Origin of the sequence: Micromonospora sp. CP22 (assembly GCF_009712475.1) — a bacterium.
GTDB lineage: Bacteria > Actinomycetota > Actinomycetes > Mycobacteriales > Micromonosporaceae > Micromonospora.
The window spans coordinates 488,259-545,929 of the sequence record NZ_VCJO01000003.1 but is presented as its reverse complement, the minus strand read 5'-3'; the positions used below and the strand labels follow the sequence as shown (position 1 = coordinate 545,929).

Below are 57,671 nucleotides of genomic sequence, written 5' to 3'. Positions count from 1 at the left end.
GGGTCGACCTGATCATCACCGGAGACTCTCCCCAGGAGCAGCGCGACTACGCACTGTGGATCCGTAAGCTGTCGCGGGAGGCCGGTCTGAAGCCGGCCGACGCCCGCATGGGCTTCAAGGGCACCCTGGAGACCCTCAACGGGCTCGCCATCGCCTACTTCCGGGAGATTCACGGCCCCGACGACGTCGAACGGATCCAGGAGCGCGGGGTGACCTCGGACGTTCCGGCGACGCTGCGGTTCTTCTCGATCTACGACTACACGAGCTACGCCTCGGGAGCGCACTGGCGTCTTCTCTCGGACTTCCTGAACTTCGTGTTCGACGAGGTCGCCTTCAACTTCACCGAGTCCGACTGCGCCAACCCCCTGCTCATGGCGCATCTGCGTGGGTTGCGGACGGAGCGGGTGTACCAACGCACCTACCGCGAGGGCGTCGGTCAGTACGTGGACTTCGCGCTGGAGTTGATGCGTCGCAAGAACTTCCCGGAGCACCTGGTCGAGGAGATGCGCCTGCGGTACGACACCGAGGAGGGCATCGACCGGACGCGCCGGATGGCGACCGAGTACGCCGAGACCGCCTTCGGGCTCACCACCACGCAGTTGGTCTGCATGGTGTATTCGCCGTTCGCCGGGGGCGCAGCCCACCTTCGCGAGTTCCTGGCCGCCGAGCACCCGGATCTGCTCATGGACGAGGACGCCATCCGAGCGCTGCTGGCCGGCTCCGACAACCGTGCCCTCGCGCCGCGCCTGGAGCGCATGAGCGGCCTGAGCGTGAACGACCTGCGGGTCCTGTACGACGGTGCGCTGTGGTCGCCGCGCACGGACATCTCCGACCAGGCGCGGGTGCTACAGCGCGTCATGGTCACCGATCCGCACCAGAAGGTGATCACCGTGAAGCGCAACTCCGCCGGCGACGAGATGGTCGATCGGGTCGCCGGCCGCTGACCGGCGGTTCGGCCGTCAGGTGTTCAGGAGGACGGATGGATCTTGGTTTGGCCGGAAAGACCGCTCTGGTCTGTGCGTCGACCGGCGGTCTCGGCCGGGCGATAGCCGAGCAGCTGGCAGCCGAAGGCGCGCACACCGTGATAACCGGTCGCCGGGAGGCCCTCGCGAAGGAGATCGCCGCAGCGCTGCCGAGCGCCGTCGGAGTCGGCGTCGATCTCCTTGCCGATGACGGTCCGGTGGCGCTGTTCGAGGCAACGGTCGCGGCCTTCGCCGCGCCGGACATTCTGGTTCTGAACGGGCCGGGTCCCCCGCCCGGTGCGGCGGCGGAGGTCGATGTCGACGCGATCGACGGAGCGTTCGACGGGTTGGTGCGACAGCACGTCAGGTTGGTCTCGTATGCCCTTCCGGCCATGCGAGAGAGGGGCTGGGGACGAATTCTCGCGGTGGGTTCCAGTGGGGTCACCGCACCGCTGCCGAACCTCGCGTTGTCGAACCTGGCTCGGGCGGCACTGGCCGGGTACCTCAAGACACTGGCGGCGGAGGTGGCCGCCGACGGCGTCACGGTGAATCTGCTCCTGCCGGGGCGTATCGAGACCGACCGGACGGCGGCGGTCGACGCGGCCAACGCGCATCGCAGCGGCCACACCGTCGCCGAGACGAAGGCCCTCTCGATCGCCGGGATTCCGGCCGGCCGGTACGGCCGCCCTGCGGAGTTCGCCGCCGCAGCCGCGTTCCTCTGCGGAACGCCGGCCTCGTACATCACCGGGACCGCGCTGCGTTGTGACGGCGGACTCGTCCGGAGCCTTTAGGGCCTGGCCGGAACGTTCACCGGATCGCCGTCTGGACCTCGCCGCGATACCGCCGACGTTCCCGGCCACCGTGACCGTCGGACTCCCACCCGGGAGTCGGCAGCTGATGGAGGGAGGTGACCAGATGCTTATCGAGCGCGTGTACGAGGAGGGCCTCGTCAAGGAGTGGCACGGCAACCAGATCTGATCGTGCCCGGTGGGGGCCGCGAGGCCCCCACCACCCCTGAGGGTGACCACCAATGCGGAGGAGACCGTGAGCAAGCCACGCCTCAAGCCGTTCCTGCGGGTCTACCACCGCCAGGACGAGAACCACCTGTTCATCGGTGTCGGCCCGGACAAGGTCCGGATCACCGACCCGACGCCGGAGATGGTCGACTTCGTGGTCGGCCTCGATGGCACCGACAGCGTCGAGCAGTTGAGGGCCAAGTACCCGGACACCGACGACTGGTTGCGGGGCCTCGCCGGGGTCGGTGTCCTCGACGATGCCGAGGACACCGCTGGACTGCCGCCCGCTACCCTCGATCGCTGGAGTCGCCAGATCAACTACCTTCGGCTGTTCGACCGGCCGGGCTGGACCGGCTTCGACGGGCAGCGGCGCATTCGGGACGCCCGGGTCGTCGTCGTCGGTACCGGCGCTGGCGGTACCACCCTGCTACGCCTGCTCAATGCCGCCGGTGTGGGGCACCTCGAGGCGGTCGACTTCGACACGTTCGCCGTCGACAACCTACCCACCCACAGCACCCTCGACGAGGTGGACGTCGGCTCCCACAAGCTGGAGTCGCTGCGCCGCCACCTCTTCATGCAGAACTCGCAGACCACGTTCACCGCGCACGACCGCACCATCGGCTCTGCGGACGACCTGGCCGAGCTGATCGACGGCGCCGATTTCTTCCTGCACGCCTTCGATCGGCCACGGGAGTTCGCCGCCTCCTGGTCCAACCTGGCCAGCCTGCGTACCGGGACACCGCTGACCTCGATCGGGGCGACCGACAAGGGTGCCCGGGTCGGCCCCACCATGCTGCCCGGCGTGACGCCGTGCTGGGAGTGTGCCGGAATCTACGGCTTCGACATCCTGCGGCACGAGCAGACCGCAGCGCTGACCGGATCGACCGTCGCCATGCTCGCCGGTATCGCCGTCAACGAGGTCCTACAGTTGCTCTCCGGGGCCAAACCGACCACCCGCACCAGTGGGCAGAGTCTCTACGTGAACACCGATACGCTCACCTTCACCTTCACCGAGTACCAGTTCCGGTCCGGATGTCTGTGCGAGCAGTACCGCCGCGACCGCCCGGCGGCCTGATGTCGCGCAGCTCATCCACCCTCGGCCAGCTCTGGTGGCAGTGGCTGCCGACCAGCCTGGGCTCCAGCCTGCTGGTGCTGGAGATTCCGGTGGTCGCGGCGGCGGTGGCCCGGTCCGAATCGCCGGACCGGGCCCTCGCGGCGCTCGGCATCGCAGTCGCCGTCATCGTGGTGGTCAATGGCCCGGCCCTGGCGCTGGCACCGCTGGTGGTCACGCTGGACGGCCGGTACGCACGACGCAGCATCCATCGGTATGCGATGGCCGTCGGTATCGCGGCGACGGTGGTCATCGCCGTGCTCGGACTGTACCGCCCGGCCCTGGCCGCGCTGTTCAGCTTGGACGAGGCGACTTCCCGGGACGCGGGCGCGGCGCTGCTTGCGCTCGCACCCGCCTCCGTGGTCGTGGCCTCCCGCCGATACCTGCACGGCCGCTTCATCGCGTTCGGCGCCACCGGTGGCATCGGAGTGGCAACCGGCGTCCGCCTGGTCGCGTCAGCGACGTTCGCGTGGTGCACCGCGCCGTTCGTGGCCTCCGGCGCGGCCTGGGGCGCGGCCGCGCTGACTTTGGGCGCCTGTGCCGAGGCGGCCACGCTGGCCCTGCGGTTACGCGGGGTGCGAGCGGTGGAAGACCACATAGCCGACGCGCCAGCGGCCGGGCTGGGCGTCATCAGCGCGGCACACCTGCCGATGGCCGCAGCGCGGATGCTCAACATGATTCCCCAGTTGATCACCACGATCGGGATCGCGCACGCCGCCACCTCGCTGGCCTCGCTGGCCGCCTGGCCCGTCGTCTATGGCCTGCTGTCGCTGTTCACCGGCCCGATGGGCGACTACGAGACGGTCGGTGCGGCGGCGCTTCGCCGCAACCCCGCCGATCCCGTTCCGCGTATGCTCGGTGCCCTCCTGGTCGGCGTGATAACCGTGGCGTACGGCTTCGTGCTGTTCACCCCCCTGCACAGCCTCTACCTGCACAACTTCTCGCAGTTGACCGGCGAGCCGCTGCAACTGGCACTGATCTGGTCGGTCGCCACGTTGCTGATCCCGGCCGGGTGGGTGGTGCGCGGTTACCTGCGGGCGGGTGCCCTGGCCGGCGGCCGACCGCGGATCCTCGCGTACGGCGTGGGCGTACACCTGGCCGGGCTGGTGTCGGTGCTGGTCGCCACGGTCATGGCCGGACTGCCTGGACTGGCTTGTGCGGCACTCGCCGTGCTCGGCGGGGTCCTGGCCGAAACTGTCGGCCTGGCCCTCTCGGATCGACGGCACCGCGTCGGAGACGTTCGGGCGGGGCGAACACAGGCCGATGTTGCCTGATCCGCGCGCCACCGAGGTATCCCGGTTCGGCCAGCGCGCAGCGAACGTCGTGCTGGCTGGCGCCATTCGTACGCTGACCAGCCCTTTTGTGTTAAGCGTCAAACGTACCGAAAATTGCAGCATCTGTTGCGTCCTATTTCTTTTGGGATGGCATTCTCGGCTACTGGAATGAGATCTGAAGCACGTGGCGAACATCGACCACCACAACCCCGACCGACCCGGAGTGTCCTATACGAACACCCCGAACCGCGCATCTCAGACGATTGGCGGGCGCGATTCTCTGCGAGGGCGTGCACACCCTTGTGCTTGATCGAGGTATGGGCAAAACTGTGCGTGCCGTGTCCATTGGCCAGCAATCACTCGATGTACGTACTTCGGCCAACTCGACGACACCGGACCCGAGCTCGTGCCTGGGGCGGAGATTGGTGGCGTGATGGCCGAATGGGATCTTGGTCTGCTCGGCCCGGTGAAAGTGCTGGTGGATCAGGCGCCGCTCGATCTCGGGCCGGTGAAACAGCGGCTCGTGCTGGCCGTGCTCGTAGCCAACGCGGGGCAGGCCGTGTCGGTCGACGGCCTCATCGAGCGGGTCTGGGAACGTCCGCCCTCTGCTGTTCGCAACACGCTGTACTCGCACATCTCCCGGATTCGCCGACTGTTGACGAAGGTGGACACCTCCAGTCCGGTGTCGATATCCCGAACATCCCAGGGTTACCTACTCGATGCGCCGGTGGAAACGATCGACGTCAGCCGTTTCAAGTCCCTGTGTGAACGAGCGTGCGGCGAGCCTGACCAGCGGCGGAAGGCGGCTCTACTCGGCCGGGCGATATCGTTGTGGCGCGGGGTCGCTATGGCCGACCTCTCTGGCGAGTGGGTGAGGCGCACGCGCGAGACGTGGGGACAGGAACGGCTGACGGCCGCGGTCGAATGGGCAAGGCTGGAGACGGGTAACGGTCGCCCCGATACCGTGATCAACACGCTGACCGCCCTGGCGACCGAGAACCCGCTGGCCGAATCCATCGTTGCGGAACTGATGAGGGCATTGCAGGCCACCGGCCGTGGCGCCGAGGCGATCAATTGGTATGTCCGAACCCGCCAGCGAATGCTCGACGATCTCGGCGTCGGGCCCGGCCCCGCGCTGAACGACCTTCACCTGGCGATGCTGCAACCTTCGTCCGGGGCCCGGAACGTTGATCCATCGAATCTGGAGAGCAGTGCGCCGGTCGGGGCGGTCACCCCCTGTGTGCCAGCACAATTGCCGGTCGACGCGGCGGTCTTCGTCGGTCGCGCCGACCGGTTGGCAAAGCTCGATCGGATGCTGGCGACGAGGGCCGGACCGGCGGGAGTCCGGGTGGTGATCTCCGGTTCGGCTGGTGTCGGCAAGACGGCGCTCGCGACACACTGGGCCCACCGGGTCCGCCACCACTTCCCGGATGGCCAGCTCTACATCAATATGTACGGCTATGCCAACCGGACACCGGTGCGTCCGGCCGAGGCCCTCGCCCAGTTCGTCCGCGCTCTCGGGGCGCCGGTGCACAGCATCCCGCTGGCCGTCGACGAACTGTCCGCTCTCTACCGCTCACTGCTGGCGGACCGCCGTGTGCTCGTGGTGATCGACAATGTCGCGGCGGTGAGTGACGTCCGTCCACTGCTGCCGGCGACACCCGGATGCATGGTCCTGGTCACGAGCCGGAACCGACTCCGCGGGCTGGTGGCCGTGGACGGGGCGTACCGGTTGCACCTCGACGTGCTGACCCCCGACGACGCCACCACCATGTTCAACCACCTGCTGGGCTCGCAGGCCAGGAGCACCGGATCGGAGACCATCGAGGCTCTGGCCGCCGCCTGCGCCTACCTTCCGCTCGCCATGCGCATCGCGGCCGCGACAATTGCGGACCGGCCGGCGCGTTCTGTGGAGCACTACATCGACAAGCTCAACGTCGGCGATCGGCTTCACCTGCTGTCCACCGGCGACGACGAGCGGAGCATGGTGGGTGCCGCGTTCGACCTGTCGTACCGGGCGCTGCCGCCCAGGGCGCGAACCATGTTCTGCCTGCTCGGTGTCGCGCCCGGACACGACATCTCCGTGCCGGCCGCAGCCGCGCTGCTGGGTGACACCGTGCCCACGGCGGAACTCCTCATCGAGCAGTTGGTCACCACCCATCTCCTGGACGAGCACAGTCCGGACAGGTTCAGCCACCACGACCTTCTCCGCCTGTACGCTCGTCGACAGGCGCAGATCGAGATCACCAGTGAGATGCGGGGTGCCGCCCTGCGCCGGTTGCTGGCCCACTACCTGCACACGGCGGACTCCGCCGCCCGTCAGCTGTACCCGCAGATGTTCCGGCTGCGGCTTCCGGATCCACCCCCCGGCGTGCCGGTCGTTCCGTTCGACGATCACCAGGCGGCGCTGGGTTGGCTCGACAGCGAACGGCCAAACCTCGTGGTTCTCGCCAAGGTGGTCACCGACAGCGAGGTACGTCCGCTGATCTACCTGCTCGCCGACACGTTGCGTGGCTACCTCGCACTACGCCAGTACATGCACGACTGGTTCACGATTGCCGAGGCCGGTCTGGCCGCGGCGTGTGCCGAGGACAGCGCGATCGGGCAGGCGGCAGCACATCACAGCCTCGCGCAGGCGTGTCACAGCACCAAGCGCTACGCCAAGTCGATCACTCACCTGCGGCAGGCCTTCGCGCTGAGCGAGCAGGCGGGGTGGTCGGAGGGGCGCACGGCAGCGCTGTGCAACCTGGGCATCGTCTACAGCGACCTCGGCGATTTGGAGGCGGCTGTCGCGCACTTCACGCAGGCGTTGCACGCCAACGAGGCGAGCAACAGCCTCGCCGGCATCGCGGTCAACCTCAACAACCTCGGCGACGCGTACCGGCGCATGGGCAAACTTCCGGAAGCAGTCGACTACCTTGCCGCCGCGCTGGTTCGCTACCGCATGTTGAAGTCTCCGACCGGGCAGGCCAGCGTGTTGACCGCGTTGGGTGCGGTCCGTAGGGAACTGGGCCATCTCGCCGCGGCCACGAGTCTGATCAACGACGGTCTGGAGATTCACCGAGGCATCGGCGACCGTTACGGCGAGGCCACGGCCCTGATCGAGCTGAGCCGGGTGCGGGTCGACAGCGGTGTGGGTCAGGAAGCCCTCGACAGCGCGATCAAGGCACTTGAGCTGGGAAACGAACTCGGCGACCGCCAGATCGCAGCCGACGCCCACAACGCGATCGGGCAGGCGCACGCCCTGCAGGGCGACGAGCGGGCGGCCCTGGTTCACCACGAGAAGGCGCTTCTCTCTGCTCAGCAGGCCGGGTCGTTGCACCCGGAAGCGGAAGCCCTGATCGGGTCGGCGCTGCTGCTCGTCCGGACCGACCGTCGCGCCGAGGCCGCCGAGCGGGCGGGTCGGGCGTTGGAGGTGACCCGTCGAGCCGGCTATCGCAGCCTGGAGCGACGGGCCGCCGCCGCGCTGGAAGCAGCGCGGCGGCCCCGGCCCGCGACACTGGTGCCACGTCAGGGCAATGCCAGGGCTACTGGGGTGGGCGTCGGTGGCCGACATCCGGTCAATGGCCACGACGAGAGGTCGTGACCGACGCTCGGCACCTCGCGTGTCGATGCCGGTCAGTTGGGGCACGGTCGGGGCGGACCGGCGGCGCAGACGACGATCTGCAGGTGGCCGCCGGTCCCTGCCCGGGTTCAGCGGTTCGACGGTCAGTCGGCCGGGGCGGGTGGCACGCGCTCGAACCGGACCTTGCTCAGCCAGCCGGGTAGGTCGCTGAGTACGTACAGTTCGCCGTGCACATCCTTGTCGATGGCGGTCGGCTGGATGGGGAAGTTGCCGATGATGGCGGACTCGTAGCCGCCGGTGGGTTTGGGGCGTACGGCGAACGCGAGGGTCGAGCAGTAGTCACTGGCGACGTAGACCCCACGGGCCTCCGGGGTCGCGGACCCTCGGTACACCACGCCGCCGGTCACCGAGCAGCTTTCGGTCATGTAGTGCTCGTACTCGAAGACCGGGTCGGTGTATTTCACGCCCGGTCGGCACTGGTCCGGGTCGAACACCGGGGTGCCCTCCCGGCAGGACCAGCCGAGGTTCGCCCCGCGCTGCCACGGACGGATGTGGTTGATCTCCTCGACCAGGCCCTGGCCCACGTCGCCGATCCACAGTGAGTTGTCGGCCGGGTCGACGGAGAACCGCCAGGGGTTGCGCAGCCCGTAGAGCCAGATCTCGGGCCGGGCGTCGCGGGTACGGACGAACGGGTTGTCAGGAGGTACGCAGTAGGGCTTCGCCCCGCAGCTGCGGTTGACGTCGATCCGCACGATCTTGCCCAGTAGGGTGCTGAGGTCCTGGCCGGCCTTGTACGGGTCGTTGGCGTGACCGCCGTCGCCGAGCGACCAGTAGAGGTAGCCGTCGCGGCCGAACGCCACCTGTCCACCGTTGTGGTTGTTGTACTCGGCGTGCTCCTGGGTGAGCAGCACCTGTAGCCGCTCGGGGGCGTTGATCGGCAGCCGCGCCAGGGTCAGCGTGCCGTCCGGCAGGCTGGTGTAGGCCACGTAGAGCATCCCGGTCCGCGCGAAGTGCGGTGCGGGGGTGATGCCGAGGAGACCGCGCTCGTTGCCGGAGGTGTCGACGCGGGCGGTCAGGTCGAGCACCGGCTCGGCGGCCAGGCCGGTGTCGGGATGGTAGGCGCGGACGGTGCCGTTCTTCTCCGCGATCAGCATCCGGCCGTCTGGCAGCCCGGTGAGCGCGACCGGACGCTGGAGACCGTAGGCCACCTGTTCGGAGACCACGGTCAGTTCGGTGAGGGGCACCCCACCGGGGCGGGGTGTGCTGGCGGTGGCGGTGCCGGCCACCGGTGTCGGTGACAGCAGCGCGGTCAGGACTAGGACGAGCAACCCGGCCAGTACATGGGCTGGGCGCCAACGCCTTCGCGACATGTTCAGCTCCTCGAACAGATGGACTGGAGGACGCCTTCGGGGATCGCCCCACCCTACATCAACACGCATCGATGTCTCGCGTTGGTGGTCGGCAAATCGGGCGGCACGAGCAGCGTTCGACAGGTGGCCGCTGTTGCGTCGCCGGGTTCGCGCGATGTTTGCGTGCACATTGCGCCGAGTCGCTACCGCGTCAACGATGCGCACCGCTGTGTGGATCTCTGTGGAGCGAGACATCCAAGTCGGGACCGCTGCCGCTCGCCCCCGGTGACTGCTGCGTTGACCTTGACAAATATGGTTATTTCCAGGCTGCGGTGCGGAACTTCTTGAGCGCTCCGTAACTTTGTGGCAATCTCACTTTCATCGATGCGTAGCGTTGTCTCGTCTCCTGTGGTCCGCCCGGCGAAGCACCTGAGCCGACCGATGGTGTTAGCGCTAACCATCGACATGACGCGAACTATGGAGGTGCTGCAACACATGAAGAATCTCGTACATCCGAGCGGTGCGCCGCGACGACGGTGGTCCACCGGAGCGACCATGCGCTCCCTGGCGGTCGGGTTACTGGTGGCCGGGACGGTGCTGGTGCCGACCGGTGCCGCCAACGCGGGCACGACGCTGGGCGCCGCGGCCGCCGAGAAGGGCCGCTACTTCGGTGCCGCCGTCGGGACGTACAAGTTCAACGACAACACGTACATGACGGTGCTGAACCGCGAGTTCAACAGCCTCGTCGCCGAGAACGAGATGAAGTGGGACGCGACCGAGCCGCAGCGCGGCGTGTTCAACTACAGCGCCGGCGACCGCATCGTCAACCACGCCCGCTCGCGCGGGATGAAGGTACGCGGGCACACCCTGCTCTGGCACGCTCAGCAGCCCGGCTGGGCGCAGAACCTCTCCGGCGGCGACCTGCGCAACGCCGCCATCAACCACGTCACCCAGGTCGCCTCCCACTTCCGGGGGCAGATCTACTCGTGGGACGTGGTGAACGAGGCGTTCGCCGACGGCGGCAGCGGTGCCCGACGCGACTCGAACCTGCAACGCACCGGCAACGACTGGATCGAGGCGGCGTTCCGTGCCGCTCGGGCGGCCGACCCGGGCGCGAAGCTGTGCTACAACGACTACAACACCGACGGCATCAACGCGAAGTCGACGGGTGTCTACAACATGGTCCGCGACTTCAAGCAGCGCGGCGTGCCGATCGACTGCGTGGGCTTCCAGTCCCACCTGGGCACCACTCTTCCCAGCGACTACCAGGCCAACCTTCAGCGCTTCGCGGACCTGGGCGTCGACGTGGAGATCACCGAACTGGACATCACCCAGGGCGGCAACCAGGCCAACATGTACGCCGCCGTCACCCGCGCCTGCCTGGCGATCTCGCGCTGCACCGGCATCACCGTGTGGGGCGTACGGGACTGTGACTCCTGGCGTGGCGGCGACAACGCCCTGCTCTTCGACTGCGCGGGCAACAAGAAGCCGGCGTACACGGCGGTCCTCGACACGCTCAACGGCGGCTCGACCCCGCCCACGAACCCGACCGGCAACCGGCTGCGCAACGAGGCATCAGGTCGCTGCCTGGACGTCAACGGGGCGAACTCGGCCAACGGATCGCAAATGATCATCTGGGATTGCCACAACAACGCCAACCAGCAGTTCACCCAGAACGGGCGGGCGCTGCAGGTGATGGGCAAGTGCCTGGACGCGCCGAACAACGCCTCCGCCGGCACCCAGGTGCAGATCTGGGACTGCAGCGGCGCGGCGAACCAGCAGTGGGTCTTCAACAGCAACGGCACGATCAGCAACGCGCAGACCGGGCTGTGTCTCGACGTCAACGGCGCCGCCACCGCCAACGGCAGCGCGGTGATCGTGTGGAACTGCCACGGCGGCGGTAACCAGCGCTGGTCCCGGGCCTGAGCTGACGAGCAGGCATGACGGTCGGCACCGTAATGAAGGGAACGACGATGGCCAGATCCCGAACGAGTCGCTACCTGACCCGGGTACTCGCCTGCGCCATGGTCGCGCTCGGCGCGGTGCCGACCGCCGTGCTCGCCGGTGCCTCACCGGCCGCCGCGGACACCACTGCGTTCCGCGGCGTCAACTGGGCACGGCTGGGAGACAACTTCCACGGCGGACCGCTGGTCCTGCACGGGCTGAGCAGCTCCGACAGCTACGCCACGGTTCAGGCCAAGGCCAACGCCATCTACACCGGATTCCAGAACAACCTGGGCGCCAACACCGTCCGGCTTCCGATCAACACCTACACCGTCGGTACGGCCTGGTGGAACTCGTACACCGGCGCGATCGACGCCGCCACGGCGAAGGGCCTCAAGGTCGTCCTCTCCTACTGGGACGACGGGGTGGCCGCCAGCGGCGGGCGGATCGTCAACACCGCCGCCTTCAACACCATGTGGAACACCGTGGTCGCCCGGTACGGCAGCAACCCGCTGGTGTACTTCGAGCCGATGAACGAGCCGGGCGGGCACAGCGCCGCAGACTGGGCCAACGTGGTGAACGACTGGCTCAACGCCCGTCCGTCGGTCCCCCGTGACCGGGTCTTCGTCAGCGGTGCCGGGCTGAACACCGACATCAAGTCGATGTGTGCCGACCGGCGGCTCGACGGGACGCTGGTGTCGCTGCACCACTACACCTTCTTCAGCGGTGCGAAGACCTACGACCAGTGGGTGACGTTCCTCCGGGACGCGATCGGCTCCTGCGCCGCTCGTACCGTCATGGACGAGTTCGGCGCGCCGATGGACACCGGGCTCAACTACCACGACGCCGCCAGCGCCGACAACTTCGTACGCTATTTCCGCGCCACCGCCGACGTGCTGCGCGAGTTGCGGATCGGCTCGATCTACTGGCCGGGTCTGGGCGGCAAGGTCACCGCCGGCCAGGGTGACGACTGGTACGCGATGCAGAAGCTGCACGGCACCGGCACCAACCTCACCCTGAGCACCCCCAACGCGAGCGGTCTCAACCGTCTCCGGCATGCCTGGGGACTGGGCGACGGTGGTGTCCCCCCGGACGCGGTCAGTCTGCTGCGCAACGTCGGCACCGGGCAGTGTCTGGACATCCCGGGTGCCACCACCGCCAACGTGCAGGTCCAGGTGTATCCCTGCAACACCAGCGCCGCCCAGCGATGGACGTTGACGGCCGGTGGCCAGATCACCGCTCTCAACGGTCAGCGGTGCCTCGACGCGTACAACCGGGGAACCACGAACGGCACCGTCGTCGGCACGTACGCGTGCAACGGCGGCGACAACCAACGGTGGACCGTCGGCGGCGACGGCACGATCCGTGGTGCGCAGTCCGGCCTCTGCCTGGACGTGAACGTCACGACCTCCAAGGTCCAACTCTGGTCCTGCTGGGGTGGCGACAACCAGAGATGGCAGGTGCAGCAGGGCTGACCCGACCCGTAACCACCAAGGATGTCTCCGGCCGTAGGCGGAATCGCGACCGGGCGCTGTTGATCAGGATTCCGGCGACTCGGCTGCCGCGCGTTGAGGCGCAGGCCGCACCCAAGGGCGTGGGCCACACAAGGCGTGGGCCACACCGCGAGGCGGGTCTGTCGACGGAGGTAGAGGGAGCAGAAATGAGATCCTTTGTCCAGGGGAGACATTCCCTAGTCGCGTTGGCGGTCCTCGTCTCCGCCGTGCTGCCGGCCGTCGTCGCGGACCAGGCTCCGGCACAGGCCGCGGTCCAGGAGACGCTGTACGTCGCACCGAACGGCAACGACGCCAATCCCGGCACGATGGCGGCGCCGTTCCGTACGCTCCAGCGTGCCCGGGACGTGGTCCGCACGAAGACCGCGACCATGACCGGCGACATCCAGGTCTACCTCCGTGGTGGCAGCTACCCGGTCGGCAGCACCATCGAGTTCGGGCCGAACGACTCCGGTGCCAACGGCCACCGGGTGGTGTACGCCGCCTACCCGAACGAGACGCCGATCCTCGAAGCCGGTGTGCAGGTGACCGGCTGGACCCAGCACAACGGGAACATCTGGAAGGCCCCGCTCGACCGGGGCAACAAGTTGCGCGCGCTCTACGTCAACGGTCGGCGGGCGCACATGGCGGCCAAGACGATCACGTCGGGCGGGTGCCACGGCCAGTACACCATCAACGCGGGGCAGGCCGACTGGGCCTGGGAGTCGGGTTCGCAGTGCGCGGGCGCGAGGTACAACACGGCCGACTTCCCGGCGATCTCCCAGAACCAGGACGACATCGAGATCGAGACGGCCACCACCTGGACCACGGCCATCGTGGGTGTGCGGCAGGTGACCACCGAGGGCGGCAGCCGCGTCGCGCTGTTCCAGCAGCCGGGTGCCGCGATCGCGCAGGGTGCGTTCAACGGCAACGCCCAGATCAATGGTAGCCACAAGGTCATGAACGCCTACGAGTTCCTGGACGCGCCGGGGGAGTTCTACTTCGACAAGTCCAGTCGGACGCTCTACTACTACAAGGCCAGCGCCGACAACATGGCCACCGCCACGGTCTTCGCGCCGAACAACGTGACCACGGTGCTCCGGATCGCGGGCACCTCGACCAGCAACCACGCCCGTAACATCACCTTCTCCGGGCTCACCGTGCGGCACTCCGACTGGAACCTGTTCAACGTCGCGGGCTCGGTCTACAAGCAGGCGCAGCAGGGCAACCTCGGTGCCTTGGCGTACGCGCGGGGCAACTTCCACGTCTACTACTACCGCAACGTCGACGTCACGCCCGGGATCGTCCACGTCCAGAACGCCGACGGGATCCGGTTGGAGCGCAACCGCATCGAGCACACCGGCGCCGACGGCATCAACCTGGTCAACGACGTGGTGAACTCGCAGCTGATCGGCAACTTCACCAACGACGTCGCCGGAACGGCGATCAGCGTGGGTCACCCGCAGCACGTCTACGTCGGCGACCACACGTCGAGCAACCGGGAGAAGTACCCGGCCCAGGTCGAGGGGCTCCCGAAGAACATCGAGATCAAGAACAACTACGTCTACGACAGCGCGGTGCTGTTCAACGGGCACGGCGCGGTCGCGGCGTACTTCGCCGATTCGCTGACGGTGCAGCACAACCGCATCGAGAAGACGCCGTGGGCCGGCATCACGCTCGGTTGGGGCTGGTGGAACTTCGACGGATCCTCAGGATCGATCGCGCCCAACCGGCCCACCACCACGGCGAAGAACAACACCATCAGCCACAACCACATCATCGACACGGTGCAGCGGCTCAGCGACACGGCGCCCATCTACACCCTGGGCAGCCAGCCGGGGACCACCATCCACGACAACTATCTCCAGGGGGTCCCCGCCGGTCACAAGTACGGACTCCACCCGGACGAGGGCTCGGCGTACATGACCTTCCGGGACAACGTCCTGAGTGTGGACAAGAACATCACCTGGATGATCAACTCCGACGACTTCGGACGTAAGCACGACCTGAGCATCACGCAGACCTACGGTCCCATCAACAAGGTCTCCCAGAAGAACCTGCCCAACAGCACCATCCACGACATCATCGTCTCCTCCGACTACGTCTGGCCGGCAGCCGCCTACGGGATCGCGGTCAACGCGGGACTCCAGGACGCGTACCGGGACATCACCCAGCCGCGCAACCTGCCGATGCAGGACTACGTCCTACCGGCCAGCACCTTCGTCGGCAGCGGCACCTCCTCGATCCCGATCCGCAGCAGCGGCGACGCGACCAGGTCGCTCTGGCTGGCGCCCTCCGGTACCACCAACTTCGCCGCCGGGCCGACGATGACCAGGGCGGACGGTAACGCCACCTCCATCGCGGTGCCGACGGCGTCGGGTGACTACCGGCTCTACGTCGTCGACGCCCTCGGCAACCGATCGGCGGAGTCGACGTCGATCGTCAGGCGGCAGGGCACCGGCAGCACGCAGGGCGACCAGCTCGTGGGTGGCCAGTCCGGCCGGTGCGTCGAGATCCCCGGTGCCTCCACCACCAACGGCACCCAGACGCAGCTCTGGGACTGCTCCGGCGGAGCGCACCAGCGGTGGACCTACACCGCCAGCAAGCAGCTGACCGGGTACGGCAACAAGTGCCTGGACGCCAACGGGGCGGGCACCACCAACGGCACCACGGTCATCATCTGGGACTGTCACGGCGGCCTCAACCAGCAGTGGAACATCAACGCCAACGGCACCATCACCAACGTCCTGTCCGGACTGTGTCTGGACGCCAACGGTGCCGCCACCGCCAACGGAACAAAGATCATCCTTTGGTCCTGCAACGGCGGCGCGAACCAGCAGTGGAGTCGGCGGTCCTGAGATCACCGGCCTCGAGGGCGGGCACCTGCTGGCCACCCCCGAGGCCGGCCCCTGATCAGCCATCGCCGTCGCGTCTACGATCGGCCCGTGACAAGATCCCTCGATCGCATCGCCCTCATCTCCGACGTCCACGGCAACCTGACCGCCCTGGAGGCGGTGCTGGCCGATATCGACGCACGCGGGATCGAGCGGATCTTCAACCTCGGTGACTACGTCGGCAAGGGGCCGCGCGGCCGGGAGGTCATCGAGGTCTGCCAGGAGCGCTGCGAGGTCAACATCCTCGGCAACTGGGACGACTTCCTGCCCGACCCGGACCGCACCTACGACAGTGAGGCGATCGCCTGGTGGCTGGCGCAGCTCGCCGACGGCCAGGGTGACTGGCTGCGCGGTCTGCCGTTCTGCCACGACTTCCTGATGAGCGGTCGGCAGGTGCGCCTGTTCCACGCGTCGGCGACCAGCGTGCACCGCCGGGTGCGGTTCGACCACGACGAGGCCGAGTTCCTCGGCATGTTCGCCAACACCCCGGCGACCGGCGACGGGCCGGTGCCCTCGGTGGTGGGCTACGGGGACACCCACGATCCGTTCTACGAGGTGGACCGCGACCGTCGCACCCTGTTCAACACGGGCAGCGTCGGCAACGCGATAGACGACCCGACCCCGGTGTACGTGATCCTCGAAGGCGTCCTCGGCTCGACGTCCGACGCGCCGTTCTCAATCCAGTTCGTCCGGGTCCCGTACGACGTGGAAGCCGAGTTGGCGGTGGCGGCCCGGCTGGGCATGCCGGAGCTGGAGGGGTACGTCTCCGAGCTGCGGCACGGCATCTACCGGGGTGAGATGCATGACCCGGACGGACCGAAGTACCACCGGCGGCCGGTGCCGCGGGTGTCCTGACCGGCGCCCGACGGGCCGGTTCCCGCACCTCGCCAATCCGCGCCTGGCGCGTGCGGCCGAGCAATTCCGTGGAACTTTCATCTTTGTCGTACGCGGAGAAATGACGGATAGTCGTCATCGGGCGACGACGACTGTCCACTCTGCACCAACTGCCGGATTCGAATGGCTCGGCTGCGCAATTCGGTACGCGATGTGGGTGGCGTGACGGTATTCACCGGAGTAAGGTCTGCCCCTACCGCTGAGTGGTTCACTGCCTGAAACGCGGCCCGCTGCCTGCCTTAGGAAATCAGTTCCGGGTGGACCGGGCCGCGATTTTGCCCTGTTCGGCACCATGGAGGAGTTTCCGTGCAGCAGGATATGGTGCAACCTTCCGACGATCACCAGAATCAGATGACCGGCAATTCGCCGCTGGCGCCGGTGCGGCCGTCCGCGCCTGCTGGTGACACCCCCGGCCCCGACGGGACAGGTGGCCGCCTGGCCAACCGCCCGCCCGGCTATCCGAACGCGATCGTCTGGCTCCGCGTCGGGATCCTGCGTGACTGGCGCGGTGTGCTGGGGTCCTTTATCGCTGCCTGGTTCTATGTGCCGGTCGCGTTGTTCAACGCGGTGGTGCTCGCGGCGGTCGCGGGTATCGCCCTGGCGTTCACCGGCGGTGGATTGTTCGCGGATCTGATCCCGGACCAGGTTCGCGACGCCCCGATCGTCGGTCGACTGGTCAGTTCCTTCATGGAACAGTCCGGTGGTGCGATAGGCGCTTTCGTCGGTGCCGGTATCGCGTTCCTGGCCGGTCTGCTGATGGTGCCGATCCTTCGTTTCGGTGGGGTGGACAGCGGCGTCTCCCTGATCGCCCAGCTAGCTGGAATGGCGGCTGCCGCCATTCTGGTGGGTGTGCTCTACACCTTGTACCGGGTGCTGTTCGAGCATCGACTGCTGCGGGTGTCGGGCGCGCGCGAACTCAGCCGCCGGGAGCGGGAACTGATCATGCCGATTCTGCACGAGTGCGCCGAGCGGCTGGGTCTGCCCGGGGTGCCGCGGCTGCTGGTCGAGGACGACCTGGTCAGCACGAATGCCCGCACCTACGCCCGGCACATCGTCGTCACCACCGGTCTGCTCACCGATCCGCGTGACGAGATCGCCGCGCTCCTGAGCCACGAGTTGGTGCACTGGCGTACCGGCGACGAGATCACCTCGGCCTTCGTCCGGGGTGTCGGCCTGCCGCTCGTGCTGGTGCACGCCGTGCCGACCTGGCTGATGCGTAAGTTCCCCCACCCGGCGACGAACCTGTTCGTCTTCGTCTTCTTCTGGCCGGTCCTGCTGACCATGAAGTACCTGGTGCAGCCACTGCACCGAGCCGACGTGCGGGCGGCCGAGTACCGGGCGGACCTGGGTGCGGTGGTGACCGGACGTACCGAGGAACTGCGGGCGATCCTCGAACGCCGCAAGTCGTTCGAGAGCGGGCGCAGCGGCTGGGACGAGGCCGTCTGCGCCGAGCATCCGCCGAACGAGTTGCGGCTGGAGCGCCTGGAGACGGTACGCGCGGGCCACGAGCCCTCGGCACCGGAGGAGCCGCCGAGGCGGGTGATCGGCACCAAGGAACTGTTCGGCGGCGACGACCCGGTCGACCTGCGGCGTCCGGCCGTCATCGGTGGGGTCGTGCTGCTCTCCTTCTGCCTGATCTCCAGCCTGCTGGGTATCGTGCAGTGGAGCCTCTTCCGGCCGGAGGCCGCCGTCAACGGGTACTTCTCCGCCCTCGCCGACCGCGACGTGGACGACCTCGCGGGCTGGCTGAGCCCCGAGATCGAGGCGACGGTACGCAACGACACCCTGCTCGCCGAGTTGATCAAGTCGACCGACTACCAGCCGCCCAAGAACGTCGACATCCGGGACATCGAGCGCGACGACGACCTCGCGACCGCCAAGGTCTCCTTCGATCTCGGGGAGATCCCGGTGGAGACGGAGGTGATGCTCCGGCGTGACGAGGACTCGACGCTCGGTGTTTTCAAGGGCTGGCACGTGTTGGGTGGCGTCTTCGCCCTCACCGTCGCCGCCGACCAGGAAGGTCTCATGATCAACGGCGTGTCGGTGCCGACCAGCCCACAGGAGCAGACGGTGCGCTCGGTGCCCGGCATGTACGTGGTGACGGCAGCGTCCAACCCGCTCAGTGAGGTGGCGCCGCAGTACCTCACCGTGCTGCCCGGCTACATGTCCGAGACGCTGATCCAGGCGATTCCGGAGTTGAAGCCCGCCGCCCACGACACCATCCAGGCGCAGGTGAGGGCGTACCTGGACGAGTGCGCGCGGCAGACGGTGGCCGCACCGCAGGGTTGCCCCTTCCGGCTGTCCGGTTACTCGAGCGCCGAGAACATCACCTGGAAGATCATCTCCTATCCCGAGCCGCAGATCGAGATCCTCGGCCCGACCGCCGCGCGGCTCTCGACGCCGTACGAGGGGCAGGGCCAGGCGGAGGTGAGCGGCACCTACGAGTCGTACTTCGGCAAGGACGAGTTCACCGAGCGCCGCTCGATCACCGTCACCGGTGTCGTCACCGTCACCGGAGACGAACTCACCTTCCAGCCCGACGTCGAGGAATGAACAGGAGCATCGGATGAGTGGTGCGTACCCGCCGTCTCGGCAGGCCGTCCGGCTTCAGATGATCACCCAGCTTCGGCAGCCGGCCCAGGTGTCGCTCGTCGACTGGATCCACCGCCGCCCGGAGTACCGCACGGCAGTACGGGACCTGGGCAGGCGCACCGGCGGACGGGCCGGCTTCAGCGAGGCCGTCATCATCGCGGTGGTGGCACAGAGCCTGCTGCCTGGCCTCTTCACCCTGCTCCAGACCTGGTTGAGCCAGCAGCCCAGCGGGGCCAGCGTCCGGATGCGGATCGGCGAGTCCGAGGTGGAGGTCCAGGTGACCGGCCGCACCGATCCCCGGCAACTGCTGGACCAGGTCAGCCGGGCCCTCCGGGAGAACCGGGGCCCAGAGCCTCCGCAGCCCGGGTCCGACGCCGCATAGGTCGACGAGCCCGCCACCCGAGCCGTCAGAAGAGGGTGGCGGGCTCGACCTTGATCGGCTCGGGCAGCGGCGCCAGCCCGGGTACGCGGTCGCGTACCTCGGCGTGGAACCGGCGGGCCAGCGTCGGCGCGTCGGCGTTGTCCGGGGTGTGGATGAAGACGGTCGGCGACCGGCCCTCACGCAACCAGGTGGCGGTCACGTCGACCCACCGCCGCCAGCCGTCGACGGTGCGGGTGGGGTCGTCGCGGCCGAGGTAACGGACGATCGGCCGGTCGGTGAGCGCCTCGGTGCGCAACGGCATCCTCGGCTTCTTCGTCCAGGCGTCCCGCTCGGCGTCGCTGGTCGGCGGCTCGGCGAAGAACGCGGTGGTGTCGAACGGGATCCATTCGGCGTCGGTCTCGGCCAGCGCCGTCTCCAGCAGCCGGGTCGCGCGGGGGTCGGTGAAGAACGCCGGGTCGCGGACCTCCACGGCGGGTCGGTGGCCGGCCGGTAGGCGACGCAGGAAGCGGGCCAGCGTGGGCACGTCGTCCGGGCCGAACGAGCCGGGCAACTGGACCCAGAGGGCGTACGCCCGGGGGCCGAGTGGCTCGATCGCGTCGAGGAAGGCGCGCATCGGCTGGGCGACATCGGTGAGGCGGCGTTCGTGGGTGACCACCTTCGGCAGCTTGACCACGAAGCGGAAGTCGGGGGCGGTCTGCTCCGCCCAGGAGGCGACCGCCTCGCGGGTCGGTGTGGCGTAGAAGGTGGTGTTGCCCTCGACCGCGTCGCACCAGCCCGCGTAGTGCCGGAGGCGCTCGTGCGCGGCAAGCGGGTGGGGGAGCAGCCGGCCCTGCCAGGACCGGTGGGTCCACATCGCACACCCGACATGAAGTCGCATGGCCGTCTGGTACCTCCCAGCCTCGGTACACCAGTCGTTTTCGCTGAGCAGCGGCGATCGGACGTACCGTATCCAAAGCCGGATGTCGGACGGTCGGCGGGCGTCCGGACGAGCCGGGGCGGCTCGTCCCGTCGCCGCCGTGCCGTCACCGGCCGGTCTGGTCGCCTCCGACGGCGTCGTCCGACGTGCGGTCCGCGATGAAGTCGAGGACGCGCCGGTTGACCAACTCGGGACGCTCCAGCGAGAGACCGTGACCAGCCCCGGCCACGATCTCCGCCCGGACCGACGGAATCAGCGCCTGGGCCCGGGCCACCGCCTGCCGTGGTCGCAGCAGTGAACTGCGCTCGGCCACCAGGAGCAGCACCGGCACCGGGATCGCCCGCAGTTCGTCGTCGTCGAGCCGGCGGGCCGCGGGACGCCGCGTCCGCCAGTGCCGTGCGGCGATCATGACGGGTGCCAGTTGCTCCGGAGACTCGATGAGCGCGTGGTTGGCCAGCAGTCGGGCGAACCAGGCCCGGGTACGGCGCGGTGCCAGCGTGGCCAGGGCACCCGCCAGGACGTTGACGTAGAACTTGAGCGGGACCTTCTGGAGCCCGCCCGGGTCGAGCAGGGTGATCGACGCCAACCGGTCGGGTCGGTGCACCGCCGTGGCCAGCGCCAGGAATCCGCCGTACGACATCCCGACCAGGTGGACGCCGCTCAGGTCGAGGGCGGCGAGCGTCTCGTCGAGCCAGGCGGCGCTCTCGGTCGTGCCCACCACCGGACGTCGTTGCACGCTGCGTCCCGGGTCGTCGATGGTGTCCAGCGCGTACACCGGGTGGTGCGTGCCGAGTGCGGCGACCTGGGGATACCAGTTCGAGGAGTTGCCCTGGGCGCCGTGCAGCAGCACCACCGGTGCGCCCTGCCCGTCGCCGTGGTGGTGCACGTGGACGGTGCCGAAGCTCGTCTCGACGTCGAACTCCTGTCGGGCCTGCGGCCAGGACCGCATCGCCACGTCGTACGCCTGGAGGAATTTCTCTCTCGCCTGGTCGTTGACGAACCGTCCGACGCCGGGATCTCTGGTGCCTGTCACATGGCCTCCCCACCGAGTTTTGATAGTACGATCGTACAGTACAGTCGTACCATCAAGGCGGAAGGGTGATGGGGCGCATGCCGAAGCTGGCCGACCACGAGGAACGACGAGCTCTGATCGTCGCCGCGCTACTGCGCATCGCGGCGAATCGAGGTCTGCACGCTGCGAGCATGCGGACGGTCGCGGCCGAGGCGGGCGTCTCGGTCAGTACCGTGCAGTACTACTTCGGGACCAAGGAGCGGTTGCTCTTCGCGGGGCTGCAACATCAGGCCGAGGTGGTCGGCCAGCGGATCGAAGCCGGGCTGGCGGCCAACGCGGGGGGCGGTGTCCGCAACCGCCTGTACGCCTGGTTGGTGCAGCTCATCCCCGTCAACGAGCAGCAGCGGGCCGGTTACACCGTATTCGCCGCCTACCACGCGCTCGCCCTGACCGATCCGGCGTTGGCCGAGCAGTCCTACACCAGAGGTTCCGCCGAACTGGAAGTGGTGCTCCGCGGACTGCTAGCCGACGCGGAGCAGGCGGGTGAGCTTTCCCCGGGCCGGGACGTCGGCGCGGAGGCGGGCAACCTGCTGGCCTTGGCGACCGGACTGGCCGACAGCGTGATGGCGGGCATGCGTACGCCGGAGGCCGCGATCGCCCTGCTCAATTATCAGTTGGACCAGTTGTTCGTCGCCGCGTCCTCGAGGTCAGCCGCTGCCGCTCGACGCCCCTGATGGACGATTTCGGCAGATGCGCGGCTGGCGTGCCGTCGCTACCGGAGGTTCACCCGGCGGCGGCGCGGTCCACGGTGACGGAGGAGACGCCGCCGGTGGCGTCGATGTCGTAGCGGTCGGTCGCGGCGTTCCACTCCGGCGGGGTGAAGGTCGTTCCGCTGGCCACCCCCGAGTGGGTGGTGCCGTCGATGGTGACCGAACCGGCGCCGCCACCGGCGCGTACCCGCACGGGGGCGTTGTCGGCCAGCCGGACCACGACCTGGCTCGCCCCGCCGCCGAGCAGGGTCCGTTGCGTTCCCTGTGGCGCGGGCAAGGTCAGTTCGATCCGGTTCGCGCCGGCGGTGAACTCGACGTCACCGAGCCGCGCGCCGCGTAGGTCGAGGTGCTGCTCCTTCGCGCCACCGCTGAGCCGCACGTGCCAGCGGACCGACTCGGCCAGCACCACCTCCACCACCGCCGGGCCGTCCCGGTCGGTGCCGCGCAGGCTGGTCAGCAGGCTCGCGTCGGTACGGGAGACGACGGGTCGGACGTTCGCGTCGCGGGGCGTGGACACCCGGTACGCGTCGTCGCCGAGGTCGGCGGTGCGTACCCGGACCACGTCCGCGCCGTCGAGCAGGACGAAGGTGGCCTCGCGCAACTCGCCGGTGGCGCCGGTGACGACGTGCCCGTTGCGGCCGTCGCCTCGGACCGTCACCCACGTCCAGGTGGCGACCACCACGACGACAACGACCAGCAGGACCGCCCCGAGCAACCACCACAGCCGTCGCCCGCCGGTCGTCAGAGCGTCGTTCACGTCGCCTCCAGGTGTGTTCGGTGCCGCACGGCCTGATACCCACCGCGCCCGTCACCGACTCTTACGAAGCAGACGTCCGGTGGGCTCACCGCCCAGTGGAGGTGAGCCCACCTGTCGATCGTGGACGGTTCGGGTCAGGCCCGGGACCGCGGACGTTGGCGTGCAGGATGGACCTGCTCGCAGGTGGCGGGTCGGATGTGCTGGTGAGGCGGATGGAGAGCGCTCTCCATCCGAGATTGTCGATCTCGTGACATTTAGTCAAGGTTGTTAGCAGGTCTTGCCAGGGAAGGTTGGATCGTCAACCACGGGTTGACGATCCGATGCCGTCAACCTAAGGTTGACGGCATGACTGAACCTCTGAAGATGAGTAGCCCCGTCCGGCTCGACGACCTGATCCAGGTCATCAAACAGGCCCACTCCGACGCGCTCGACCAACTCGCCGACGCGGTGCTGGTGGCCGACCACATCGGTGATGTCGCCGACCACCTGATCGGCCACTTCGTCGACCAGGCCCGCCGCTCCGGGGCGTCCTGGACCGAGATCGGTCGCAGCATGGGGGTGAGCAAGCAGGCCGCCCAGAAGCGCTTCGTGGCCGGGACGATGGATCCGCAAGAGGGCTTCCAGCGGTTCACCCCGCGCGCCCGCAACGTGGTGATGGCCTCGCAGAACGAGGCGAAGGCCGCCGGTAACGCCGCGATCGCCCCGGTTCACGTGGTGCTCGGTCTGCTGGCCGAGCCGGAGGCGTTGGCCGCGAAGGCACTCGTTGCCGGCGGCGTGTCGGCCGAGGCCGTGCGCGAGGCCGCCACGGCCGCACTACCGCCGTCGTCGGACGAGGTCCCGGACATGATCCCGTACGACGCGGCGGCCAAGAAGGTCATGGAGTTGACCTTCCGAGAGGCGCTGCGACTCGGGCACAACTACATCGGCACCGAGCACATCCTGCTGGCCCTGCTCGAACAGGAGAACGGCGATGGGGTGCTCACCGGTCTCGGCGTGGACAAGGCCGCCGTCGAGGCGTACGTCGCGGCGGCCCTGGCCAAGCTGCGGACGTTCGAGTAAGCGGTCAGGACTCGACAGGGAAGCCGTACCGGGCGGCGTGCTCGGGGTCAGCCGGATCGATCTGGCGCAGCCCGGCGTCGGCGAGGCGCTTGTTCACCTCGTCGAGTCGTTCGCGCACCAACCGGGCCTCCTCCTCGGTGACCCGCCCCCGGTGCGGCCGACCCGCGTGCTCGATGGTGCCGTAGTCGATCCGCTCGGCGCTGCGGCGGGACTTCGGCGGGCGTACCCGCTCTGCGGTCTTCAGTAGCTGCGCCATCGGCACGTCGGTGGCCATCGCGTCGAACTCGCTCGCGGTCAACACCACCCGGCGCGGCTCGCCGTGGCCGTGCCGGTCGTGGATCTCCACCACCGCCACGTCCAGTGCCGCGTCGTCGATGCTCTCGACCTCCACCGGGGTGGCGTCCAGTTGCACGGGCCCGGCGACCAGGTCAGGGTGCTCAAGGACGACGACGCGTACCGCCTCGTCGTCGGCACCCAGCACCGTGCCGCTGAAGTCGGAGACGTGGATCGTCTTCTTGCCCATGGATGTGCCAGCTCCTGTCGTGACGGTCGAAGGACCAGCCGACGTTACCCGACAGGTGTGCGAAAGCGCGCGTGGGCTCGCTGGTGGGTCAGTGTGGGTTCAGGTGGTGACGTGCGGCCCCGGCCGGCAGGCTGTTCAGCTCGCGCCAGGAGAGCCTGCCCGGACGGCTGCGCCGATCCCGATACCGCGCCTGGGTCGGAAAGCGGCCGGTGCTTCCGTGGTGGTGCCAGGGGCGCTCGGCGTCCTGGTGAAAGCGGTCCTGTGGCTGTTTCGGCATGTCCCTACCGTTCCAAACAAAGGTGTCCATGTATGGAAATGGATATGACGGACGGTCGATCGATCAGGTTCCCCGGATTGCGCCTACCTACGCCCCGGACTCGTGGCGTCGTCGTACGGTGAGCGGCGTCGGCGGTGACGGACCGGGAGGTGTTGATGCTCGACCGGCGGCTCTACCGGCACCTGGCGACCTGGCTGGGGCAGTGGCCGGCCGGGCCGGGCCTGCACGTCGTCGGTTCCGGTCGGCGTGCTCGACCCGCCTGGGACGGCCGGCTGCGCCCCGCCGTCGCGGTCCACGCGGGCGCCGACGGCGTGCTCTCCGTGGCCCCCGACCGGGTCGCGGCCGTACGCGAGCTGGCGCGCCACCGGGACGGCCTGCTGGACGCGCTGCCCAGGGCGGTCGGATATCCCGGCTGGGCGGTGCACGACGACGTGTTCCGGTGGAGTGTCGCGCCGGCAGCACTGCCGGAGGTGGGCGTCTGGGTGCCGCCCACCGCCGCCGGGCTGCCCTCCTGGCTGCGGCTGTTCGACCGGCCGGTGCTCGTCGTGCGCGACCACCGGGGCCGTTACCTGGCCGGTGTCGGGATCAAGCGGCACGACCGGTACGGACACGAGCTGGCGGTGGGCACCGTACCGGCGGCCCGAGGGCGCGGACTGGCCAGACGGCTGGTGGCCCAGGCCGCCCGTCGAGTCCTCGACGACGGTGCCGTGCCGACCTACCTGCACGACCGGCGCAACGTCGCGTCGGCGCGGGTGGCGGAGGCCGCCGGATTTCCCGATCTCGGCTGGCGGTCCTACGGCGTCTACCCGAGCTGAACGCGGACCGGCAGGGCGCGGACCGTGGATCCCGGGCCGGATCCACGGTCCGCAGCCTCCCCCCCAGGTCCGCGTGCGGCTCCAGTGCCGATCACGCTACGTATTCAGAAACCGCTCGGCAAGCCGACGCCACTGTCGCCTTGCTGTCCAATTGTGGACTTGACCTGCGGCTTAGCGTCTTCCTCGCGTGTCGCCCGTCAGTGACGCAGAGTGTGAATAAGATTGACGACCTGCTGGGTGACCGGTCGCAGGACGCGCAGCCGCGACAGCGCCACCAGCCGGTCGACCAGTGGCACCGCGCCGTCGATCAGCTGCCGGGTGCGGGCCTGTCCCGGCGAGCGGTCGTAGACCCAGAAGAGGACCACGCCCATGTACGCGAGCCAGAGCAACTCGGGCAGTTGGCGGCGCAGTTCCGGATCGACCTTGGCGGTGGAGCCGGACAACACCTCGGCGTAGAGGGCGATGGACGCCTCGCGGGGCCCGGAGGACTCCGGCGAGAAGGGACTCAGCGGTGAGGTGGGTTCCGCGGCGGTCTTGAAGAAGCTCGCCGCGAACTCGTGTGACGGGGTCAGCACGTCGATCCCCGCGTGCAGCACACCGGCCAGCCGGGCGGCGAAGTCGGTCTCGCGTTCGAGTACCGGCCGGGCCGCCGCCCGGTGCTCCGTCTGCATCCGGGCGTAGAACTCCTGGATCAGGTGTTCCTTCGACTGGAAGTAGTAGTAGGCGTTGCCGACCGCGACCCCGGCCTCCGTCGCGATGGCGCGCATGGTGGTGCGGGCGTAGCCGCGTTCGCGGAACAGCCGCATCGCGGTCTCCAGGATCAGCTGCCGCGTCTGCTCGCCCCGGACGGTCGCCGCCTCACCCGCAGCGGTCGTCGGCACAGTCTGGTCGGTCATTCCGGTCACCGTATCCCGCCGGGCGGCCGGTCGGCTCCGGCGATGGTTCTCGGAGGCGTTCGCGTACTGCGGAGGCGGCAGCCACCACCCGTCGAGCCAGTGGCAGCAGGTGCGGGCGGGCCAGCCGGTAGGCCAGGTCCCGGTGGTCGGCCAGCGCCCACAGGCAGGCGAACCAGGCCCCGTCGCCCGCGTACACCTCCCCGGTGTCGGCGATCACCGTGAGATCGCGCAACGTCGCGTCGTGGTCGAGGCCCGGGAAGCGCAGCCGGGCCGCCGCCGAACCGGCCGGCAGGAACTCCAGTGGTACGAGCTGTGCGCGCGACGCCAGCCAGTCCCGCGCGGCCCGGCACAGTGGGCAGTGCGCGTCGTAGAGCACCGTGAGGCCCCGGATGTCGTCGCCCGCGTGCGTGGCGTCCGGCAGCCCCGCCATCCCGCTCTGGTCCGGCGTCGTCATCGGCCCGGCGGATTGGGCGGGGTGGCCGGGCCCGGCGTGGCTGGTCCGGCTTGCTGGCCCGGCGTGGTGTGTCCGGTCGGCTGGCCGGGGGCGGCTGGGCTGGTCGGCTGAACCGGTGCGGCGGGGCCGGTCGACTGGCCCGGCGTGATGTATCCGGTCTGGTTCGGTGCGGTGGGTTGGCCCGGTGCGGGTGGGCCGGTGCCCGGTCGGTGCGGCATCGGCGGGTAGGGGTGCTGGATCGGCAGCCGGGCGACGGGGGCCAGCGGTGGGTGGAGGGCGACCTGGCGCAACCGGTTCCGCCGGTACCGGCCGAGGGCGAAGACGTTGAAGAAGTGCAACGCGCCGAGTACGAGCAGCACCAGCCCGATCTTCAGCGAGAGTTCCTCCATCGCGGCGCTGGTCGAACCGATCGACCCGGAGTGTCGCATCGCCACCGTGACGTAGCCGAGGTTGAGCAGGTAGAAGCCCACCACGAGCAGGTTGTTCACGGCCCGTGCCAGCCGTTGGTCGGCGAACACCTCGTCGAGGAAGACCAACCCGTTACGCGTCAGCGCCCGCGCCACCCAGATGGTCAGGCCGATGCTGACCGCCAGGTAGACCAGGTACATCCAGACCTTGATGTCCATGTGTCGGCCCAATCTTGAACGTGTTCAACTTGACGACGTCAGCGTACGACGTGAGTTGAACACGTTCAAGACGGGTTACCGGGTGAGACCCAACACCTCTGCCGCGGCCCGCCCGTTGGCATGGCTCGCGCCGTACGTGGTGACGAAGGCTCGGACGCCGTCGGGTCGCCATCCCGCCGGCCAGCCCATCTCCACCACGGCCACCGGATGTGCGGCGGCCAGCGCGCTGGTCAGCTCCCGACCGCCGGGGAGTCGGTGGAGGTGGCGACCGACCAGGACGATCGGGCGGTCACCGGCGCGGCGGCGCAGCTCGGCCGGGTCCGTCTCGGCGGCCACCACCCGGATCTGTTCGGCGCTGCCGAGGTGTGGTCCGAGTCCCCACGGCACCCGTCCCTCGGCGAGGGTGGAACTGGCGTGCAGCTGCACCACGAGCGACCGGTCCAACCCGGTCGGTACGCCCTCGACCCGGACGGCTCGGCGGGCCGCCGCGTACCCCAGATCGGTGGGGTCGACGGCGGTGCGGCCGGTGGCGCGGGTCCAGGCGGCGAGTTCCGCGGTGCGGCCGGCGGCCTGTTCGACGCGGGCCCGCTCCAACCGGCCGTCACCCAGCGCGGCCACGATCTCGGCGGCGACCTGCTCGACCAGCTCGGCGTCGACCCGGGCGCCGATGCAGAGCAGGTCGGCCCCGGCGGCCAGGGCGCGTACCGCACCGGGTGCGACGCCACCGGCGGCCAGGGTCGCGCCCTTCATCTCCAGCGCGTCGGTGACGACGACGCCGTCGAAGCCGTACTCGTGACGCAGGAGGTCCACCAACACGGCGCGGCTGAACGTGGCCGGAGCGTCCCCGGTCAGCGCGGGCACTCGGATGTGCGCGGTCATCACCGCCCTGGCCCCGGCGGCGATCACCGCGGCGAACGGGGGTAGGTCCCGCTGTCGCAGCAGGTCGGGGCTGGCGGCCACGGTGGGCAGCTCGTGGTGGGAGTCGGTGACGGTCGCACCGTGGCCGGGGAAGTGCTTGGCGCAGGCGGCCACCCCGGCCGCCTGGAGCCCGGTGGTCGCGGCGGCGGCGTGCGCGGCGACGCTGGCCGGATCGGCCCCGAAGGAACGGGTGCCGATGATCGGATTGTCGTCGGCGGTGTTGACGTCGACCGTGGGCGCCAGGTTGAGCGTGATGCCCAGGTCGGCCAACTCGGTGCCGATGGCCTGGTGGATCTGACCGGTCAGCGGCACGTCGCCGATCACGCCGAGCGCCGCGTTGCCCGGGTACGGGCTGCCGGTGGCATGCGCCAGCCGGGTGACGTCGCCGCCCTCCTCGTCGATGGCGATCAACACATCGGCCCGTGCGTCGCGTAGCGCCGTGGTGCTGGCCGACACCTGCGCCGGGTCGTGGACGTTGCCGCCGAACAGGGTGTGCCCGGCTAGCCCTTCGGCGACCAGGTCGACGGCCCAGTCGGGTGGGACGGGGCCCGGGTACGCGGCCAGCAGGGTGCCGAGCGCCAGCCGGCGCAGTCCTGGATCCAGCCCCACGCGTCCTCTCCTCTCGATGTCGACCGGCGGATGTCGTACCGGGTCGGTGGAGGTTCGCGTTTCCACGTGGCCGATACGCTACGGCTTACCCGTTCGCAGGTCGGGCTGGATAACGTAAAAGTAAGCAAAGTTTACTGATACTGAGGACACATGGCATGAGTGCGACCCGGCTGCCCGGCACCCCACGTCTGTTGCGGGCCCTCAACGACCGCGCGGCGCTGGAACTGCTGCTGGAGCGTGGGCCGCTGACCCGGGCCCGGATCGGCGAACTGACCGGTCTGTCCAAGGTCACCGCCTCGCAGCTGGTGGAGCGGCTGGAGGAACGCGGGCTGGTCACCCGGGTCGGCGAGCAGGCCGGCGGCCGGGGGCCGAACGCCCAGCTCTACGCCGTACGTCCCGGAAGCGCCCACGTGGTCGGTGTCGACGTCGGCCCGGACCGGGTGGTGGCCGCCTGCGCCGACATCACCGGCGCGGTCATCGGTCGGGTGGAGCAGTCCACGCAGGACACCGACGACCCGGTCGGCGTGGTGCACAACGCGGTCGTCCAGGTGGCCGGCAGCGCCGGAGCCCAACTGTCGAGCGTACGCCGGATCGTGCTCGGCACCCCCGGTCTGGTCGACCCGGGCACCGGGGACATCACCTTCGCGTACAACCTGCCCCGCTGGCACCGTGGCCTGCTCGCCGCGCTCCGCGACGACCTGGACACCCCGGTCGTGTTCGAGAACGACGTGAACCTCGCCGCGGTGGCCGAGGCGCAGTCCGGCGCGGCCCAGGGGGTGACGGACTTCGTCCTGGTCTGGGTCGGCGCCGGTGTCGGTCTGGCGATCATGCTGGGCGGGCGGCTGCACCACGGCAGCAGTGGTGCCGCCGGTGAGATCGGCTACCTGCCGGTGCCCGGCGCACCCATCCCGCGCGACGTCTCACGCCGGGCGAAGCCGGCCTTCCAGCAACTGGCCGGCGCGGACGCGATCCGTGCCCTGGCCAAGGAGCACGGCTACCCGGACGACACCGCCGCCGACGCGGTCCGGGCCGCGATCGCCGACGGCACCACGGGCGGGCCCATGCTCGACGAGGTGGCCCGCCGACTCGCCCTCGGCGTGGCGAGCACCTGCGTGGTGCTGGACCCGCCGCTGGTGGTGCTCGCCGGGGAGGTCGGTCAGGCCGGCGGGGCCGCGCTGGCCGAGCGGGTGCAGCACGAGGTCGCCGCGATCACGCTGGTACGCCCCCGGGTGGTGCCCACCGGCCTGACCGAGGAGCCGATCCTGCACGGTGCCCTCCGCACCGCGCTGGACGCCGTACGCGACGAGGTCTTCGGCTCCACCGTCGGCTGACCTCCGCCGGGCGGTCAGATGAGATCGCGGCGACGGAAGATGGCGAAGGCCGTGGCGCTGAGCCCGGCGGTGAGCAGCACCAGCACCGCCAGCGCCGGTTGCCAGGTCAGGGTGTAGCTGCCGTCGCAGTAGCCCTGGGTGACGGTTCGGCAGGCGGTGCTGTCCCAGAAGCTGACCTCGCCGGCCAGCCACGCGCCGATGTAACTGCCGAGCATGAGCTGCTCGGGCCGGGCCACGTCGAGGATCTGCAGCACGATCCGCCCACCCAGCTCCCACACCACGAGGTACGCGGCCACCGCTCCCAGCGCCGCCGAGGTGTGCCGTCCCATCGTCGCGATGGCGAAGCCGGTCGCCGTGGCGAGCAGCACCAGGATCAGTCCGCGCCCCCACACCGCGCCCAACCCGGACCAGAAGGCCGCGTTGGTCGGCCCGGGATAGCCGGCGACCTGCGCGATGACCCAGAAGGTGACGAGGTAGGCCAGGGAGGCGAGCGCCGACACCGTCAGCACCGCCCCGAGCAGCGTGCCGAGTTTGGTGCCGAGCACGGTCAGCCGGCGTGGTCGCCACAGCAGCAGGTTGACCACTCCGCCGGAGTTCAGGTCGGCGCCGATGTACGAGGCGCCGACCAGGAACCCGAACAGCACCAGGTACGCCACCAGGAAGTAGAGCAGCGGCTCGGCCTGCCGGGTGAAGGTGAACACTCCGGTCAGGTAGTCGGCGGCCACCGGCAGCCGGTCCCGCAACGCCGGATCCAGTTCGGAGCAGTCCCTCGGCAGGTAGAGGTGATCGTCGCCGGGGAACCGCTCGCCCCGATCCCGAGCCAGGCACCGCGCGTGCTCCAACTCCATGCTCCGCAGGTCCGAGGCGGCCGCCCGCTGGGCCTGGGCCAGCTCCGCGGGGGTGGGCTGGTGCGAGCCGGCCAGCGTGGTCGCCGCGGTCACCACGAACGCCGCCATCAGCAGCACGACCATCAGCTGGACGAAGCGGCGGGCGGTGAGCCGCTCCACCTCGGCACGGATCAGGTTCACGCGTCCACTCCCCGCATCCCGAGGTCGATCTGCTGGTCGGTGGTCGGTTGGTCCGGTGGTGCCGATCCGACCTGCCAGGGGATGTGCGGGTGCGCCGAGCCCCCGGTGAGTTCCAGGAAGACGCTCTCCAGATCCGGCCGCAGCGGGGTCAGCTCGCGTACCCAGAGGCCCTGCTCGCCCAGCGTCCGGCTCACCGCGACCGGATCCGGCACGCCGCTGACCACCAGGTGGTCGTCGTGCCCGGTGACGGTGATCCCGGCGGCCCGCAGCAACTCCTCGGCGCGGCCCAGGTCGTCGACTCGCACCAGATGCTCGTGGTCGTCGAAACCGGCGAGCACCTCGGTCACCGGACCGGCGGTGACCCGACGGCCGCGCGAAATGATCGTCACGTGGTCGCAGATCAGCTGGATCTCGGCCAGGATGTGGCTGGAGACCAGCACGGTCACCCCGTTGGCGGCCAGCGACCGGACGAGGTCCCGCATCTCCCGGATGCCCGCCGGGTCGAGCCCGTTCGCCGGCTCGTCGAGGATCAGCAGCTCGGGCCGTTTGAGCAGCGCCGAGGCCACCGCCAGCCGCTGCTTCATGCCCAGCGAGTAACCCTTGACCCGTTCGTCACCCCGGTCGGCCAGCCCGACCTGCGCCAACACCTCGTCGACCCGGGTGACCGGCACGCCACCGGCGAGGGCGAGCAGCCGCAGCGTCCGGTAACCGGTGAAGTTGCCGTAGAACTGCGGACTCTCCACGATCGCGCCGACCCGGCCGGCGACCTCGGGCAGCCGCTCCGGCGTGGTGGCCCCGAGCACGCGCATCGAGCCGCTGTCGGCGCGTACCAGCCCGAGCAGCGCTCGCAGGGTGGTGGTCTTGCCCGAACCGTTGGGTCCGAGGAAGCCGTGCACCTGGCCGGCCTCCACCAGCAGGTCGAAACCGTCGACCGCGACCCGTCGCCCCCGGCGCAGGCTGTGAAAGGTCTTGCGTAGACCCTCGATCTCGATGACCGGACTGGTCATGAGCGCTCCCTCCGGGCGGGGTGAGCAACGACACGGCGCTTCACCCTACGGCGGGGGCACCGGCCCGTGGGGGCACCCCGGCGGTGCGTGGTTGGATGGGCTGGTGACTGGTGACCTGATCCCTGGCGCCGCCGGCGCAGCACCCGCCCCCTTGCCCGTGGACGCGGATCTGGTGGTCAGCCTCGACGGCGTCGCCGTACGCCGGTCCGGCACCGCCCTGCTGCACGATGTCGACTGGCGGGTGGAACTGGACGAACGCTGGGTGGTGCTGGGGCCGAACGGCGCCGGCAAGACCACCCTGCTCAACCTCGCGTCCGGCCGACTGCACCCGACCACCGGCACCGTGCACGTGCTGGGCGAACGGATCGGCCGCACCGACGTCATGGAACTGCGGACCCGGATCGGCCTGACCACCGCCGCACTCGCCGAGCGGCTGCCCGCCCAGGAGCGGGTCGTCGACGTGGTGATGACCGCCGCCTGGTCGGTGGTCGGCCGGTGGCGGGAGAGCTACGACGCGGCCGACGAGGCCCGCGCCCGGATGCTGCTGGAACAACTGGGAGCCGGCACGCTGGCCGACCGGGCGTACGGCACCCTGTCGGAGGGCGAACGCAAGCGGACGCAGATCGCCCGGGCGTTGATGACCGACCCGGAGCTGCTGCTGCTCGACGAGCCGGCGGCCGGGCTGGACCTGGGCGGTCGGGAGGACCTGGTCGCCCGCCTCGCCGCACTGGCGCAGGACCCGGACGCCCCGGCGATGGTGCTGGTCACCCACCACGTCGAGGAGATTCCGCCCGGCTTCACCCACGCGCTGCTGTTGCGTGACGGGGCCGTGATGGCGCAGGGTCTGCTGCACGACACCCTCACCGCCGACAACCTCACCAAGACCTTCGGGTTGCCGCTGCTCGTCGAGCGCAGCGGCGACCGCTACACCGCCCGCGCCGCCTGAGGCGTAAGGAAGGGCACCTTTTTAACGCCTGGTGTATAGGAAGGGCCCCTTCCTAACCATTGCAGCCCGCTGGAGGTGCCCGTGCGACAGACCCGCGTCGTGGTGGTGGGCAGCGCGAACATGGACCTGGTGGCCACCGCCGAGGAACTGCCCCGGCCGGGGGAGACCCGGCTCGGCACCGACTTCGTCACCGTGCCCGGCGGTAAAGGGGCCAACCAGGCCATCGCCGCGGCGAGGGCGGGTGCCGTCAGTGTCTTCCTCGGCGCGATCGGCTCGGACGCGTTCGGGGTGACCCTGCGGGCCCGGATCACCGCCGCCGGGGTGGACGCCGGGCACCTGCGTACCACCTACGGCGCGTCCGGGGTGGCCCTGGTGATGGTCAACGCGGCGGGGGAGAACGCGATCCTGGTGACTCCGGGGGCGAACACGTCACTAACCGACCTGACCGAGACCGAACTCGCCGCCGTACGCGACGCCGACGTCCTGGTGGCGCAGCTGGAGATCCCGGTGGAGACGGTGACCGCCGCCGCAGTGGCGGCCCAGGCCGCCGGTACCCGGGTGGTGCTCAACGCGGCACCGGCCGTCCCGTTGCCGCCGGAACTGCTCGCCGCCGTGGACCTGCTCGTGGTCAACGAGAACGAGGCACAGGCGTACACCGGACGAGGGCGGGAGGATCCGCATGCCCTGCTCGACCTGGTGCCCCGGGCGGTGTTGACCCTCGGCGCGGAGGGTGCCTGGTACGGCGACCGGGACGGCACGGCCGTACACGTACCGGCGGTCAAGGTGGACACGGTCGACTCGACGGCTGCCGGTGACGCCTTCACCGGTGCGCTCGCGGTGGCCTGGGGCGAGGGGCGTGACCTGCTGGACGCGGTCCGCTGGGCCTCGGCCGCCGGTGCGGCCTGCGTACGGCGGCTCGGTGCCAGCGTCTCGCTGCCCCACCGGGTCGAGATCGACGAGCTGTACGTACCCGGCGGGTGAGCGGCCGTCGACCGACGCCGCCGGGCGGGGTCGAGGTCAGCCGGCGTCGTCGTTGAGCTTCTCGCCCCGCCTGCGCAGCATGGACAGTCCGGGGATGCCCGCCACCGCGAGCTTGAGGTCCCGGGTGACGTCGAGCAGGTCGTGCAGGTCCGGGCCGACCCGGTCCAGGGTGGCCAGGATCGGCAGTACGTCGGCGGTGAGGTGTTGGCGTAGCTTCGGCAACTCGTCGACCAGCCGGATCGCCGCGGTGACCTCCTCGTGGCTGAGCTGCTCGACGAAGTGGTTGGCCATCGGGGCGGCACGCCGCAGCGCCGGTTCGTACGCCGACAGCAGCTCGGCGGCGGTGGCGGCGGCCTCGGCCGCGGTGCCGACCGTCTCGGCGGCCCGCCCGGCCACCGATCGCGCCGAGTCCACCACGACGGCCGCCGTGGCGGCCACCTCGGTGGCGGTGTCCACGGCGGCAGTGGCGGCAGCAGTGATCACCCCGACGTCACGGACCGCCGCCTCGGCGTCGGTGACCATCCGGTCGGTGCGGTCCAGGGTCTGCTCGACCCGGTCCACCACCCCGTTGATCCGGGCCAGCAACGCCTCCACCTCGTCGAGCACCGCGAAGGCGCGGCCGGGGATGGCGGCGAAGGAGGCGGCCTGGTCGAGGGCGGAACGGGTGAGACCGAGGACCGCGGTCGGCCGGGGAAGGGGGAGCGCCATGGATCAAGTGTGCGCCGCGTGGTCCACAGCCGCCGGACGAGGGGTCAACGATCGCCGTGCTGCTCGACCGCGCGCTGCACCGCCCGGTAGATCTGCCCGAAGCGCAGGGCGTCCGGCGTGCGCAGCACCATCACCTCCTGCCGCTGGTACTGCACCCACAGCTCCAGCACCCGGTTGCCGCGCTCGTAGGAGCGATCCAGCCAGCTGAGGGGTATCTCCAGGAACGGGACCAGGGCGAGCGGAACGATCACGCACGCGGCGAGGACGACCAGGGCCGGCAGCCACTCGCCCCGGTCCTGGGCGGACCAGGCCAGCGAGAGCACACAGATCAGCCCCACCAGCGGGGGTAGGGACAGCAGCAGGACCAGGACACCCCGACCGAGCACCCGGCCGCGTACGGCGAGTGTGGTGCGGCCCTTCGCGTGCCAGACGTAGGTGACGTCGGCGATCGGGATGACGTGCCCGCCGGCCCGGATCGCCTCGGAGGTCACCTGTACCGCGTCGTCCCGGTAATAGAGCGCCATCACTAAACTTAAGCACTGATGGGCAACTCTGCGCTGTCGTGCGGTTGCTCAGCGTCGGCGGGGTGGTATCGGCGGGCTGGTCTCCAGGGCGCGTTGCACGGCCCGGTAGATCTGGCCGAACCGCAGGGCGTCCGGGGTGCGGAGCAGTTGCACCGGGCGATCCCGCCACCGGATCCAGACCTCCCGCTGTCGGCTGCCCCGGGCGTAGGAGCGGTCGAGGTATTCGAAGAGGAAGTCGGCGACCGGCCCGACCGCGAGCCCGACCAGCACGGACGCTCCGATGATGGCGATCGTGACGGTGGTCGAGCGATCCAACCAGAGCGCCACCGCGACTCCGATGACGGCGGCCACCAGCGGGGCGACCATCGCGGCGCCGATGGCGCCCCGTCCGGCCAGTACTCGCCAGGAGAGGGTGCCGTGCTGGTGCCAGATCTCGCTGATCTCGGCCACGGGGTAGACCCGGCCCTCGACGGTCACGGCGGTCGAGGTGACCCGCACCAGCCGGTCGTCGTAGTAGGTGACCACCGGTCGGCTGTCGATCCGTCCGGGTGCCCTGCCGGGCTGGGTGGCCGACGTCGCCGCGCGGCGACCGCGCGGCTCGGCTTGACGAGGGTTCATCGTGCGACTCCCGGCTGACGGGCTGGCACCAGACTACCTACCCCAACGAGGCGGGTCGTAAGGTTGGCACGCGACTTCGACGAGGAAGTGAGGCTCAGCGTGGGCGAGTTCGTGCGGCTGGAGACCAGGGACGGCATCGGCACCATCCGGCTGGAGCGACCGCCGATGAACGCCCTCAACACCCAGGTGCAGGAGGAGTTGCGCGCCGCCGCGACCGCCGCCACCGCCGACAGCGGCGTCCGTGCCGTCATCGTGTACGGCGGGGAGAAGGTCTTCGCCGCCGGGGCGGACATCAAGGAGATGGCCGACATGTCCTACGTGGACATGGCGGAGCGGGCCGCGGACCTGTCCAGCGCGCTCGGTGCCATCGCCCGGATCCCCAAGCCCGTCGTCGCCGCGATCACCGGCTACGCCCTCGGCGGCGGCTGCGAGTTGGCGTTGGCCTGTGACTGGCGGGTGGTGGCCGAGGACGCCAAGCTTGGGCAGCCCGAGATCAAGCTCGGCATCATCCCCGGCGCGGGGGGCACCCAACGGCTGGCCCGGCTCGTCGGGCCGGCCCGCGCCAAGGATCTGATCATGTCGGGTCGGATGGTGGACGCGCAGGAGGCGCTGCGGATCGGCCTGGCCGACCGGGTCGCTCCGGCGGCCGAGGTGTACGACACGGCGGTGGCGATGGTCCGGCCGTACCTGAACGGGCCGGTCCAGGCGTTGCGGGCGGCGAAGCTCGCCGTCGACGGTGGCCTGGACATGGATCTGACCTCCGGCCTGGCCTGGGAGAGTCAACTCTTCGCGGCGCTGTTCGCCACTGACGACCGGCGCGAGGGGATGGCGGCGTTCGTGGCGAAGCGGAAGCCGGACTTCACCGGGCGCTGAGTGCAAGGAAGTTCACATTCCTCCTACCGGCCAGTAGCGTGTGACTCCGGTCAGCGACGAGAAGGAGCGGGAATGACGGAGCGGATCGAAGGCCACGGTGGGGAACTCGCCCTCGCGGCGCTGCGCGCGTACGGGGTGCGGGAGATGTTCACCCTCTCCGGCGGGCACGTGTTCCCGCTCTACGACGCCGCGCACAAGACCGACTTTCCGATCTACGACGTGCGGCACGAGCAGTCGGCCGTCTTCGCCGCCGAGGCGGTGGCGAAGCTCCAGCGTCGGCCGGGGCTGGCCGTACTCACCGCCGGTCCCGGCGTGACCAACGGCATCTCCGGGCTCACCAGCGCCTTCTTCAACGCCTCACCGGTGATGGTGATGGGTGGTCGGGCCCCGCAGTTCCGGTGGGGCTCGGGCAGCCTCCAGGAGATGGACCACCTTCCACTGGTCGCCCCGGTCACCAAGCACGCGGAGACGGTGTTCAGCGCCGACGACATCCCTCAGGCGGTGGCCAACGCGCTGACCGTCGCCCTCACCCCGCACCGGGGCCCGGTGTTCCTCGACTTCCCGTTGGAGGCGATCTTCTCGGTCGGTGACGCGCAGGTGCCGGCCGGCCCGCGACTCGCCCCCCTCGACGCCGATCCCGACGAGGTGGCGCGTGCCGCGGACCTGATCGCCGGCGCGGCCCGCCCGGTGATCATCGCCGGTTCGGACGTCTGGACCGGCGACGCGGTGGACGAGCTGCGGGCGGCGGCCGAGGCGTTCACCGTGCCGGTCTTCACCAACGGGATGGGGCGCGGTGCCCTGCCGCCGGAGCACCCCCTGGCCTTCGCCAAGGCGCGTCGGGTGGCCCTGTCCAACGCCGACGTGGTGGTGGTGATCGGCACCCCGCTGGACTTCCGGCTCTCCTTCGGCGACTTCGGCGATGCCCAGGTGGTGCACATCGTCGACGCGCCCAGCCAACGCGCCGGTCACGTGCAGCCCGCCGCCGCCCCCGCCGGCGACCTGCGCGCCATCCTCACCGCCGTGGCCGAGCACCCCGGCGACCGGGTCGACCACGACGACTGGATCGCCCAGCTGCGCACCGCGGAGGACGCCGCGCGGGCCCGTGACGCCGAGGAGATGGCCGCCGAGACCGACCCGATCCGCCCGGCCCGCATCTACGGCGAACTGCGCAAGGTACTCGACCGCGACGCGGTGACCATCGGCGACGGCGGCGACTTCGTCTCGTACGCCGGGCGTTACCTGGAGCCGGCCCAGCCCGGCACCTGGCTCGACCCCGGCCCGTACGGCTGCCTCGGCACCGGCATGGGCTACGCCATGGGCGCCCGGGTCACCCACCCGGACCGGCAGATCTGCGTGCTCATGGGCGACGGCGCGGCCGGCTTCTCACTGATGGACGTGGAGTCGCTGGCCCGGCAGAAGCTCCCGGTGGTCATCGTGGTCGGCAACAACGGCATCTGGGGCCTGGAGAAGCATCCGATGCGGGCCATGTACGGCTACGACGTGGCCGCCGACCTCCAGCCCGAGCTGCGGTACGACCAGGTGGTCGGTGCGCTCGGCGGGGCGGGTGAGACGGTCGCCAAGGCCGCCGACCTGGGCCCGGCCCTGCAACGGGCCTTCGACGCCGGAGTGCCGTATCTGGTCAACGTGCTCACCGACCCGGCCGACGCGTACCCCCGCTCCTCGAACCTGGCCTGAGCCGCGACGCCCCCGCCCCGGCCGCTACACCTCGGGGCGGGGTTCCCCGCGTGGCGGCTCGCCCTCACGCTTGCGTAGGTCGTCCTCGCGTCGGCGGAGGTCCTCCTCCCAGCGGCGGAAGAGTTCCTGATCCTCCTTGCGGGAACGTTCCTCGATCGAGCGCAGGAACTCCGGATCGTCGTCGGGAGCGACCGGCCGGGAACGCTCGGCCGGTCGTGCGCCCGGCGCCCAGGAGGTGGACCCGCCGACGGCCGTACGCTCCCGCCCGGCGACGAACCAGGCGATCGAGCCGACCAGCGGGAAGAACAGGATGATCAGCAGCCAGGCGATCCGGGGGAGGTGGCGGATGCCGTCCTCCTCGGCGGAGAGGCAGCTGATCAGGGCGCAGACGGCGAGAACGACCTGCACCAGGAAGAGGAGGATGTACAGCCGGGCCATGTGACCATCATGACCTACCTCGCGCAGCGGTCACAGCCCGCGCAGCACCAGCAGCGTGCCGAGGAGCGCGAATCCGGCGGCGGCCAACCCCACCAGGGCGACCTGTCGGCCGCCGACCCGCGCCACACCACTGCCGGTTCCCCGTCGCCAACAGAGCGTGATGACCACTCCCCAACCGAGGATCGCCACCGCCGCCGGGCCGGCGCCGCCCCGGCCGCCGATGAGCGCGAGCCGGACGGTCAGCAGCGTCACCACGGTCAGGGCGAGCAGGGTGCGTCGCCAGGCCAACCGGGTGCGTTCGGGTTGCAGCCCCGGGTCGCGGACCATCGTCATTCGTTGATCGCGCCGGCCAGCACTGCCACCACCAGTGACAACGCGCCGAGACCGACGATCAGGGCCAGCACGGCCGGAAAACGGGACGCGGGCAATTCCTGGCCGAGCCGGATGGCCCGTTCGGTGCGGGCCCAGTGGTCCACGGCCCGGATCGCGACGGTGCCGCCGAGCAGCATCAACGACACGGCGATGGCCTCGCGCAGGTGGACCAGGGACAGGGTGGGCAGGAACTGTGCGGCGGCGAGTCCACCGGCGATCAACGCCAGTCCGGTCCGCAACCAGGCCAGGAAGGTTCGCTCGTTGGCCAGCGAGAAGCGGTAGTCGGGGGTGTCGCCCACCGACCGCAACTCCTGCTGGTCGAACCAGTTCCTGATCATTTGCCACACCCTGGTGATTATCCGGTGCCCAGCGGGAATAGTGCGCAAGCATGACGGATCTTGACCCGATCACCCTGCGTGCGGCGTACGACACCCAGTTGCGGCCGGACCTGCCGCGCCCGGTGCCCGACGACGTGCTGGTGGAGCCCGACGGCCCGGTGTTCCGGGTGCTGGGGCTGGACCAGCGGGGCATGGTGACCTACCGCGATCTCGGCGGGCTGACCGGTGCCGACCTCGACGAGTTGATCGCCCGGCAGGTGGCGGTGTCCCGCGAGCGGGGCGAGCCGATCGAGTGGAAACTGCACGGACACGACGAACCGGCCGACCTGCCGCAGCGCCTGCGAGCCGCCGGTTTCGTGCCGGAGGACCAGGAGACCGTCGTGGTCGGCCCGGTCGCGCCGCTGGCCTCCACCCTGCCGGTGGTGCCCGAGGGCGTACGCCTGCGCGAGGTGACCGGGCGGGCGGACCTGGACCGGATCGCGGAGCTGAAGACACAGGTGTGGGGGCGTGACCTGAGCGCGCTGGCCGACGGGCTGGAACGGGAGATCGCCGCTGATCCGCAGGCGATCACGGTCGTGGTGGCCGAGGCGGACGCGACGATGGTGAGCGCCGGTTGGGTGCGGTATCCGGCGGGCAGCACGTTCGCCACGCTGTGGGGTGGTTCCACCCTGCCGCGGTGGCGGCGGCAGGGCATCTACCGGGCGCTGGTCAGCTACCGGGCCCGGTTGGCCGGGGCGCGAGGGCGAGCGTTGGTGCAGGTGGACGCGGCGGAGACGAGCCGTGGTGTGCTGGAGCGGCTCGGACTCGTCCCGGTCACCACCACCACTCCCTACGTCTACACTCCGTGATCATGAGCCAGCGGCTGACGGACGACGAGATGATGACCCTGAAGACCGGGGCGTTCGGCGCGGTGCTCATGGTGTCGAACGCCGACCCGGGGCTGCTCGCGCTGTTCCGCGAGAGCTTCGCGGCCTCCGGTGCGATCGCGGACGCCAGCGGCGTGGTGAAGGCGGCGCTGACCGGCGGCCCGTTGCCGAAGCTGCCGCGCGACTCGGCGCTGGAGGTGGAGTCGGTGGTGCTGCCGGCGTTGCGCCGGGGGATCGAGATCCTGGCCGAGAAGGTCCCGCAGGACGTCCCGGTGTATCGGGACGTGGTGTTGGCCGCGGCTGAGCGTGCGGCCCGCGCCCACGACGGCGTCAGCCCGGCCGAGGCCGAGGTCATCGGCCGGATCAGGGGCGTGCTGGGCACCGATGCTACTGGCAGGTAACATGACGTCGTGGGCAACCGCACAACAGCCCACGGTTGACCGGACGGCACCGCACGCGCGAGGCTGCGCCCAGATCAGGGTGAAAACATCACATAACCACAGCAGGAGGGTCGTCGAAGGCGATGAACATCGTCGTACTCGTCAAGCAGGTGCCTGATTCGGGCGCGGACCGCAACCTGCGTACTGACGACAACACAGTCGACCGCGGTTCGGCGAACAACGTCATCAACGAGATGGACGAGTATGCCATCGAGGAGGCGTTGAAGATCAAGGAGGCGCACGGCGGCGAGGTGACGATCCTGACCATGGGGCCGGACCGGGCGACCGAGTCGATCCGCAAGGCGCTGTCGATGGGCCCGGACAAGGCGGTGCACGTGGTGGACGACGCCCTGCACGGTTCCTGCGCGGTCGCCACCTCGAAGGTGCTCGCCGCCGCCCTCGGGCAGCTCAACGCCGACCTGGTGCTCTGCGGCTCGGAGTCGACCGACGGGCGGGTGCAGGTGATGCCGCACATGCTCGCCGAGCGACTCGGCGTCGCGGCGCTGACCGGTGCGCGCAAGCTCACGGTCGACGGAACCACGCTGACCGTGGAGCGGCAGACGGAGGAGGGCTACGAGGTCGTCACGGCCTCGACCCCGGCCATCGTCTCCGTGTGGGACACCATCAACGAGCCCCGGTACCCGTCGTTCAAGGGCATCATGGCCGCCAAGAAGAAGCCGGTGCAGACGCTCTCCCTGGCCGACCTGGGCGTGGCCGCGAACGAGGTCGGCTTCGACGGAGCGACCAGCACCGTGGTGGAGCACAGCAAGCGCCCGCCGCGTTCGGGTGGCGTCAAGGTCACCGACGAGGGCTCCGGCGGCACGCAGCTCGTCGAGTTCCTCGCCACCGAGAAGTTCGTGTGAGGGGTGTGGGACATGTCTGAGGTTCTCGTCGTCGTCGAAGCCACCACGGAGTTCGGCGTCAAGAAGGTCACCCTGGAGATGCTCACCCTCGCGCGTGAGCTGGGCACCCCGTCGGCGGTGGTGCTCGGTGGCGCGGGTGCGGCCGAGGCGCTCGCGGGCAAGCTGGGCGAGTACGGCGCGGAGAAGATCTACGCCGCCGAGGGTGAGGAGATCGACGGCTACCTGGTGGCGCCGAAGGCCACCGTCGTCGCCGACCTGGTCAAGCGGGTGCAGCCGACCGCCGTCCTGCTCGCCTCCTCGCAGGAGGGCAAGGAGATCGCGGCCCGGCTGGCGGTCAAGTTGGACAACGGCATCCTGACCGACGTGGTGGCTCTGGCCGCCGACGGCACCGCCACCCAGGTGGCCTTCGCCGGGTCGACCATCGTCAAGTCCAAGGTCACCCGGGGCCTGCCGCTGGTCACCGTCCGGCCGAACTCGGTCAACCCGACGCCGGCCGCGGCCACCCCCACGGTCGAGCAGCTCACCGTCACCGTCACCGACAGCGACAAGCTGGCCAAGGTGGTCGACCGGGTGGCCGAGCAGAAGGGTTCCCGCCCCGAGCTCACCGAGGCCGGCGTGGTCGTCTCCGGTGGTCGCGGTGTCGGCAACGCCGACAACTTCAAGCTGGTCGAGGAACTGGCCGACCTGCTGGGCGGCGCCGTCGGCGCCTCCCGGGCCGCGGTCGACTCCGGTTTCTACCCGCACCAGTTCCAGGTGGGGCAGACCGGCAAGACCGTCTCCCCGCAGCTCTACATCGCGCTGGGCATCTCCGGCGCGATCCAGCACCGGGCGGGTATGCAGACCTCGAAGACCATCGTCGCGGTCAACAAGGACGGCGAGGCGCCGATCTTCGAACTGGCCGACTTCGGGGTGGTCGGCGACCTGTTCAAGGTCGTCCCGCAGGCCGCCGAGGAGATCCGCAAGCGTAAGTGACACGTACGCGACCAGCCGCCGTCCCGACCGGGAGGGCGGCTGCGTCGTCTGCGCGCGGGAACTGATCGGCGGGCCGGGGAGCTGAACCGGCCCGCCGATCAGCCCGTCAGGGAGCCCCTCGACAGGCTGTCACCGGAGTGGGCGGTGCATACCTCGTAGTACCCCGGTACGGCCGGGAGATTCGCCACGTGCAGGTGCAACTCGCCACTGTCCGGCACCCGGCGGCAGGCGGAGTCGAGCCGTACGCCGACAGGGGAGCGCTCGCCACCACCGTCGGCTCGGCGGGCGTAACGTCCCGCCAGGTAATCCGGACTGCGGTCGGCACCGCAGTGGTCGTTAGGCTGGACCGTGATGGCTTACCTGGATCATGCCGCGACCACTCCGATGCTCGACGAGGCACTGGAGGCGTACGTCGCGACCGCCCGCGAGGTCGGCAACGCGTCTTCCCTGCACGCGTCCGGTCGGCGTGCCCGCCGCCGGGTGGAGGAGTCGCGGGAACGGGTGGCCGCCGCGTTGGGTGCCCGGCCGTCTGAGGTGATCTTCACTGGTGGTGGCACGGAGAGTGACAACCTCGCGGTGAAGGGCATCTTCTGGGCGCGCCGGGACGCCGACGCCATGCGGCGCCGGGTGATCTCCAGTGCCGTCGAGCACCACGCTGTCCTCGACGCGGTGGACTGGCTGGAACGGCACGAGGGCGCCGAGGTGGGCCGGCTGCCCGCCGACGGGGTGGGCCGGCTGCACCCGGACGCGCTCCGGGCCGAGTTGGCCGAGCACGGTGACCGGGCGGCCGTGGTCACCGCCATGTGGGCCAATAACGAGGTCGGCACCGTCCAGCGGATCGGTGAGCTGGCGGCGGTGGCCGCCGAGTACGGGGTGCCCTTCCACACCGACGCCATCCAGGCGGTCGGTCAGGTGCCGGTCGACTTCGCCGCCAGCGGCGTCGCCGCGCTCACCGTCACCGGGCACAAGCTCGGGGGACCGGTCGGGGTCGGCGCGTTGCTGCTCGGCCGGGACGTGGCGGCGGTACCGCTGCTGCACGGCGGGGGACAGGAGCGCGACGTGCGCTCCGGCACCCTCGACGCGGCCGGCATCGTCGCCTTCGCGGTCGCCGTCGAGGCGGCCGTCAAGGGCCAACAGGAGTACGCGACCGGGCTGGCCGCGCTCCGCGACGACCTGGTGCGGCGGGTCCGGCAGGCCGTCCCCGAGGTCGTCTTCAACGGTGACCCGACCGATCGGCTGCCCGGCAACGCGCACTTCTCGTTCCCCGGTTGCGAGGGGGACGCGCTGCTGCTCCTGCTGGACGCCCAGGGCATCGCCTGCTCGACCGGTTCGGCCTGCTCGGCCGGGGTGGCGCAGCCCTCCCACGTGTTGCTGGCGATGGGGGCGGACGACGACCGGGCGCGCTCCTCGCTGCGGTTCTCCCTCGGCCACACCAGCACCACCGCCGACGTCGACGCGCTCATCGCCGCCCTCCCGGGTGCGGTGGAGCGGGCCCGGCGGGCGGCGGGGCCGCGTACTCCCCGCTGAGCCGGTGACCGGGCGGGGATAGGCTCGGTGGGAAGGGAGAGTGGTCCGGTGAGGGTGTTGGCGGCGATGTCCGGCGGCGTGGATTCGGCCGTGGCGGCGGCACGGGCGGTGCAGGCCGGGCATGACGTGACCGGCGTGCACCTGGCGCTGGCCCGAAACCCGCAGACGTACCGCACCGGCGCGCGGGGCTGCTGCACCCTGGAGGACTCGCGGGACGCTCGGCGGGCCGCTGACGTGCTCGGCATCCCGTTCTACGTCTGGGACATGGCCGACCGCTTCCACGCCGACGTGGTCGACGACTTCGTCGCCGAGTACGCGGCGGGGCGTACCCCCAATCCGTGCCTGCGCTGCAACGAGAAGATCAAGTTCGCGGCGGTGCTGGACCGCGCGGTGGCCCTCGGTTTCGACGCGGTGGTGACCGGTCATCACGCCCGGCTCGGTGCCGACGGTCTGCTGCGCCGCAGCGTCGACGCGGCCAAGGACCAGTCGTACGTGCTGGCCGTGCTCACCCGTGAGCAGCTGGACCGTTCGATCTTCCCGCTCGGCGACTCGACCAAGGCTCAGGTCCGGCAGGAGGCCGCCGACCGTGGCCTCGCCGTCGCCGACAAGCCGGACTCGCACGACATCTGCTTCATCGCCGACGGGGACACCCGAGGCTTCCTGGCCCAGCGCCTCGGTGAGACCCCCGGCGACGTGGTCGACGCGACCACCGGCGCGGTGGTGGGACAGCACGCCGGAGCGTACGCGTACACGGTGGGGCAGCGACGTGGCCTGCACCTGGACCGGCCGGCACCGGATGGTCGGCCCCGCTATGTGCTCTCCATCACTCCTAAGACGAACACCGTAACCGTCGGCCCGGCGGAGGCGTTGGAGGTTTCCACGGTCCGGGCCGTCCGTCCGGTCTGGACCGGTGGCCAGCGGCCCGACGGCCCGATCGAGTGCGAGGTTCAGCTGCGCGCCCACGGCGTCGTGGTCCCCGCCGCCGTCACGGTCGACGGCGACCGCCTCCACGCCGAGCTGCGCCAGCCGGTGCGGGGGGTGGCCGCCGGGCAGGCCATCGTCGCCTACCGCCCCGACCCGGCAGGCGACATCGTGCTAGGTTCCGCCACCATCACCGACTGACCGCCCCTTCGCCGAGTTGACCAAGAGGTTTTCGTCTCCGGCACGCCCGATTCCAGACCAGAACTTCTTGATCAACAAGTGTCGGGGTCGGTGGCGGGTAGTCTGCGGTGGTGAGTGAGCAGGGGTTGCCGTGGGGAATGGGGGCGGCGACGGGTGTCGGGTCGTTGCCCGGCACCGACATCGCCGAGGCGCAGCGGATCGTTCTCGGTGAGCTGCCCGATCTGCCTCATCTGCCGGAACTGCCGGCCCGGGGGCCGGGTGCCGATCTGATCGGGCGCACCGGCGGTCTGCTGGTGGAGCTGCCGATCGAGCTGTACGCCGCGCGGTGGCGGGTGGCTCCCCGTCCGGGGCGGGATCTGCGTCGGGCCCGTGACCTGATGGAACGCGACCTGGACCAGCTCGCCGAGCAGGCCGAGGAGTACGCCGGCCCGATCAAGATCCAGGCGGCGGGTCCGCTGACCCTGGCCGCCTCGGTCGAGCTGCCGATCGGTGGGCGGATGCTGCGCGACCCCGGCGCGGTACGCGACCTGGCCGCCTCGCTGGCCGAAGGGCTGCGCGGCCACGTCGAGGCGGTGACCCGCCGGCTGCCGCAGGCGTCGGTGCTGCTCCAACTCGATGAGCCGTCCCTGCCGGCGGCGCTGACCGGCCGGGTGCCCACCGAGAGCGGCCTCGGCACCTATCGGGCGGTGGAGACGGGTGACGCTCGTACGCTGCTGGGCACGGTGATCGAGGCGGCCGGGGTGCCGACCGTGGTGCACTGCTGTGCCCCGAACGTGCCGCTGGAGTTGCTCCGTTCCGCCGGGGCGATCGGCGTCGCGCTCGACCTGAGCCTGGTGACCGACCTCGACCCGCTCGGTGAGGCGCTCGACACCGGGTTCGGGCTGCTGGCTGGTGCCGCGCCGACGGCGTCGACCGGTCGCGCGCCCACCTCCGCCGACCTCGCCGACCGGGTACGCACCCTCTGGGACCGCCTCGGCTTCCCCCGCCGCCGCCTCGCCGAGCAGGTGGTGGTGACCCCCGCCTGCGGTCTGGCCGGGGCGGACGTGGCCTACACCCGGGCGGTCCTCGCGGCCTGCCGGGACGCCGGGCGGCGGCTCGCCGAGGAATGAGTTTTCGGTCGTACCCATCGGGCATCATCCTCGACATGATTGGACAGCTGCGTTCGACGGTGATCGACTGCCCAGATCCGCGTGCGCTGGCCGGCTTCTACTCGGAGCTGCTCGGCGTGCCGCTGATCGAGGACAACTCCGACGGTAACGACTGGGTGGTGCTCGGCGGGCCACCCGGTCACCTGCCACGACTGGCCTTCCAGCGGGCACCCGATCTGCGTCCGCCGGCCTGGCCCGATCCGGAGCGGCCCCAGCAGTTCCACCTCGACGTGACGGTGGACGACATCGAGGCAGCGGAGAAGGCGGTCCTGGCCCTGGGCGCCCGCCGGCTCCCCGGCGACGGTGAGGGATTCCGGGTGTACGCCGACCCGGCCGGTCACCCGTTCTGCCTCTGCTGGGACTGACCGCCCCGGCTCCGCCGACGACCGGCGGCGACGCGGCCTGCCCTGGATACCGGGGTGGATTCCAGGGCAGTGCCGGTTCGCGCCGAGGTCGCCGGGCACCGGCAGCGCTGTCGGTCGCGGTACGTCCGGTGCTGCGCGGGCTGGCGACGGCGGGGCATCATCGCTTTCATGATCAGCCCTGCCTCTCGGCGCGCCGCCGGTTCGCTCTTCGGCCTGGCCTACGGCGACGCGCTCGGCAAACCCACCGAGTTCCTCACCGTCGCCGAGATCGACCGGCGGTTCGGTCCGAGCGGCCCCCGGGAGCTTGTCGGCGACCCGGCACTGGTCACCGACGACACCCAGATGGCGCTGGCGGTGGCCTGGGCGCTGCGGGACGCGCCGACGTACACCGCCGAGGCGGTGGAGCCGCTGCTGCGTCGTCGCTTCCTGGACTGGGCGGCCAGCCCGGACAACAACCGCGCGCCGGGGATGACCTGCCTGCGGGCCTGCGCCGAACTGTCCCGGGGGTTGCCCTGGCAGCAGGCCACCGAGGCCGGGTCGAAGGGGTGCGGGGCGAACATGCGGGTCACCCCGGTCGGGCTGCTCGACGTCGACCTCGACGTCCTCGCCGGGCTGGCCCAACTCCAGGCCGGTCTCACCCACGGGCATCCGACCGGCCTGGCGGCCAGCGAGCTGACCGCGTACGCGGTCCGGCTGCTGGTCGACGGTGCCGCGCCGGCCGACCTGCCGGGCCTGCTCGCCGTACGGTGCCAGCAACAGCATGGCGTCTACCGGGCCGACTGGCTCGGCGAGCTGTGGCGGCGAACGGATGCCGCCACGCCCGAGGAGTTCATCGCCCTGGGCTGGCACGAGTGCCGGCGGGCGCTGGCGCGACTCGACGCGGCGCTGGCGGCTCCGGACGACGGCGGTGACCCGTGCCGGCTCACCGGTGAGGGCTGGATTGCCGAGGAAGCCCTCGTGACGGCCCTGTACTGCGCCATCCGGCACGCCGACAGCCCGGTCGACGCGCTCGTCCGGGGTGCCCGGACCGCCGGTGACTCCGACTCGATCGCGGCCCTCGCCGGAGCCTTCGTCGGCGCGGCCCACGGCATGTCCGGCTGGCCGACCGAGTGGGCGGGGCGGATCGAGTACGCGGACCAACTCGCCGCGCTGGTCGAGGCGTACGCCTGACCCCACGGCGGACCGCCAGGGGCCGGTAACGCCGGGATCCGGTGACCGGCCGCGCGCAGCGCCGGTCGCGTGGCACGGTTGTCCCACCCGGGGACTACCGTGCGGAGGTAGCACGATCACGGGAGGTCGACGACGGTGTCCGAAGGCGGCAGGGTGTCCGAGGAAGCGGTTCCCCAGCAGGGCGATGCGGCGCAGGAGGCCGCCGGCCGCGAGCCGACGCCGCAGGCGCGGGAGCGGCACGCCACGCTCAGCCAGGAGCTGACCGAGCATCAGTACCGCTACTACGTGCTCGACTCGCCGACCATCTCCGACGCCGACTTCGATCGCCAACTGCGTGAGTTGGAGGCGCTGGAGGCGGAGTATCCCGCGTTGCGCACCCCGGACTCTCCGACCCAGCGGGTCGGCGGCACGTTCTCCACCGACTTCACCCCGGTCGCCCACGCGGAACGGATGATGTCGCTGGACAATGCCTTCGCCGACGAGGAACTGGTCGCCTGGGCGGAGCGGGTGGAGCGCGACGCCGGTGGTCCGGTGCCCTACCTGTGTGAGTTGAAGGTCGACGGGCTGGCGATCAACCTCACCTACGAAGGCGGCCGGTTGGTCCGGGCGGCCACCCGGGGCGACGGTCGTACCGGCGAGGACGTCACCGCCAACGTGCGCAGCATCCGGGACGTCCCCAGCCGACTGACCGACTCGGCGGAGTTCGGGCCGCCGCCCGAGTTCATCGAGGTGCGTGGCGAGATCTACTTCCCGGTGGCCGGCTTCGCCGACCTCAACGCGGGCCTGGTGGCGCAGGGCAAGGCCCCGTTCGCCAACCCGCGCAACGCCGCCGCCGGCAGCCTGCGGCAGAAGGATCCGCGTGTCACCGCCTCCCGACCGCTGCGCCTGGTGGTGCACGGCATCGGTGCCCGTCGCGGTTTCCAGCCGCGCGCCCAGTCCGAGTCGTACGCGGCGTTGAAGGCGTGGGGGTTGCCCACCAGCGACCGGTGGCGGGTGGTGCCCGACCTCGTCGGTGTGCGCGACTACATCGCGCACTACGCGGAGCACCGGCACGACGTCGAGCACGAGATCGACGGTGTCGTGGTGAAGGTCGACCCGGTGTCCATCCAGGGGCGGCTCGGGTCGACCAGCCGCGCACCCCGCTGGGCGATCGCCTTCAAGTACCCCCCGGAGGAGGTCAACACCAAACTGCTCGACATCGAGGTCGAGGTCGGGCGGACCGGTCGGGTCACGCCACGGGCGGTGCTCCAGCCGGTCCGGGTGGCCGGTTCCACAGTCGAGTACGCCACTCTGCACAACGCCCGCGAGGTCGAGCGCAAGGGGGTCCTGATCGGCGACACGGTGGTGATCCGCAAGGCCGGTGACGTGATCCCCGAGGTGCTCGGGCCGGTGGTCGACCTGCGCCCGCCGGACGCCCGACCGTTCGTCATGCCCACCAACTGCCCGGCCTGCGGCACCCCGCTCGCTCCCGCGAAGGAGGGCGACGTCGACATCCGGTGCCCCAACTCCCGCAGTTGCCCCGCGCAGTTGCGGGAGCGGGTGTTCCACCTGGCCGGGCGCGGCGCCTTCGACATCGAGGCGCTCGGCTACAAGAGCGCCGCCGCGCTGCTCGACGCGCAGATCATCACCGACGAGGGAGATCTGTTCTCCCTCGACGGCGAGCAGTTGGCCCGCTCGCCGTTCTTCGTCAACAAGGACGGCAGCCTTGGCGGCAACGCCATCAAGCTGCTCGACAATCTCGCCGCGGCCCGGGACCGCGACCTGTGGCGGGTGCTGGTGGGGCTCTCCATCCGGCATGTCGGGCCCACCGCAGCTCAGGCGTTGGCCCGGCACTTCCGCTCGATCGCGGCGATCGACAAGGCGACCGAGGAGGAACTCTCCTCAGTCGACGGTGTCGGCCCGACCATCGCGGCCAGCATCCGCGAGTGGTTCTCCGTCGACTGGCACCGCGAGGTGGTCCGCAAGTGGGCCGAGGCGGGTGTCCGGATGGCAGAGCCTGCGGTGGAGGAGGGGCCACGCCCGCTGGAAGGGGTGACCGTGGTGGTGACCGGCACGCTCGCCGGTTTCTCCCGCGACCAGGCCGCCGAGGCGATCCAGGCCCGGGGCGGCAAGGTCAGCGGCTCGGTGTCGAAGAAGACCGGGTTCGTGGTGGTGGGCGACAACCCCGGCAGCAAGGCGGAGAAGGCAGCCAGCCTGAAGGTGCCCGTGCTCGACGAGGAGGGCTTCCGCGTGCTGCTCGACGCCGGCCCCGAGGCGGCCCGGAAGGTGGCCCACGTCGAGGAGTGACGATCTTTACGACACTCTGTCAGATACCAACTTAATTACGACTACGACCGATTCGTGGCTGTCGCGGCGGTTAAGTGGGTGGTAGGGCGTTTCATTGGGGCACGGCGCGTGAGACCACGGGCCGGTCTCGTGCCGGGAGGTGTGATGGAGTCGCCCGATCCGCGCAACCTCGTGCCGCCCGGGCGGACCGCGCAGTTCTCGACGTTCGTCGCGGCCGTCGTCCTGGTGGCCGTGCTCGTCTCGGCGAACGGGCTGGTGTCCCTCGCCTCGACCCTGCCTGACCTGCCGGCGGCGTTCTGGACGATGGGGGTGCTCGCCGTGGCCTGCGACGCGCGCCCCTTCCTGCCGCCCGGTCGACGGCAGTCCTCCTCGGCCGTCTTCCCCTCGACCTGCTTCACCTTCGCGATCCTGCTCGGCTGGGGGCTCGGCCCCGCGGTCGCGGTGCAGACGATCGCCGTGGTGGTGTCGGGTGTCAGGATGCGGCACGCGCCCTGGCGGACCGCCTTCAACGCCGGGCAGTACGCCTGCTCGCTGTCCGCCGCGTACGCGATGACCCGGCTCGGGCCGGGCGGTGTCTACGACGGCGGGGCGTTGGGCTGGACCGACATCGCCGCGATCGGCGGTGCCGGGGTCGCCTGGTTCGCGGTCAACTACGGCTTGGTCACCGCCGCGGTGCGACTGCGCTTCGGCGAGCGGTGGTGGCCCAACGCGTGGCGCGGCCTGCCCTTCGAGCTGCTCTCCACCGGGTCGTTGTTGCTGCTCGCGCCGGTGCTGGTCACCGCCGCGAGGGCGAGTGCCGCCCTGGTGCCGCTGGTGCTGGTGCCGCTGTTCGCGGTCTACCGGATGGCCCGGCTCACCGTGGAGCAGCACCAGTTGGCCGCGCTCGACCCGCTCACCGGGCTACCCAACCGCAAGGCGTTGCTCGCGGAGGTCAACGAGCAGGTGCACCGACACGCCGAGCGTGCCGCCCGAGGCGAGCCCGACACCCGCCTCGCCCTGCTGCTGATCGACCTGGACCGCTTCAAGAACGTCAACGACGCGCTCGGCCACGCGGTAGGCGACCGCCTCCTGGTGGAGGTCAGCGCCCGGTTGACCGACGTGGTCGCGCCCCCGCAGATGGTCGCCCGGCTCGGTGGCGACGAGTTCGCGATCGTGATGACCGGGCTGACCGACGTCGGCGAGGCCCGCGCGTTGGCCGACCAGGTCGTCCAGGCTCTCGCCGAGCCGGTGCCACTGGACGGGCTGCCCCTGGACGTCGGTGGCTCCATCGGCATCGCCCTCTACCCGGAACACGGTCGGGACTTCGCCACCCTGATGCGGCACGCGGACGTGGCGATGTACGACGCGAAGCACCGCAACGACACGGTGGCCGTCTACACCGCCGAGTCCGACCACCACTCCGCCGAGGGGTTGAGCCTGCTGGCCGACCTGCGCCGGGTGCTGGAGGCCGGTGCGTCGGGGCGGGCGGACGGGTCCGTACCGGACGAGGTGGGCACCGTACGCGGCGGGGACGGGGCGGTCCTGCCCGTCGCCTCGGTGGAGGAGTCGACCGGTACCCGATGGTGGAGCCGGCGGCGGCGACGCCCCCGGTTGGTGGACCACGACGACGAGCTGATCGCCCGGATCATCACCGGCGCGGACCCGACCCTGCGCCGGGCGACCCGGACCGGGCGAGCGGACGACGCGGTAGACGGCGGTGCGGAGCTGCCGACCCCCGTCGACCGGCCCGCCGCCGAACGGTCCCCCGACGACCGACCCGGCGTCGAGCCGGGCATCGACGCGGGCGAGATCATGTTGTATTACCAGCCGCAGGTCGCCATCGCCACCGGCGAGGTGGTCGGGGTGGAGGCGTTGCTGCGCTGGCGACACCCACGCCGGGGCATGGTCGACCCGGAGGAACTGATCCGGGTCGCCGAGCAGAGCGCGGTGATGCGGCTGCTCACCCGCCGCGTCGTCGACGACGTGGTGGAGCAGCTCGCCAAATGGTCGGCCGCCGGTATCGGGTTGCGGGCGGCGGTCAACGTCAGCGTGCGGGACCTGCACACCGGGGAGATCGCCGACCAGATCGCCGACCGCCTCGTCCGCTACGGCGTGGCCCCCGAGCGGCTGCAACTGGAGATCACCGAGGGTGCGCTGATGGCCGACCCGCGCCGGGTGCTGACCACCATCACCCGGCTGCACCGGATCGGGGTGGGCATCGCGCTGGACGACTTCGGCACCGGTTACTCCTCGCTACAGCACCTGCGCCGGCTGCCGCTGTCGGAGGTGAAGGTCGACCGATCGTTCGTCCTCGGCATGGCGGAGGACCCGGACGACGCGGCGATCGTCCGGTCCACGATCGAGCTGGCCAAGGCGCTGGGACTGCGGGTGGTGGCCGAGGGTGTGGAGGACGAGCGGACCTGGCGGATGCTGCACACGGCCGGTTGCGACGCCGCCCAGGGCTGGTTCTACGCCCGGCCGATGCCGGCGGAGGAACTGGTCGCCTGGTTGGCCCGGTACCGCCCGCTGCGCCCGCTCGGCGGCCACGACGAGGCGGAGGCACCGCGCCGACACGCCCGCTGACCCCGGTGGAGCCGCCCGGGACCGGTGGCGTCGGTCGAGGCGGGAGCAGCCGGGCCGGGCGCTCGGGGAGGCGGCACCGGCCCGCCGGGCGGGAAACAATAGACTCGCTGCCGTCACCGCGCGTCGGGTACCCGGCGGCGGTGGGCGCAGGTCAGGCAGACGCAGTACAGCCACGAAGGGGGCACCGATGGCCGCCATCTCCCGCGAGGAGGTCGCGCACCTGGCGCGACTGTCGCGGCTCGCCGTGACGGAGGAGGAGCTGGACACCTTCGCCGGTCAGCTCGATGTGATCCTTCAGTCGGTCGCGCAGGTGGGCGAGGTCGCCGCCGCGGACATCCCGCCGACGTCCCACTCGGTGCCGCTGACCAACGTGCTCCGCGCGGACGTCGTGACGCCGTGCCTGACACCCGAGGAAGCGTTGTCGGGTGCCCCCGACGCGGAGGAGCAGCGGTTCCGCGTACCGCGGATCCTGGACGAGGATGTGGCCTCATGACCGATGTCACCGCAATGACCGCGACGCAGATCGCCGGGCTCGTCGCCACCGGTGCGGCCTCCGCCGTCGAGGTCACCCAGGCCCACCTGGACCGGATCGCCGCCGTCGACGGCCGGATCAACGCCTTCCTGCACGTCGACACCGAAGGCGCGTTGGCCGCCGCCCGGGACATCGACGCCCGTCGGGCAGCCGGTGAGGAACTGGGCCCGCTGGCCGGTGTGCCGGTCGCGGTCAAGGACGTGCTCACCACCAAGGGCGTGCCGACCACCGTCGGGTCGAAGATCCTCGAAGGTTGGCGTCCGCCGTACGACTCGACGATCGTGGAGCGGCTGCGCGCCGCCGGCACGGTGATGCTCGGCAAGACCAACATGGACGAGTTCGCGATGGGCTCCTCCACGGAGTACTCGGCGTACGGGCCGACCCGCAACCCCTGGGACACCGACCGCATCCCGGGCGGCTCCGGTGGGGGAAGCGCCGCGGCGCTCGCCGCGTACGAGGCGCCGCTGGCGATCGGCTCGGACACCGGAGGCTCGATCCGCCAGCCCGGCGCGGTCACCGGCACCGTCGGCGCGAAGCCGACCTACGGCGGCACCTCCCGGTACGGCCTGGTGGCCTTCTCCTCCTCGCTGGACACTCCCGGCCCGTGCGCGCGTACCGTGCTCGACGCGGCGCTGCTGCACGCGGCGATCGGCGGGCACGATCCGCGTGACTCCACCTCCATCCCGGCCCCGGTGCCGGACGTGGTGGCCGCGGCGAAGCTCGGCGCGACCGGCGACCTGAGCGGGGTACGCCTCGGCATCGTCACCGAGTTCGGCGGCGAGGGAGCGGAGCCCGGGGTGACCGCCGCCTTCAACGAGGCCGTCGCCACGTTGACCAAACTCGGCGCGGAGATCGTCGAGGTCTCCTGCCCGCACTTCCGCTACGCGCTGCCGGCGTACTACCTGATCGCGCCCAGCGAATGCTCCTCGAACCTGGCCCGCTTCGACGGCGTCCGGTTCGGGCTGCGGACCGGCGACGACGGCAACCGGTCGCTGGAGGAGGTCATGTCGCTGACCCGGGAGGCCGGCTTCGGCCCCGAGGTCAAGCGCCGCATCATGCTCGGCACGTACGCGCTCTCCTCGGGCTACTACGACGCCTACTACGGGCAGGCACAGAAGGTCCGTACGCTGATCACCCGCGACTTCACCGCCGCGTTCGAACGGGTCGACGCGCTGATCTCGCCGACCACCCCGTTCGTCGCCTTCCCCCTCGGCGCGCGTACCTCCGACCCGTACCAGATGTACCTTGCCGACCTGTTCACCATTCCGAGCAACCTGTACGGCGGACCGGGCATCTCGGTGCCGTGCGGGCTCTCCGACGGGCTGCCGGTCGGACTTCAGGTGATGGCACCGACGCTGGCCGACGACCGGATGTACCGGGTCGCCGCCGCGTTGGAGAGCGCCGTCGGCACGTTCACCCCACCGGCACTGTGAGGCAGGAGCACAGATGACCACGACACTGCCCGCGTACGACGAGGTCGTCGCGCGCTACGAGCCGGTGATCGGCCTGGAGACGCACGTCGAGCTGGGCACGAACACCAAGATGTTCTGCGGCTGCCCGACCGACTTCGGTGGCGAGCCGAACACCCGGGTCTGCCCGGTCTGCCTGGGGCTGCCCGGCTCCCTGCCGGTGGCGAACGCCGCCGCGATCGAGGCCACCATCCGGATCGGTCTGGCGTTGAACTGCTCCATCGCGACGTGGTGCCGGTTCGCCCGGAAGAACTACTTCTACCCGGACATGCCGAAGAACTTCCAGATCAGCCAGTACGACGAGCCGCTCTGCGTCGACGGTTACCTGGACGTCGACGTCAACGGCGAGACGGTGCGGATCGGCATCGAGCGGGTGCACCTGGAGGAGGACACCGGCAAGACGCTGCACGTCGGCGGTGCCACCGGCCGGATCCACGGTGCCACCGAGTCGCTGGTCGACTACAACCGGGCGGGCATCCCGCTGGTGGAGATCGTCACCAAGCCGATCCCGGGCACCGGGGCGTTGGCACCGGAGGTGGCGCGGGCGTACGTCACCGAGCTGCGCGACGTGATCCGCAGCCTGGGCGTCTCCGACGTACGCATGGAGGAAGGCTCCCTGCGCTGCGACGTGAACACCTCGCTGAACCTGCCGGGGCAGGAGTGGGGCACCCGGACGGAGACCAAGAACGTCAACTCGCTGCGCTCGGTGGAGCGGGCGGTCCGGTCCGAGATGCTGCGCCAGGCCGCCGTCCTCGACGCGGGAGGCCGGATCACCCAGGAGACCCGGCACTTCCATGAGGACACCGGGGACACGACCCCTGGGCGGTCCAAGGAGACCGCCACCGACTACCGGTACTTCCCGGAGCCGGACCTGGTCCCGCTCGCGCCGGACCCGGCCTGGGTGGCGGAGCTGAAGGCCGCCCTGCCGGAGCTGCCCCGGCTGCACCGCCGCCGGCTCCAGCAGGATTGGGGCCTGTCCGAGGCGGACATGCAGTCGGTGCTCAACGCCGGTGCGGTCGAGCTGATCGAGGCCACGGTGGCGGCTGGTGCGACACCGGCGGCGGCCCGCAAGTGGTGGCTGGGCGAGCTGTCCCGGCGGGCCAACGAGACGGGTGTGGAACTGGCCGACGTCGGTGCCACCCCGGCCCAGGTCGCGGAGCTTCAAGGGCTGGTCGACGCCGGGAAGCTCAACGACAAGCTGGCCCGTACCGTGCTGGAGGGCGTGGTCGCCGGTGAGGGTTCGCCGACCGAGATCATGACCAACCGCAAGCTGGAGGTCGTCTCCGACACCGGCGCGCTGACCGCGGCGGTGGACGAGGCGATCGCGGCCAACTCGGCCATCGCCGACAAGGTCCGCAGCGGCAAGGTGGCGGCGGCCGGTGCGCTCGTCGGCGCGGTCATGAAGGCCACCCGTGGGCAGGCCGACGCCCAGACCGTCCGCACCCTGATCCTGGAGCGTCTCGGCGTCGAGGGCTGAGCGCTCCGCAACCCGGTCCTGGACGCGCTTCAGGGCCGGGTTCTCCGAGGCCGCCGTCGTGACCCGGCGGCGGCCCGTGGTCCCGCCCGGCGGGCGGGACCGGCACCACCCCGGCGAGGGCGTCAACGGCGACGCCCGGATGGAGTTGACCGTGAACCAGCACGACCTCGATGTCCTTGACGAGATCCAGCGGCGGGTGCTGTGGCTCGCGACGCGGATCGTGGACGCGGCCAACCACGATCGCGGTACCGGCGACGGGGTGAAGGTCGGCGGGCACCAGGCGTCGAGCGCCTCGCTGGTCACCGCGATGACCGCGCTGTGGTTCGCCCACCTGGACGCCGAGGACCGGGTCGCGGTGAAACCGCACGCCTCTCCGGTCTTCCACGCCATCCAGTACCTGCTGGGCAACCTGGACCGGTCGTACCTGCCCCGGCTGCGGGCGCGCGGCGGGCTCCAGTCGTACCCGTCGCGGACGAAGGACCCGGACGAGGTGGACTTCTCCACCGGTTCGGTGGGGCTCGGTGCCGCCGCGCCGCTGTTCGCCGCGGTGACCCGGCGCTACGTCGACGCCCACTTCGGGGCGCGTCCGCACTCCCGGTTCGTCGCCCTGATCGGTGACGCCGAGCTGGACGAGGGCAACATCTGGGAGGCCGTCGCCGACCCGGCGACCACCGGGCTGGGCAACGTGATGTGGGTGGTCGACTTCAACCGTCAGTCGCTGGACCGGGTCGTCCCCGGGGTACGCATCGACCAGTGGCGCGGCCAGTTCGAGGCCGCCGGCTGGCACGTGGTCGAGGTGAAGTACGGTCGGCGGCTCGCCGAGGCGTACGACCGGCCGGGCGGGTCGGTGCTGCGCGACTGGATCGACGCGATGCCGAACGAGCAGTACCAGTCGTTGTTCGGGCTGA

Annotated in this window: 51 protein-coding genes (2 of these 51 cut by a window edge); 34 read left to right on the top strand and 17 right to left on the bottom strand. The window is 70.5% G+C overall.

The features are described from left to right. From FF096_RS08440 to FF096_RS08420, 5 genes are all read left to right on the top strand, one after another. Positions 1 to 944, top strand: partial view of a PqqD family protein gene (locus FF096_RS08440; RefSeq protein ID WP_155215934.1) — the 3' portion only. It extends 532 nt beyond the left edge of the window; 944 of the gene's 1,476 nt are visible here — the last part of the coding sequence; its start codon lies beyond the left edge, outside the window; it ends in the stop codon at positions 942 to 944. A 35-nt stretch (positions 945 to 979) separates the two neighbouring features. Further along, positions 980 to 1,753, top strand: a complete 774-nt coding sequence (locus FF096_RS08435) for an SDR family oxidoreductase (RefSeq protein ID WP_155215932.1) — start codon at positions 980 to 982, stop codon at positions 1,751 to 1,753. A gap of 253 nt (positions 1,754 to 2,006) precedes the next feature. Beyond that, positions 2,007 to 3,053: a ThiF family adenylyltransferase gene (locus FF096_RS08430; RefSeq protein WP_155215930.1), complete on the top strand. Its 1,047-nt coding sequence runs from the start codon at positions 2,007 to 2,009 to the stop codon at positions 3,051 to 3,053. Continuing rightward, on the top strand, positions 3,053 to 4,363 hold the full coding sequence (locus tag FF096_RS08425; RefSeq protein ID WP_155215927.1) for a hypothetical protein: 1,311 nt from the start codon (positions 3,053 to 3,055) through the stop codon (positions 4,361 to 4,363). Before FF096_RS08430 ends, FF096_RS08425 begins: the two co-directional genes overlap by 1 nt. Positions 4,364 to 4,796: 433 nt before the next feature. Continuing rightward, entirely contained in the window at positions 4,797 to 7,949 is a 3,153-nt protein-coding gene (locus tag FF096_RS08420) for a BTAD domain-containing putative transcriptional regulator (RefSeq protein ID WP_230462411.1), read from the top strand. A 122-nt stretch (positions 7,950 to 8,071) separates the two neighbouring features. Here the strand turns inward: FF096_RS08420 and FF096_RS08415 are convergent, their stop codons facing one another. Next, positions 8,072 to 9,298: a sorbosone dehydrogenase family protein gene (locus tag FF096_RS08415; protein WP_155215924.1), complete on the bottom strand. Its 1,227-nt coding sequence runs from the start codon at positions 9,296 to 9,298 to the stop codon at positions 8,072 to 8,074. Between the two features lie 534 nt (positions 9,299 to 9,832). On the opposite strand from FF096_RS08415, the gene FF096_RS08410 reads away from it, so the two are divergent. The 6 genes from FF096_RS08410 to FF096_RS08385 all read left to right on the top strand — a co-directional run bounded on the left by FF096_RS08410 (position 9,833) and on the right by FF096_RS08385 (position 19,473). Further along, the gene (locus FF096_RS08410; RefSeq protein ID WP_155216200.1) at positions 9,833 to 11,203 is read left to right on the top strand and encodes an endo-1,4-beta-xylanase; all 1,371 of its coding nucleotides are present in this window, start codon (positions 9,833 to 9,835) and stop codon (positions 11,201 to 11,203) included. Between the two features lie 47 nt (positions 11,204 to 11,250). Beyond that, positions 11,251 to 12,696: a ricin-type beta-trefoil lectin domain protein gene (locus FF096_RS08405; RefSeq protein ID WP_155215922.1), complete on the top strand. Its 1,446-nt coding sequence runs from the start codon at positions 11,251 to 11,253 to the stop codon at positions 12,694 to 12,696. 185 nt (positions 12,697 to 12,881) lie between these two features. After that, entirely contained in the window at positions 12,882 to 15,569 is a 2,688-nt protein-coding gene (locus FF096_RS08400) for an RICIN domain-containing protein (protein WP_155215920.1), read from the top strand. An 87-nt stretch (positions 15,570 to 15,656) separates the two neighbouring features. Next, the gene (locus FF096_RS08395; RefSeq protein ID WP_309222910.1) at positions 15,657 to 16,460 is read left to right on the top strand and encodes a metallophosphoesterase family protein; all 804 of its coding nucleotides are present in this window, start codon (positions 15,657 to 15,659) and stop codon (positions 16,458 to 16,460) included. Positions 16,461 to 16,850: 390 nt separating this feature from the next. Continuing rightward, complete coding sequence (locus tag FF096_RS08390; RefSeq protein WP_196222483.1) at positions 16,851 to 19,052, top strand: M48 family metalloprotease; 2,202 nt, start codon at positions 16,851 to 16,853, stop codon at positions 19,050 to 19,052. Between the two features lie 13 nt (positions 19,053 to 19,065). Continuing rightward, entirely contained in the window at positions 19,066 to 19,473 is a 408-nt protein-coding gene (locus tag FF096_RS08385) for a hypothetical protein (protein WP_155215914.1), read from the top strand. A gap of 25 nt (positions 19,474 to 19,498) precedes the next feature. Here FF096_RS08385 and FF096_RS08380 read toward each other — a convergent pair whose 3' ends face one another. Continuing rightward, positions 19,499 to 20,326, bottom strand: coding sequence for a DUF72 domain-containing protein (locus tag FF096_RS08380; protein WP_230462407.1), 828 nt, complete (start codon positions 20,324 to 20,326; stop codon positions 19,499 to 19,501). A gap of 169 nt (positions 20,327 to 20,495) precedes the next feature. Further along, the gene (locus FF096_RS08375; protein ID WP_309222909.1) at positions 20,496 to 21,422 is read right to left on the bottom strand and encodes an alpha/beta fold hydrolase; all 927 of its coding nucleotides are present in this window, start codon (positions 21,420 to 21,422) and stop codon (positions 20,496 to 20,498) included. Positions 21,423 to 21,490: 68 nt separating this feature from the next. On the opposite strand from FF096_RS08375, the gene FF096_RS08370 reads away from it, so the two are divergent. Further along, a complete protein-coding gene (locus FF096_RS08370) occupies positions 21,491 to 22,135 on the top strand; it encodes a TetR/AcrR family transcriptional regulator (protein ID WP_230462353.1) in 645 nt (214 codons plus the stop codon). Positions 22,136 to 22,184: 49 nt separating this feature from the next. On the opposite strand, the gene FF096_RS08365 is transcribed toward FF096_RS08370, so the two are convergent. Further along, positions 22,185 to 22,928 (bottom strand): hypothetical protein, encoded by a 744-nt coding sequence (locus tag FF096_RS08365; protein ID WP_155215910.1) that lies wholly within the window; start codon positions 22,926 to 22,928, stop codon positions 22,185 to 22,187. A gap of 345 nt (positions 22,929 to 23,273) precedes the next feature. Here FF096_RS08365 and FF096_RS08360 point away from each other — a divergent pair, with 345 nt between their 5' ends. After that, a complete protein-coding gene (locus FF096_RS08360) occupies positions 23,274 to 23,987 on the top strand; it encodes a Clp protease N-terminal domain-containing protein (protein ID WP_155215908.1) in 714 nt (237 codons plus the stop codon). A gap of 4 nt (positions 23,988 to 23,991) precedes the next feature. Here FF096_RS08360 and FF096_RS08355 read toward each other — a convergent pair whose 3' ends face one another. Next, positions 23,992 to 24,510, bottom strand: coding sequence for a hypothetical protein (locus FF096_RS08355; protein WP_155215906.1), 519 nt, complete (start codon positions 24,508 to 24,510; stop codon positions 23,992 to 23,994). A 432-nt stretch (positions 24,511 to 24,942) separates the two neighbouring features. Here FF096_RS08355 and FF096_RS08350 point away from each other — a divergent pair, with 432 nt between their 5' ends. Then, complete coding sequence (locus FF096_RS08350; RefSeq protein ID WP_155216194.1) at positions 24,943 to 25,602, top strand: GNAT family N-acetyltransferase; 660 nt, start codon at positions 24,943 to 24,945, stop codon at positions 25,600 to 25,602. A 197-nt stretch (positions 25,603 to 25,799) separates the two neighbouring features. Here the strand turns inward: FF096_RS08350 and FF096_RS08345 are convergent, their stop codons facing one another. From FF096_RS08345 to FF096_RS08330, 4 genes are all read right to left on the bottom strand, one after another. Continuing rightward, positions 25,800 to 26,498, bottom strand: coding sequence for a TetR/AcrR family transcriptional regulator (locus FF096_RS08345; RefSeq protein ID WP_155215904.1), 699 nt, complete (start codon positions 26,496 to 26,498; stop codon positions 25,800 to 25,802). Then, positions 26,461 to 26,952, bottom strand: a complete 492-nt coding sequence (locus FF096_RS08340) for a thiol-disulfide oxidoreductase DCC family protein (RefSeq protein ID WP_196222482.1) — start codon at positions 26,950 to 26,952, stop codon at positions 26,461 to 26,463. The genes FF096_RS08345 and FF096_RS08340 overlap by 38 nt, the downstream gene beginning before the upstream one ends. Next, positions 26,949 to 27,578: a hypothetical protein gene (locus FF096_RS26580; RefSeq protein WP_230462352.1), complete on the bottom strand. Its 630-nt coding sequence runs from the start codon at positions 27,576 to 27,578 to the stop codon at positions 26,949 to 26,951. Before FF096_RS26580 ends, FF096_RS08340 begins: the two co-directional genes overlap by 4 nt. A 75-nt stretch (positions 27,579 to 27,653) precedes the next feature. Then, positions 27,654 to 29,105 (bottom strand): glycoside hydrolase family 3 N-terminal domain-containing protein, encoded by a 1,452-nt coding sequence (locus FF096_RS08330; protein ID WP_309222908.1) that lies wholly within the window; start codon positions 29,103 to 29,105, stop codon positions 27,654 to 27,656. Between the two features lie 155 nt (positions 29,106 to 29,260). On the opposite strand from FF096_RS08330, the gene FF096_RS08325 reads away from it, so the two are divergent. Next, a complete protein-coding gene (locus FF096_RS08325; protein ID WP_155215902.1) occupies positions 29,261 to 30,436 on the top strand; it encodes an ROK family transcriptional regulator in 1,176 nt (391 codons plus the stop codon). A 14-nt stretch (positions 30,437 to 30,450) separates the two neighbouring features. Here FF096_RS08325 and FF096_RS08320 read toward each other — a convergent pair whose 3' ends face one another. Both FF096_RS08320 and FF096_RS08315 read right to left on the bottom strand, forming a co-directional pair. Then, entirely contained in the window at positions 30,451 to 31,464 is a 1,014-nt protein-coding gene (locus FF096_RS08320) for an ABC transporter permease subunit (RefSeq protein ID WP_309222907.1), read from the bottom strand. After that, positions 31,461 to 32,471, bottom strand: a complete 1,011-nt coding sequence (locus FF096_RS08315) for an ABC transporter ATP-binding protein (protein WP_155215900.1) — start codon at positions 32,469 to 32,471, stop codon at positions 31,461 to 31,463. Before FF096_RS08315 ends, FF096_RS08320 begins: the two co-directional genes overlap by 4 nt. Positions 32,472 to 32,574: 103 nt before the next feature. Here FF096_RS08315 and FF096_RS08310 point away from each other — a divergent pair, with 103 nt between their 5' ends. Continuing rightward, entirely contained in the window at positions 32,575 to 33,417 is an 843-nt protein-coding gene (locus tag FF096_RS08310; protein ID WP_309222906.1) for an ABC transporter ATP-binding protein, read from the top strand. An 81-nt stretch (positions 33,418 to 33,498) separates the two neighbouring features. Further along, positions 33,499 to 34,398: a ribokinase gene (locus FF096_RS08305; RefSeq protein ID WP_309222905.1), complete on the top strand. Its 900-nt coding sequence runs from the start codon at positions 33,499 to 33,501 to the stop codon at positions 34,396 to 34,398. A 36-nt stretch (positions 34,399 to 34,434) separates the two neighbouring features. Here the strand turns inward: FF096_RS08305 and FF096_RS08300 are convergent, their stop codons facing one another. From FF096_RS08300 to FF096_RS08290, 3 genes are read right to left on the bottom strand one after another with little or no spacing between them, the layout of a single operon-like run. Further along, complete coding sequence (locus FF096_RS08300; RefSeq protein WP_155215898.1) at positions 34,435 to 35,106, bottom strand: hypothetical protein; 672 nt, start codon at positions 35,104 to 35,106, stop codon at positions 34,435 to 34,437. 44 nt (positions 35,107 to 35,150) lie between these two features. After that, positions 35,151 to 35,630, bottom strand: a complete 480-nt coding sequence (locus FF096_RS08295; RefSeq protein WP_155215896.1) for a DUF6232 family protein — start codon at positions 35,628 to 35,630, stop codon at positions 35,151 to 35,153. A gap of 48 nt (positions 35,631 to 35,678) precedes the next feature. Beyond that, complete coding sequence (locus tag FF096_RS08290; RefSeq protein WP_309222931.1) at positions 35,679 to 36,155, bottom strand: DUF6232 family protein; 477 nt, start codon at positions 36,153 to 36,155, stop codon at positions 35,679 to 35,681. 192 nt (positions 36,156 to 36,347) lie between these two features. Here FF096_RS08290 and FF096_RS08285 point away from each other — a divergent pair, with 192 nt between their 5' ends. Continuing rightward, complete coding sequence (locus tag FF096_RS08285) at positions 36,348 to 37,121, top strand: enoyl-CoA hydratase-related protein (protein WP_309222904.1); 774 nt, start codon at positions 36,348 to 36,350, stop codon at positions 37,119 to 37,121. Between the two features lie 72 nt (positions 37,122 to 37,193). Further along, on the top strand, positions 37,194 to 38,816 hold the full coding sequence (locus FF096_RS08280; protein ID WP_155215892.1) for an acetolactate synthase: 1,623 nt from the start codon (positions 37,194 to 37,196) through the stop codon (positions 38,814 to 38,816). A 24-nt stretch (positions 38,817 to 38,840) separates the two neighbouring features. Here FF096_RS08280 and FF096_RS08275 read toward each other — a convergent pair whose 3' ends face one another. From FF096_RS08275 to FF096_RS08265, 3 genes are read right to left on the bottom strand one after another with little or no spacing between them, the layout of a single operon-like run. Then, positions 38,841 to 39,254: a PLD nuclease N-terminal domain-containing protein gene (locus FF096_RS08275; RefSeq protein ID WP_155215890.1), complete on the bottom strand. Its 414-nt coding sequence runs from the start codon at positions 39,252 to 39,254 to the stop codon at positions 38,841 to 38,843. 30 nt (positions 39,255 to 39,284) lie between these two features. Beyond that, positions 39,285 to 39,587 carry a DUF202 domain-containing protein gene (locus tag FF096_RS08270; RefSeq protein WP_155215888.1) on the bottom strand — a complete coding sequence of 101 codons (303 nt, stop codon included), beginning with the start codon at positions 39,585 to 39,587 and terminating at the stop codon, positions 39,285 to 39,287. Beyond that, positions 39,584 to 39,973 (bottom strand): DUF202 domain-containing protein, encoded by a 390-nt coding sequence (locus FF096_RS08265; RefSeq protein ID WP_309222903.1) that lies wholly within the window; start codon positions 39,971 to 39,973, stop codon positions 39,584 to 39,586. The genes FF096_RS08270 and FF096_RS08265 overlap by 4 nt, the downstream gene beginning before the upstream one ends. Positions 39,974 to 40,014: 41 nt before the next feature. Between FF096_RS08265 and FF096_RS08260 the strand changes: the two genes are divergently transcribed. The 15 genes from FF096_RS08260 to FF096_RS08190 form a co-directional block, all read left to right on the top strand. Then, positions 40,015 to 40,812, top strand: coding sequence for a GNAT family N-acetyltransferase (locus FF096_RS08260; protein ID WP_155215884.1), 798 nt, complete (start codon positions 40,015 to 40,017; stop codon positions 40,810 to 40,812). Further along, positions 40,809 to 41,231 (top strand): hypothetical protein, encoded by a 423-nt coding sequence (locus tag FF096_RS08255; RefSeq protein ID WP_375335307.1) that lies wholly within the window; start codon positions 40,809 to 40,811, stop codon positions 41,229 to 41,231. The genes FF096_RS08260 and FF096_RS08255 overlap by 4 nt, the downstream gene beginning before the upstream one ends. Positions 41,232 to 41,353: 122 nt before the next feature. Next, positions 41,354 to 42,133 carry an electron transfer flavoprotein subunit beta/FixA family protein gene (locus tag FF096_RS08250; RefSeq protein WP_155215880.1) on the top strand — a complete coding sequence of 260 codons (780 nt, stop codon included), beginning with the start codon at positions 41,354 to 41,356 and terminating at the stop codon, positions 42,131 to 42,133. Between the two features lie 12 nt (positions 42,134 to 42,145). Further along, positions 42,146 to 43,105 (top strand): electron transfer flavoprotein subunit alpha/FixB family protein, encoded by a 960-nt coding sequence (locus tag FF096_RS08245; RefSeq protein WP_155215878.1) that lies wholly within the window; start codon positions 42,146 to 42,148, stop codon positions 43,103 to 43,105. A 351-nt stretch (positions 43,106 to 43,456) separates the two neighbouring features. Beyond that, entirely contained in the window at positions 43,457 to 44,632 is a 1,176-nt protein-coding gene (locus FF096_RS08240) for a cysteine desulfurase family protein (RefSeq protein ID WP_155215875.1), read from the top strand. Positions 44,633 to 44,680: 48 nt separating this feature from the next. Further along, on the top strand, positions 44,681 to 45,754 hold the full coding sequence (mnmA, locus tag FF096_RS08235) for a tRNA 2-thiouridine(34) synthase MnmA (protein WP_309222902.1): 1,074 nt from the start codon (positions 44,681 to 44,683) through the stop codon (positions 45,752 to 45,754). A gap of 110 nt (positions 45,755 to 45,864) precedes the next feature. After that, a complete protein-coding gene (locus FF096_RS08230; protein ID WP_309222901.1) occupies positions 45,865 to 46,863 on the top strand; it encodes a methionine synthase in 999 nt (332 codons plus the stop codon). Between the two features lie 35 nt (positions 46,864 to 46,898). Then, complete coding sequence (locus FF096_RS08225; RefSeq protein WP_155215873.1) at positions 46,899 to 47,267, top strand: VOC family protein; 369 nt, start codon at positions 46,899 to 46,901, stop codon at positions 47,265 to 47,267. Positions 47,268 to 47,435: 168 nt separating this feature from the next. Next, entirely contained in the window at positions 47,436 to 48,437 is a 1,002-nt protein-coding gene (locus tag FF096_RS08220) for an ADP-ribosylglycohydrolase family protein (protein WP_155215871.1), read from the top strand. A 153-nt stretch (positions 48,438 to 48,590) separates the two neighbouring features. Further along, positions 48,591 to 50,723, top strand: coding sequence for an NAD-dependent DNA ligase LigA (gene ligA, locus FF096_RS08215; protein ID WP_309222900.1), 2,133 nt, complete (start codon positions 48,591 to 48,593; stop codon positions 50,721 to 50,723). 144 nt (positions 50,724 to 50,867) lie between these two features. Next, entirely contained in the window at positions 50,868 to 53,285 is a 2,418-nt protein-coding gene (locus FF096_RS08210) for a bifunctional diguanylate cyclase/phosphodiesterase (RefSeq protein WP_155215869.1), read from the top strand. A gap of 187 nt (positions 53,286 to 53,472) precedes the next feature. After that, positions 53,473 to 53,778, top strand: coding sequence for an Asp-tRNA(Asn)/Glu-tRNA(Gln) amidotransferase subunit GatC (gatC, locus tag FF096_RS08205; RefSeq protein WP_155215867.1), 306 nt, complete (start codon positions 53,473 to 53,475; stop codon positions 53,776 to 53,778). Further along, positions 53,775 to 55,250, top strand: coding sequence for an Asp-tRNA(Asn)/Glu-tRNA(Gln) amidotransferase subunit GatA (gatA, locus tag FF096_RS08200; RefSeq protein WP_155215865.1), 1,476 nt, complete (start codon positions 53,775 to 53,777; stop codon positions 55,248 to 55,250). The genes gatC and gatA overlap by 4 nt, the downstream gene beginning before the upstream one ends. Before the next feature lie 13 nt (positions 55,251 to 55,263). Next, entirely contained in the window at positions 55,264 to 56,763 is a 1,500-nt protein-coding gene (gatB, locus tag FF096_RS08195; protein ID WP_155215863.1) for an Asp-tRNA(Asn)/Glu-tRNA(Gln) amidotransferase subunit GatB, read from the top strand. 151 nt (positions 56,764 to 56,914) lie between these two features. After that, on the top strand, positions 56,915 to 57,671 hold the 5' portion of the coding sequence (locus FF096_RS08190; protein ID WP_309222930.1) for a pyruvate dehydrogenase. Its footprint extends 1,601 nt past the window's final position; 757 of the gene's 2,358 nt are visible here — the first part of the coding sequence; it begins with the start codon at positions 56,915 to 56,917; its stop codon lies beyond the right edge, outside the window.

Excerpts from the sequence above, each read along its gene's own strand:
- FF096_RS08425 (WP_155215927.1), top strand. The coding sequence starts at position 3,053 with ATGTCGCGCAGCTCATCCACCCTCGGCCAGCTCTGGTGGCAGTGGCTG.
- gatC (WP_155215867.1), top strand. The coding sequence starts at position 53,473 with ATGGCCGCCATCTCCCGCGAGGAGGTCGCGCACCTGGCGCGACTGTCG.
- FF096_RS26580 (WP_230462352.1), bottom strand. The coding sequence starts at position 27,578 with ATGGACATCAAGGTCTGGATGTACCTGGTCTACCTGGCGGTCAGCATC.
- FF096_RS08300 (WP_155215898.1), bottom strand. The coding sequence starts at position 35,106 with ATGGCGCTCCCCCTTCCCCGGCCGACCGCGGTCCTCGGTCTCACCCGT.
- FF096_RS08240 (WP_155215875.1), top strand. The coding sequence starts at position 43,457 with ATGGCTTACCTGGATCATGCCGCGACCACTCCGATGCTCGACGAGGCA.
- FF096_RS08345 (WP_155215904.1), bottom strand. The coding sequence starts at position 26,498 with ATGACCGACCAGACTGTGCCGACGACCGCTGCGGGTGAGGCGGCGACC.
- FF096_RS08400 (WP_155215920.1), top strand. The coding sequence starts at position 12,882 with ATGAGATCCTTTGTCCAGGGGAGACATTCCCTAGTCGCGTTGGCGGTC.
- FF096_RS08385 (WP_155215914.1), top strand. The coding sequence starts at position 19,066 with ATGAGTGGTGCGTACCCGCCGTCTCGGCAGGCCGTCCGGCTTCAGATG.
- FF096_RS08295 (WP_155215896.1), bottom strand. The coding sequence starts at position 35,630 with ATGGCGCTCTATTACCGGGACGACGCGGTACAGGTGACCTCCGAGGCG.
- FF096_RS08355 (WP_155215906.1), bottom strand. The coding sequence starts at position 24,510 with ATGGGCAAGAAGACGATCCACGTCTCCGACTTCAGCGGCACGGTGCTG.
- FF096_RS08325 (WP_155215902.1), top strand. The coding sequence starts at position 29,261 with ATGAGTGCGACCCGGCTGCCCGGCACCCCACGTCTGTTGCGGGCCCTC.
- FF096_RS08340 (WP_196222482.1), bottom strand. The coding sequence starts at position 26,952 with ATGACGACGCCGGACCAGAGCGGGATGGCGGGGCTGCCGGACGCCACG.
- FF096_RS08410 (WP_155216200.1), top strand. The coding sequence starts at position 9,833 with ATGCGCTCCCTGGCGGTCGGGTTACTGGTGGCCGGGACGGTGCTGGTG.
- FF096_RS08405 (WP_155215922.1), top strand. The coding sequence starts at position 11,251 with ATGGCCAGATCCCGAACGAGTCGCTACCTGACCCGGGTACTCGCCTGC.
- FF096_RS08210 (WP_155215869.1), top strand. The coding sequence starts at position 50,868 with ATGGAGTCGCCCGATCCGCGCAACCTCGTGCCGCCCGGGCGGACCGCG.
- gatB (WP_155215863.1), top strand. The coding sequence starts at position 55,264 with ATGACCACGACACTGCCCGCGTACGACGAGGTCGTCGCGCGCTACGAG.
- FF096_RS08270 (WP_155215888.1), bottom strand. The coding sequence starts at position 39,587 with ATGACGATGGTCCGCGACCCGGGGCTGCAACCCGAACGCACCCGGTTG.
- FF096_RS08360 (WP_155215908.1), top strand. The coding sequence starts at position 23,274 with ATGACTGAACCTCTGAAGATGAGTAGCCCCGTCCGGCTCGACGACCTG.
- FF096_RS08260 (WP_155215884.1), top strand. The coding sequence starts at position 40,015 with ATGACGGATCTTGACCCGATCACCCTGCGTGCGGCGTACGACACCCAG.
- FF096_RS08225 (WP_155215873.1), top strand. The coding sequence starts at position 46,899 with ATGATTGGACAGCTGCGTTCGACGGTGATCGACTGCCCAGATCCGCGT.
- FF096_RS08280 (WP_155215892.1), top strand. The coding sequence starts at position 37,194 with ATGACGGAGCGGATCGAAGGCCACGGTGGGGAACTCGCCCTCGCGGCG.
- gatA (WP_155215865.1), top strand. The coding sequence starts at position 53,775 with ATGACCGATGTCACCGCAATGACCGCGACGCAGATCGCCGGGCTCGTC.
- FF096_RS08315 (WP_155215900.1), bottom strand. The coding sequence starts at position 32,471 with ATGACCAGTCCGGTCATCGAGATCGAGGGTCTACGCAAGACCTTTCAC.
- FF096_RS08275 (WP_155215890.1), bottom strand. The coding sequence starts at position 39,254 with ATGGCCCGGCTGTACATCCTCCTCTTCCTGGTGCAGGTCGTTCTCGCC.
- FF096_RS08390 (WP_196222483.1), top strand. The coding sequence starts at position 16,851 with ATGACCGGCAATTCGCCGCTGGCGCCGGTGCGGCCGTCCGCGCCTGCT.
- FF096_RS08370 (WP_230462353.1), top strand. The coding sequence starts at position 21,491 with ATGGGGCGCATGCCGAAGCTGGCCGACCACGAGGAACGACGAGCTCTG.
- FF096_RS08435 (WP_155215932.1), top strand. The coding sequence starts at position 980 with ATGGATCTTGGTTTGGCCGGAAAGACCGCTCTGGTCTGTGCGTCGACC.
- FF096_RS08350 (WP_155216194.1), top strand. The coding sequence starts at position 24,943 with ATGCTCGACCGGCGGCTCTACCGGCACCTGGCGACCTGGCTGGGGCAG.
- FF096_RS08250 (WP_155215880.1), top strand. The coding sequence starts at position 41,354 with ATGAACATCGTCGTACTCGTCAAGCAGGTGCCTGATTCGGGCGCGGAC.
- FF096_RS08245 (WP_155215878.1), top strand. The coding sequence starts at position 42,146 with ATGTCTGAGGTTCTCGTCGTCGTCGAAGCCACCACGGAGTTCGGCGTC.
- FF096_RS08220 (WP_155215871.1), top strand. The coding sequence starts at position 47,436 with ATGATCAGCCCTGCCTCTCGGCGCGCCGCCGGTTCGCTCTTCGGCCTG.
- FF096_RS08380 (WP_230462407.1), bottom strand. The coding sequence starts at position 20,326 with ATGTGGACCCACCGGTCCTGGCAGGGCCGGCTGCTCCCCCACCCGCTT.
- FF096_RS08420 (WP_230462411.1), top strand. The coding sequence starts at position 4,797 with ATGGCCGAATGGGATCTTGGTCTGCTCGGCCCGGTGAAAGTGCTGGTG.
- FF096_RS08415 (WP_155215924.1), bottom strand. The coding sequence starts at position 9,298 with ATGTCGCGAAGGCGTTGGCGCCCAGCCCATGTACTGGCCGGGTTGCTC.